Source organism: Paucibacter sp. Y2R2-4 (genome assembly GCF_025717535.1).
Lineage (GTDB): Bacteria > Pseudomonadota > Gammaproteobacteria > Burkholderiales > Burkholderiaceae_C > Paucibacter_A.
In genome coordinates this window covers 388,166-442,818 of record NZ_JAJIRO010000003.1, presented here as the reverse complement: position 1 = coordinate 442,818, position 54,653 = coordinate 388,166, and the positions used below count along the sequence as shown (strand labels likewise).

Here is a 54,653-nt window from a genome sequence, read left to right as displayed (position 1 = left end):
AGATAGACGCCCTTGAAGCGATTGGCCTGCCACTTCTTGCCCAAGAGAGCGCCGGTGCCTACCGCACTGTGCCGGCGCAAAACCCTGCGCGCCAGCGACTTCATCGCGCTGACCTGCGCCGCATCGCCGGTGAAGCCCAACATCAGCATGACCTTGGCGCCGGGCGCGCAACCGCGCAGGGCCAGATAACGCTCCAGCCAGGCGATGGCGCTGGCGTGGCCGGCCAGAGCCAGAGTGGTCAGCGTCTCGGTCGCATTGGCCAGGCGCATCATCGACAGGCCCAGCTTGGCCTGGGCCAGCTCACGCACCGCCGCCTCGCCAGCCGCCCAATCGGGCAGGAAGAAGGCCAAAAAGTCCTCACGCTCGGGCAGGCGGCTGATGCGCACCGAGGCCTCGGTCAGCACGCCAATACGCCCTTCCGAGCCCAGCACTTGCTCGCGCAGATCGGGGCCGGCGGCCGAGGCCGGAAAGGTCGGCAGCTCCAGCGTGCCCTGCGGGGTTTCCAAGCGCCCGCCGGCGAACATCGCCTCGATGCGGCCATAGCGGGCCGACTGCTGGCCGGAGGAGCGCGTCACCACCCAGCCGCCCAGGCTGGCGTATTCAAAGCTCTGCGGATAGTGGCCCAGCATCCAGCCGCGCGCGCGCAGCTGTGCCTCCAGATCAGGGCCCAAGACGCCGGCCTCGAAGCGCGCCAATTGCGACAAGGGGTCCAAGCTGAGCAGGCTGCGCATGCGGCCCAGCATCAGGGTCAGCACCGGGCGGGCATCTCCCGTGGGCGGGGTCAGATGGCCGACCACGCTGGTGGCGCCGCCGCAGGGGATCACCACTGCGCCGACCTGGGCCGCCCAGTCCAGCCATGCTCGCACCTGGGCCGAGCTTTCGGGCCAGACCACGCCGTCGCTGACCGGGCCGACCCGGCCAAAACGCAGACGCAACCAGTCGCCCAGGCTCTGGCCGAAACTGGCGCGCAAACGGGCCTCGGCGCTGGTGTCCAGGCCGGCATGGGTCGGCAGGCGGGACGGCGGAATCTGCGCCAAGGCTGCCGCCAGAGCCGCGTCTTGCGGCGCCTCGGCCACCCCAACCTGGGCGTGCAAGAAGTCCAAGGCCCCCTCGTTCAAGGCGCTGGCCACCCCTTCCTCACCCCAACCATTCCAACGACGCATCACGAATCCCCGGCTCAATAAAAAAGGCAAGGCCCGAGCTTATGCAGCTCGGGCCTTGCCGACTAGGGATTTTGTGACGCGGGCTTGTGCTTACGCGCCAGGCTGGGGTTTCTCTTTAGGCCTTGCGGCGGCGAGCAGCGGCGCCCAGGAAGCCCAGACCCAGAGCCATCAAGGCATAGGTTTGTGGCTCAGGCACGGCGCCCACATTGGTCAGCGAGAAGGCCAGGTTGTCGGCGTAGCCGTCGTTGTCATTGGAGTTCAGGCGCTCCATGGTCAGATCGAACTTGATCTGAGCGGTGCCGACCGGCACAAAGCCCTTCAACTGACGGAACAGCAAACCGGTCTGGTTGCCACGGTCAGCGGGTGTGACGGGGCCCAGGGTGATGTTGCTGATGTCAGCGTTGGCTGCGTCAATGAAGGTCACCAGCAGCTGAGCGTTGTCGCCCTGGCTGGTCCAGCCGCCCAGATAGCCGTTCAGGTCGAAGCTGACCTTGCCGCTGGCGATGCTGGCGCTCAGATCGCTGACGTCCACGGTCTGGAAGCCGGCCGAGAAAGCCGAGCTTTCGCCGGCAAACATCTTGGCGCCGCGGTTGGTGGGGCCGGGCTGGGTGGGCAGCACCCAGTTGCTGCCGTAGTCGACGGACTGGAACAAGTCGGTGCCAGCATAGGCGGTCCAACCGGTCACGCCGGCTTCGGCGTCGCCGTTGATGATCAGATTGCTGCCAAAGCTGGTGGCGTGAGCGGCCAGGCTGGCGGCCAAGAGGGTCAGGGCGGCAGCGCCGCGGATCAGGGTCTTGGAAGTCATGTTGAAAAGTCTCCGTGAATCAAACAAGGTAAACAGTGGGGTAAAAAACTGCAGTCGGAACTCAGACCGGCAGGCGGTACTGGTTCAGCTGAGCCGGGCCTTCCATGGCCGGGTCGGTGATCGAAGGCTCGCCGGTTTCCAGGTGGCCGGCAAAGCGGCGGCTGTAGTCGGCTTGACCGACCACGCGCACGCTGAAGTCGTACCAGTAAGCGCTGTCCTTCAGCGGCAGGCGCACGGTGACGCTGGCGCGAGCCGGCAGCTTGACGGTTTGTGGCTCCACCGCGTAGTACTTATTGGCCACCAGCGTCATGCTGCAGGCGAAGCTGCCGCTGTTGCTCAGCTCGATGATGAGCTCGCCGTTGACGGCGTCCGGCGTCACACGCACTTCGGGGTTAGGCTGGGCGGCCGCGGCGACGCGGCGTGCATTGCCGGTGAAGTGGCGGTGGTAGCCGTTCGGGCCCAAGACCCACAGATCGTAGGCGCCGGTGGCGCTAGGCTGCCAGGTGCCAAGCAATTGCTTGCCGGCTTCCACCGTGTAGCGGCGCGGCAGCGCAGCCAGGTTCAGGCGGTCATAGACATGGAAGACCGCGGCCGAAGCTTCGGTCACGCCGGTGTGGGCGAATTGCAGCTCGATGCGGCTGGAGCCAACGCGGCCGGGGTTCACCTTGACGGCTGCGGTGGTGTGCAGCTCATAGGCCAGGGCGCGCGCCGGGCGCGGGCCGCTCAGTTGCACCGGGGCTTGCAGGCCGCTGGGCGTGGGCGGTGTGGTGGTGCCAGGCAAAGCACGGGCGCGATTCGCCAGTTCCAGCGTCTTGGGCAGCTTGTCAAAGAAGGCTGCATCGTTGGGGTCGCGGAAGTTGAAGGCCGAGGTCATGTCACCGGCGACGGCACGGCGCCAGGCGCTGATGTTCGGCTCCATCACGCCAAAGCGCTTCTCGATGAACTGGATCACCGAGGTGTGGTCGGCCACTTCGGAGTTGACCCAGCCGCCCTTGCTCCAGGGCGAGATCACATACATGGGCACGCGCGGGCCAAAGCCATAGGGCTTGTGCTGGTGGGTGGCCGGTGTGCCGTTGAGGATGTGGTGGTACTCACCGGCGGTGTCGGCGGTGGAAGCACCGGCCAACTCGGCCTTGGCCGGGTCGGCGTCCCAAGCCACATAGCTGGGCGCGGCCGGGGGTGGCATGTGGTCGAAGAAACCGTCGTTCTCGTCGAAGTTGATGAAGAGAACCGTCTTGCTCCAGACCTCGGGGTTGGAGGTCAATGCGTCCAGCACCTTGGCGGTGTAGTCCGCGCCTTGGGCCGGGCTGGAAGGCCCAGGGTGCTCGGAGCCTTCGGCGGTGGCGACGATCCAGCTGACTTGCGGCAGCTTGTCGGCCAGCACGTCTTCGCGCAACTTGTCCAGATCGCGGGTGTTGATGCCGCGCTCGGCCAATTCGGCCGAGTAGCCGGGGCGCTTGTAGAAGGCGTCGCGGAAGGGGCGGAAGCCAAACAACGCGTTGTCGGTGAAGTTGTCGTTCAGGTTTTGGTAGACCTGCCAGGTGATGCCGGCGGCTTGCAGGCGCTCGGGGTAGGTGGTCCAGGTGTAGTCGTCCAGCGGGTTCGGGTTGAACCATTCGTGGCTGTTGTCGGTCGAAGGGCCGTTGCCCAAACGCTGGCCGTCATTGGTGCCGGTCCAGACGAACAGGCGGTTGGTGTTGGTGCCGGTCTGGGTGGCGCAGTGGTAGTGGTCACAGATCGTGAAGGCATTGGCCATCGCGAACTGGAAAGGCAGATCACTTTCCTTGAAGTGCCCCAAGGAATGATTGTTCTTGGCCTTGGGCCAAGCGTTCATGCGGCCTTGGTCCCAGGCGGCTTGCGCATCGGCCCAGGAATGCGGCGTGCCCGAGACGCGCATGAAAGCAAAGTTCTGCTCGGTGTTCAGGTGGAAAGGCGCAATCGCGACTGGACCCGTGGCCGGACGGCCGGGCACGGCGGTGACCGCATTGGGCTGCACCCAGACGGTACGGCCAGTGATGCCGGTCTTGTCGGCCACGGGGATCGGGAAGGGGTCGGCGAATCCGCGCACGCCGTTGAGCGTGCCGAAGTAATGGTCGAAGGAGCGGTTTTCCTGGGTCAGCACGACGATGTGCTCGACGTCCTGGATGGTGCCGGTGCGGTTATTGGCCTGGATGGCCAGGGCGCGTTGAATGGCGGGCGGGAAGCTGGCCAGGGCGGCCGAGGCGCCAGCAGCCGAGGCCACAGTGCGCAGGAAACCGCGACGATCTTGTTGAGTCATGGTGCGTGCTTTCGAAAAATTGGGGGGAGCTGGACTCAGGCCGCGCTTTTGCGGCGAGCCACGCGGGCAACAACCATCAGGCCGGCCAGCAGCAAGGCATAGCTCTGCGGCTCGGGCACGGCTTGGGTGAAGCTGAAGTCGTCCATCACGAACTCGCCGTGGTTCTGGCTCTTGATGCGCACGGCATCGATCAGGCCGGCATAGCCGCTGGCCAGGAAGGTCGGCGTGGCCGACGGGTCCAGCGTGGCGCTGGTGGCCACCACTTGGCCATTCAGCAAGAGCTCAAAGCTCAGCAGGGCGCCGCCCAGGCCGGCGAAGTAAGCGCCGTCGAAACGCGCCGTTTGGCCGGCAGCGCCGAAGCGGATCAAGCTGGCGGCGTCGCTGCCCAAGAACTCATTGGTGATGCGGCCATCGCCGGACTTGGCGGTGTACGGTGCAGCCGGGGTCGAGAAGGCAATCCAACCGGCCGTGGACCAGTCCAGGCCGCCGTAGTTGGCGGTGACGACGCCGTCAGGCAGGTCGTCGAAATTCAGAACCGTCGCCATGGCGCTGGGCAATGTGGCCAACATGGCGGCGCCGATGGCGACCTTGCCCAAAGAAAACACAAATTTCCTCATCAGAATCCTCCTGTTTGTGGATTCCATTCAATCTATTGAGGAAATAGGTCGTGGATGTGACGGTCCTAGGACCGAACGGACTATTTCAGCGCTTCGGCATCACTTCAAACTGGGGAGACGACTCAGAACACTCCCTTCAAAGCCCCTGGCCACCGCGTTTCGGCGCTTGCGCTCGAAGCTGTGCGCTCAACGCACGATCAATGCACCTTCGGCGCAACATCAACGCAAGTTCAGCGCTCAGTCTTGCGGCTGATTTCGCTACTGGCGGGCTCGGCCACCACACGCGCATAGCGCTGAAAACTCCAGTAAGCCCAGGCCCAGTCCATCAGCACCACCAGCCGGTTGCGAAAACCGATCAGGAAGTAGACGTGGACAAAGAGCCAGAACAACCAGGCCAGATAGCCCGAGAACTGCAGGCGCCCCACATCGGCCACCGCCGCCTTGCGCCCGATGGTGGCCAGATTGCCGTAGTCGCGGTAGCGGAACTTGGGCGCGGCAGGCAAGACCTGACCCCGCGAAACTTGACCCCGGGAAGCTGAGCCGCTCGCCTCGGCGCGCACCTGGGCTCGCACCTGAGCTCGCACCACGGCCAAGATCTGCGCCGCCGCAAACGCGCCCATCTGCTTGGCCCCCGGGCTCACGCCCGGCACCGGTCGCGTTGAACCGTCCGGCTCATGGCTGAGCGCGGCGGCCAGGTCCCCAATGACAAACAACTCCGGGTGCTCCGGAATGTTCAAGCGCGCATCCACCTGCACGCGGCCGGCCCGGTCCAAGGGCACCGCCAACATGCGGCCCAGCGGCGAGGCGGCGACCCCGGCGGCCCAGACCCGGGTGCGCGCCTCGATGCGTTGGCGCCCGCTTGCGCTTTCGACCTCGACGCCTTCTTCATCAATCTCCACCACCCGGCAGCCACAACGCACTTCCACGCCCAGGTGCTGCAATTGCTGAGCGGCGCGTGCCGACAACTCAGGCTTGAAGGCGGCCAAGACCCGCTCGCCCCCTTCCAGCAAAATCACCCGGGCCTTGGCCGGGTCGATGCGGCGGAACTCATTGCGCAAGGTGTGGCGCGCGATCTCGGCCAAGGTGCCGGCCATCTCCACCCCGGTAGGCCCGGCGCCGATGACGACAAAGTTCAGCCAAGCTTGGCGCTCACTCTCTTCAGCCAGCGCTTCGGCGCGCTCAAAGGCGGTCAAGACCTTGGCGCGCAGCTTGAAGGCATCCGCCATGGTTTTCAGCCCCGGCGCATGTTCAGCCCAGTCATCACGGCCGAAATAGCTGTGGGTGGCGCCGCTGGCCACGATCAAGAAGTCATAGCCGAGACGCTGGCCGTCCGACAAATCGACGCAGCGCGCTTGCTTGTCGATGCCGCTCACTTCAGCCATCAGCACCGTGGCATTGGCTTGGCGCCGCAACATATGGCGGATGGGCGCGGCGATCGATGGCGCCGAAAGCCCAGCCGTAGCCACCTGGTAGAGCAGGGGCTGGAACAGGTGGTGGTTGCTGCGGTCGATGACGGTGAGATCGATAGGGGCGCCGGCCAAGGCTCGGGCGGCGGCCAAGCCACCAAAACCACAACCGATGATGAGGACGCGGGGGCGGGGGCTTGAAGAACTACGGGGCGGGTTCATGCGCCTATTCTGGCCCGCGCCTACCGGCTTTCAGCCGCTGGCGGGGCCGGTACTCATAGGCATTTGGAATGGCTGCTGCGATTCAAGGCATAGCCTTCTTGCGAGGCTTACAAGACTTCAAAGGCCCAGCAATTTCTCGAAAAACAAGCTGAAAGGCTCGGCGCGCCGGCCCGAGAACGGGCCACAACGGCCATAGCCACTGCGCTCCAGCAGGCGCTGCGCGCCGCGCTGTGAGGCCGCGACTTGCACTCGCAGCAAGGGTTGGCGCTGCCGCAAGGCCTCGCGCTCCAGCTCAGCCAGCAGCGCGGCACCCAGGCCCTGGCCTCGCTGGCTGGGCGTAACCACCCAGCTGCTCAGCTCGGCGCTCTCATCAAAGAGCTGCAAACCAGCCAGCCCCAGGGCACGCTGACGTGCATCACGCACCACGGCCAGGCGCAAATTGGGCCGATCCAGTGCATCAACATGCCGCTGCGCCAGCGGGTGGGCGCTGGGGTAATGCCGCGCTTCAGCGTCATTCAGAGCGGCGAGCAAGGCGGCCAAATCGCTGCGGCTGCTCGGGCCCAAGGCTTCAATGCGGGCTTGCGAATGGACTGCAGCAGCGCTGTCGCTGGCCCTTGCTACCCAGATCTGGCCCGGGCAGCGCTGGTTCACATGCAAGGCTTGAGGGGAACCCGTGTAGGCGGTACGCATGGGCAATGCTCCCAGTCCAAGGGGTAGATGAGGGCGGGCTTGAGCCGCAGCGGGGATAGCGAAAATGGCCAAGGTCGTTCTCTTCATAGGCACTTGGGGATGAGCAAGACACGCAAATGGCGTGCCATGTCGGCCACCCACGCCTGAGGGACCTGCACAATGGCGACCATGCGCCGCGCCGATCGTTTGTTTCAACTCGTCCACTTGATCCGGGGACGCCGCCTGTCCACCGCCGATTTCCTGGCCCAGCGCCTGGAGGTGTCGCCGCGCACCGTCTACCGCGATGTGGCGGCCTTGCAAGGGCAAGGCGTGCCCATCGAGGGCGAGGCCGGCGTGGGCTACCGCATGCGCGCCGGCTTCGACCTGCCGCCGCTGATGTTCACCAAGGACGAAGCCCAGGCGCTGGTGGCCGCGGTGCGCCTGGCCCAGGGTCAGCTGGACAGCGGCTTGGCGCGCCAGGCCGAGAACGCGATGCTGAAGATCCTGGGCGTGCTGCCCAGCGCCGAGCGGGCCGCCGCCGAAAGCCTGGCCCTGTTCGCCCCGCTGACCGGTCTGAGCCCCGAGATGCGCGAGCGCCTGGCCCTGCTGCGCGAGGCCACCGAAAGGCGACAGGTTTTGCAGCTGGACTATCTGGACTTGAGCGAGGCCCGCAGCCAGCGCCGGGTGCGACCGTTGGCCTGCTTGTTCTGGGGCCAGGTCTGGACACTGGCGGTTTGGTGCGAGCTGCGGCAGGACTTCCGCAGCTTCCGCGTTGACCGCATCCAGGATTTGCAGGTGCTGGACGAGCGCTTCCGCGATGAGCCGGGCAAGACCCTGGCGGACATGAACCGCGCCGCCGCCGCGCAAACCGCCGAATGGGAAGCCTCGGCGCCTTGAACTGCGCGGGCCTTGGCTGGGCTTGATCTGGCGCAAGGCTGGGTGTAGCGCAGGGATCAGAATCAGGCGCAGAGCCAGACTCGGCTCCCCATGAAAGGCTTGCCATGAAGATCAATGTTGGGACCACCGATCGTGTCTTGCGCATCAGCGCCGGTTTGGCGCTGATCGTGCTGGCCGCCACCGGCACCGTGGGTGCCTGGGGCTATATCGGCATCGTGCCTTTGCTGACCGGCATCTTCCGCTTCTGCCCGGCCTACCCACTGCTGGGCATGAACACCTGCGCGATGAAAGACCGTTAAGCGCTAAGCTTTTGTCGGCTCTGCTACGGTCAGGGATTGCCGATCCTTGCACACCCCGGCGCACATCCCGGACTCACTCATGAATCGACACCTTCTGGCCCTGCTCTGCTTGAGCGCCTTTGCCAGCACCCCGCGCGCGGCTGAAACCGCGCATTTGCCGACGGTGGCTGCCGTCGATCTGCAGCGCTATGCGGGCGCTTGGTATGAGATCGCGCTGCTGCCAAATCGTTTTCAAAAGCAATGCGTGGCAGACACGCAGGCGCGCTACCGGCTCGATGGCAATCGCGTGGAGGTGATCAACCGCTGCCGCATCGCCAATGGCGAGGTGGATCGCACGGCGGGCCATGCCAAGACGGTGGACGGCAGCGGCAATGCCAAGCTGCGCGTGACCTTCTTCTGGCCGTTTTATGGCGACTACTGGGTGCTGGACCTGGACAGCGACTACCGCCATGTCTTGATTGGCGAGCCCAGCCGCAAATACGCCTGGGTCTTGTCGCGCACGCCGCAGATGGACGAGGCGCAACTGCAAAAACTCTTGGACCGAGCTGCGGAGCTGGGCTTCAACAAGCAGGCCTTTCAGCGCACCCCGCAGACCCAGCCGCTGGACTGAGGGGGGGGACTCGACCCTTCAGGCGCGCAAAGCCTTGGGCAGCAGGCGTGCCAGCAAAGGCAAAAGGCGCAGGCGACCGGCAGGCGCCTCAATCCAGCGATAAAAAGGCACGGCGGCCATATTGCTCAAGGCCCAAGCGGACAGCAGCGCCAGCAAGGCTTGCCATCCGAACTCGGGATCGCGGTGCTCGAACAAGGCATTGACCAGCAGGCAAATGGGGAAGTGCACCAGGAAGAGCGCGAAAGAATGCGTGCCCAGATGCGCAATCAAGGGTGCAATATAGGGCGCACGCGGGCAATCGGCCAGCAAGCAACGGCCGATTTGATGGCGCTGCTGCAAAGCGGCCAGCACCAGCGCGGTGAGCAGCGCCAGCAGCAGCCGCTCACGGAAGTCCATCATCAAAGCCAGCACCACAGCGGCCGACAACAAGGCCAGGCCCAGGCGCCGATAGCGGATCAGGCCCAGCCAATGCACCATGGCACCCAGGCCATAAGCGCCAAAGAAGTACAAAGCCCAGCTGTCCAGCGCGGCGATGCGATTGAAGAGCCACAGCGAGGCCACCGTCAGCAGCATCACCAAGCCAGGGCCAATCACCCGGCGCCAGGCGCGCGGCAAAGCCAGCTGGCGCGCCACCCACAGCAGGGCCATCAACAGCGCGAAGAGTTGCAGGTCGATGGCCACATACCAAGCACCCACCGTCAGCGAGTCATAACCCAAGACGCCATGCAATAGCGTGGCATGGGCCAAAAGCTGCGGCAGGCTCAGCGAGGCCGGCACCAGTTCAGGCAACCAATGCGCCACCAGGGCCGAGACCAAGAGCGTGATGGCCACCGCCGCCATGAATGGCAGAACCAGACGTTGGTAGCGACGCCAGAGCAACTCCGGCAAGCGTCCGTCGAGCAGTTGGCCCTGGGCAGACAAGGCCCGCGCACTCAGAAAGCCACCCACCACCAGAAAGACCTGCACCGCCATGCGGCCGTAGTGATAGAGCCAATCCATCAGCTGCGGCAAGACCGCATGCACACTCTCCGAGATAGGCCCGTAAGCCGAAAGATGGTGCAAGACGATCAGTTGCGCCGCCAAGGCCTTCATGGCATCGACATGCAGCAAGCGTTGGATCTTGGGGCGCGGGGTCTTGGCTTGATCGGCGGAACTCATCGGGCAGGCCCCTGCAGCCTGGCTCTGCGGGGGACGACTTTCTTCTATTGCTGGGAAAGAGCGGATTGATGGACCGCAGCAAGCACGCGAGGTGACGCGCCTTCTACAAGCCCAAAAAACTAGACAGCCGCACAACAAAGCTTGCTGTGCGGCTGTTCGAGAAAACCAGCAATTATAGAGTTCGGTGAGTTTTCACCTAGAGGGCGCCCCCTAGATCGGGGGCAGTCGGCTCAAGCCCAGTTCAGAGCTTGAGGCCGGCCAGCTCCGCGCTCTTGCGTGGGTTGATCAAATTGACCCGACCCGGCTTGCCGTCGGCGCCGTTCATGCGCTCGGCGCCTTGCAAGATCAAGGCCTTGACTTCGGTGGGCTTGAGCTCCGGCTTCAAGGCGATCAGCTTGGCGGCCAGATTGGCCACTTGCGGGCTGGCCATGCTGGTGCCGCTGAGCTTCATGCGCACACCGCCGGGGATGGGGGCATCCACCTCAAAGCCATTGGCATGCACCACCACGGTCTTGCCAAAGGTCGAGAAGCTGGTCTCGCTGCCCGAGCGATCCACCGCGCCGGCGGTGATCAAGTTGGGCAAGGACAGGCCGGCGGGGATGTACTCCTCGAAGTCGGCGCTGTTGTCTTCATTGCCGGACCCGGCCACGAACAAGATCTCGGGCGCCCCGGCAATGGCCGCGTTCAGGGCATCGCGTTCGATCTTGAACAGGCGAAGCGCCTCGGCCTTGCGCTGCTCGGGCGTGCCGCCGAGGTTGTGATACGCCATCATCATCTCGTAAGCGCTGGGGCCATAGCGCCAGCTCATATTGACCACGCGCACCCCGGCACTCTTGAAGCCCTGTACCAACGTGCCGTAATTGGCCGCCGTGAGGCGCGAGCGCGCTTCCGACGGTTTAGACGGCTCGGTCTTGTGGCTCCACAGCATGGTGGCGGCATAGACCTGGGCGAAGGGGTTGCCCTCCACCGCGATGCCGGCCACATGGGTGCCGTGCACATACAGGCCAGCCAGGGCCATGTCTTCGCCAAAGCCCTTGGCCTGCTCGGCCTTCAGGCCGCCCAGGGTGGCGCGGAACTGGCGCGAGTCGGGCGTATCGAGCGCGGCGCGTTGGTCCATGGCGCCCTTGATCATGCTGCGCAGCTGCGGCCAGCGCGGCTCGGCCTCACCCAGCGGGCGCAAGAGGTCTTTGGAGGCCTGGCCTTCATCGGTGAAGGCCAGGCCCTTGGCGGCGCCGGTCTTGAACAAGGTCAGATCCACGCCCGAATCCCACACGCCGATCAGCACCGGCTTGGCCTTGGCGTCGGCCGGAATGCTGAAGGTGCGCGGCGTCCAAATGTCGGCCTTGGCCACAGTTTTGCTGTTGGCGTCCAGCACCTGCTGCAGGCCGGCCACGATGGCGGCCTTGTTGGGGCCTAACAGTTCCATCTGCATGCGGGTGCTGACGATGGCTTGCGCCAGCTGCGCGGGCACCACCATCTGGCCGTTTTGCGCCATCACATCGAGCTGGGCCTTGAAGCTGCCAATCATCAGCTCGGGGTTGAAGGTCTCGACCCCGCCGCGATTGGCCTTGAGGGTGTCTTGCACCTCGGCCCAGTTCATCGCCCCATAACGTCGCGCCACCTCGGCGCTGAGCCAGGCGGCGTCGCGCTTCTCTAACTGTTGCTGCGCCAGCAAATCGGTCAGCACGCCGCTGGTCTGCTTGCCGGCGGGCTTTTCTTGCAGGGCGCGGGCCTTGGCGGTCCAGCCGGGCACGGCAGCCCAGTCACCACGCAGCTGCGCCAGGCTGGCCAGAGCGCCATAGGCTTCACGCAAGGTGGCAGCGTCCTTGATGTCATAGGCGGCCAAGTCGGCCTGAATATCAGCTTCCAGCTGCGCGCCCAGGGGCTTCAGCGAGGCCAGTGGCGCGCTCAGATAAGCGCTGGGCAGTTGGGCCAGGGTGTACGTGCGGCGCGGCAGTTGATCGGCACTGGTGATGACCTTGCGCTCGGCTGGCGCCGCAGCCGTGCTTGTTGGCGAGGCTGCGGTTTGCGCCAAGGCAGGCACAGCCGACAAGCTCGCGGCGCACAGCAAGGCGGCTGAGGCCACTGCGGTCAGAGGGCTGAAGAAGTGAGTCGATGACGTGCTGTTCAAGTTGCGGCTCCACTGGGTTTGAAAGGAATGGTCGGCAGAATAGCCAGCCCCCTCCCCGCGCGGCAGCCTCAGGCGCCGAGCTGCAGATTCCTTGTCATCAACAGCAGGTTTGAGCGGATCAGGCGATCAGCCAATCAAGCCGAAGCCGCCAGCGCCTCGCGCACAAAGCGCACCAAGGCCCGCGCGGTCTCCGAGCCCACCGGCATGGGCAGGGTCAGCGCTTGAATCCACTCGCCCTCATTCACCGCCATGCGCCAACCGGGCAGCAAATCAACCAGACCGGACTGCGGGCCAACACAAAAGTCTGGGCACAGCACCACGCCCTCGCCATGCCGCGCCATCGCCAGCAAGGTGTCCAAATCATTGCCCCAGGCGCTGGCGCGCAAATGCAGTTCATGCCTATCGTCAGCCTCGGCCGCGTCATCTCGCACCCAGACACTGTGGCCGCCTTCTTCATGGGTGCCGATCAAAAGACAAGGCTGCTGCGCCAAGTCTTGGAGGCCGGCCAGCGGCGCCCGCCCAGCCGCGCCATACGCACGCACCGCATAGCGCATGACCGGCTGCGCCACCCAATCCTCAGGCGGCTGGGCGGTGGCGCGAAAGGCCAGGTCCACGCCTTCGCGCAGCAGATCCACCCGCCGATAGGTCATCAACAACTCATAGCGCAGCGCCGGGTGCAGGCTTTGAAAGCGCGCCAACAAAGGCGCCAGCACATGGTTGCCGAACACCGGCGCGGTGCTGATGCGCAGAGTGCCGCTGAGCTGGTCGCGCTCACTGCGCAAGGCCAGGCGGGCGCCCTCGGCGGCCTCCAGAACGGCGCGGGCCTTGGCCTGCAGGCGCCGGCCGGCTTCGGTCAAGCTCAGGCTGCGGGTGCTGCGGGCAAACAAGGCCAGGCCTACCGCCGTCTCAATGGCTGCCACCTTGCGGCTGACCGCCGCCCGGGTCAGGCCCAGCTCGCGGGCGGCACGCGCAAAGCTGCCGGCCTGCGCAATGCGGGCGAAGAGTTCCAGCGCATTGGCGTCCAAGGCCTGGTCGGCTGCGGTTCGGCGGCTGCGTGGGATGGTGGGGGGCGGCTTGATTGTCAACCGATTGATATCAATGTGTGGCGTTGCCGCAGTCTATTCGCTCCTTCATTGCCAATCTAGACTGAGCGCCATTGAACAGCCCCCAGAAGACTCCGAAGAGGAACCCGCCATGTCTCGAACATCAACAACACCCGACAGCCCGAGCAGTGGCCACAGCAGCGCCATCCAGCTGCGCTGCGCCGATGGCCGGCTGCTGCAGGCGCGTTGGCAAAACCCTCAAGGTCCAGTGCGGGCGGTGGCGGTGATCAGCCCGGCCATGGCCGTGGCCAGCCCTTTTTACAAAGGCTTTGCCGAGTGGCTGGCCGGGCGCGGCTATGCGGTGCTCAGCTATGACTACCGCGGCATCGGCCCCAATCTGCGGGGCCATGTGCGGCAAGAATCCGCTGGGCTGCGCGACTGGGCGCGCCTGGACATGGCCGCCGCCCTGCGCGCTGGCCACAAGCGGCGGCTGGCCGCGCAAGAAGCCAAAGAAGCGCAAGGCCAGAAGCTCGGCCTGCTGATGATTGGCCATTCTTTTGGCGGCCAGGCGATTGGTCTGGCCGAGGGCTTTGAGCAGGCCGATGCCTTGCTGGGCGTGGCCGCGCAAGCCGCCGACTGGCGCTTCTGGGCCGGGCTGCAACGCATCAAGGCGGCGCTGTTCTTCCATGCGCTGCTGCCGGCTTTTGGCCATGCCTTGGGCCATGCGCCCGGCTGGCTGCTGGGCCCGCGCGCCCAGGGCCTGCCCAAAGCGGCCGCGCTGGACTGGGCCCGCTGGGGCCGCCGCAAAGGCTATTTGTTCACCGACCCGCAGCTGCAAGCCGAGCTGGGCTACGACCGTTTCACCGGCCCGGTGCATTTGTGGAATGTGACGGACGACACCTTGTTCGGCCCCGGCCCGGCCGTCGATCACCTAGGCTTGCAATTCAGCGCCGCCCAGGTTCAGCGCCTGACGCTGGACCCGCAGCAACTCGGCCTGCGCGCCATTGGCCATTTCGGCATGTTCCGCCGCGACCTGGGCGAGCGCATCTGGCCGCTGCTGCTGGGGCCGGTGGAGCAGGCCACGCCGGTCTTGCGGCAAAGCCTGGCGGTCGGCTGAGCCCCGCAAAGCTCAGTCAAGCCGCCTGCGCTTGCTTGGCGGCCGCCAAGGCCAAGGGCAAGTAACCGGCGAGCGACTTGCTTTGAATGTCGTCCAAGCTGCGCAGCTTGAGATGGCGGCGCCCTTTGCCCTCGCCTTCCAAGTGGCCCCAAGGGTCTTGGATCAAGGCGCCCTGGCCGAACTCCACCGAGACATGGGCCTTGTAGGCGAACACGCCACAGAACTGCAGCCCCGAGCTGAACAAGATGCCGCCGTACTTCAGTTCCTCGCTCAGGGGCTGGCACTGCGTCTTCAGCAGCGCTCGCACGGCTTCGACGATCTGAAAGTTCAGCTCGCTCATCAAGCGAATGTCTTCCAGCCAGGTTTGAACGGATTTCGCGGCCACGCATATCCCCAGAAGTCAGTGGAAGTGCAATGCTAGGCCAAACTTCGGCGGCACTGCTGCCACCGTCCTGTCAGCAAGCCGCGCTAGCCGGCGGGCCGGTCTGGCAAAGCTTCATGCAGTTTTCGTAAATCTAGGCTATGGTGACTTGGCCCCGCTGACAGGAGACCGAAGCGTGAGACCCAGCCCAGCCGACGACTCCAGCGAAAGCCGCTCCGCCCCCCGGCGGGCTTGTTTGCAGCGGCTGCAAGCCGTTCGCCAGCACACCACCGCCCTGGCCGCAGCGCTTTCAGCCGAGGACCAGGCGCTGCAGTCCATGCCCGATGCCAGCCCCTGCAAATGGCACCAAGCCCATACCAGCTGGTTTTTCGAAACCTTGATCTTGCAAGCTTGGTCGCCCGGCTATCAGGTCTTTGACCCGGTCTTTGCGCAACTGTTCAACTCCTATTACGAATCGCTGGGCGCACGTCATCCGCGCCCGCAGCGCGGCCTGCTGAGTCGGCCCTCGCTGGCCGAAGTGCAGGCCTACCGGGCCCACATCGACCAGGCGCTGCACGACTTCATCTTGCAAGCAGAAGAAGACATCTGGCGCCAAGCGCACGCGCTGCTGGAGTTGGGGATTCAGCATGAGCAGCAGCACCAGGAGTTGATCCTGACTGACATCCTGCACGCCTTCAGCCTCAACCCCCTGGCGCCGGCCTACCAAAGCAAGGCCTCGGCGGCTCGTCCCGAACAAGCCCTGATCTGGCTGCGGCACCCCGGCGGCCTGGGCCAAATCGGCGCCCCGCCTGAAGACTTCTCTTTCGACAACGAAGGTCCTCGCCACACACTGCAGCTGCATAGTTTTGAGATCGCCAATCGCTTGGTGAGCTGCGGCGAGTACGCCGATTTCATCCGTGACGGCGGCTATGCCAAGCCCAGACTTTGGCTGTCCGACGGCTGGGCGCTGCTGCAAAGCCAAGGCTGGCGCCACCCCCTGTATTGGCGCCCCTGCGAAGCCAAGCATGCCGGTGCGGACGAATGGCAGGTGTTTGGTCTGGGCGGCCTGCAGCCGCTGGACCGCCATGCGCCCGTCATGCATCTGAGTTTTTATGAAGCCACCGCCTATGCCGAATGGGCCGGCGCCCGCTTGCCGACTGAGGCCGAATGGGAGGGGGCAGCTGCTGAGTTCGGCAGGCAGTTGCTGGAGCTGCAAGACCAGGCCTGGCAGTGGACCTACTCGGCTTATCACCCCTACCCCGGCTACCGACCCTGGCCCGGCGCCGTGGGCGAGTACAACGGTAAATTCATGGTCGGCCAGATGGTGCTGCGCGGCGGCAGCTTGGCCACACCGCCAGGCCATGCCCGGCTGAGCTACCGCAATTTTTTCCCGCCGCAGGCGCGCTGGCAGTTCAGCGGCCTGCGCCTGGCCCGCGACATCGACACCGGAGCTCGGCCATGAGTGCAGCCCCAAGCCTGAAGCTGATTGAACGCCAGGGCTTTGCGGAGGACCTGCATCAGGCCCTTGGCCACAAGCCTCGCAGCATTTCGCCCAAGTATTTCTATGACGAAGCGGGCTCAGCCCTGTTTGAACACATCTGCCAGTTGCGCGAGTACTACCCGACGCGCACCGAGATGGCGCTGCTGCGTCAGCATGCGACCGACATCGCCGATCTGATGGGCCCGGGCGCGCAACTGTTGGAGTACGGCGCGGGTGCGCTGAACAAGGTGCGCTGCTTGCTCAAGCAGATGCGGCAGCCGCACAGCTTTGTGCCCATCGACATCTCCGGCCCCCACCTCTTGCAGGCCTGTAGCAAGCTGCAGGCCGAGTTCCCCACTTTGGCCATTGAAGCGCAGGTGGGCGATTTCACCGGCGAGCTGCGGCTGCCCGCAGCGCCAACGCCGGGCAGGGGTCGCCGGTTCGGCTTCTTCCCCGGCTCCAGCATCGGCAATTTCAGCCCCGAACAGGCCTTGGATTTCTTGCGTTTGAGCGCCTCACAACTGCGCGGCGGCGGCCTGTTAATTGGTGTTGATTTGATCAAGGACCCGGCCCTGCTGCATGCGGCATACAACGACAGCGAAGGCGTGACCGCGCGCTTCAATCTGAACATCCTGGAGCGCGCGCGGCGCGAACTCGGCGCCCGATTCCCCGCAGACGGCTTCAGCCACAGTGCGTTTTACAACGCTCCCTTGCAGCGTATCGAGATGCACTTATTGAGCTTGCGCAAACAGGTCGTCGAACTGCAAGGCGTGGAATACACGTTTGAGGCCGGTGAAACGCTGCACACCGAAAACTCCTACAAGTACAGCGTAGCCAGCTTTCAAGCATTGGCCGGCCAAGCCGGCTACCGGCCTGGGCCGGTCTGGACCGATGAACAACACTGGTTCAGCCTGCATTGGTTGCACTCACCCATCGACTGAGGCCAGCGGCGCGATCCAGGCTCAAGAACGCTGATAGACCTCTGAATCCAGCCGCTCCATATAGCTCTGCGGCTTCGCCACCGGCGCAAAACCAAACTGCGCATACAGCAGCGGTGCAGTGCTGGTAACCAATACAAAGCGGCGCAGGTCTTGCAGCTCGGGGTGCGCCATCACGGCCTCCATCAAGCGCTTGCTATAGCCCCGGCCTTGATGCTCGGGCAAGACGAAAACATCGCAGAGATAGGCGAAGGTGGCGCCATCCGTGATGACGCGAGCAAAGCCGACCTGGGCTCCGCTCAGGTAAGCGCCAAAACACAGGGAACCCTGCACGGCCCGCTGCACCGTGGCCAAGGGGATGCCCAAGGCCCAGGTCGATTGCTCGCTCAAGAAACGATGGATCAGGGGCAGGTTCAGCCGAGTGGGATCGGTGCTGATGTCTAGAACGGCACTCATGGGCAAAAGGCTTGGGTATTGAGGACGGGGGCCATGCTACTTGAGCCCTTCAGCCACCAAACGTCGCGCCGGCTCGCCATTCGTCGCAAAGCGCTGCGCGCCGCAAGTACTGCCCGCGAAGATTCGCAGCACACATCAAGCAGCTGCCGCCCTTCATCAAGCACCGATCTCAACTCAAGAAGTCTCAAGCCAAACACCATGTTCACATCGATCTCTCCCGCCGCCCTCGCCTGGGGCCTGCTCTTCATCGCCGGCCTTTTGGAAGTCGTTTGGGCCAGCGCCATGAAGGCCTCGGAAGGCTTCACCAAGCTGCCCTACACCGCCCTCACCTTCACCGCCGCCTGGGGCAGCTTCTGGCTGCTGGGCCTGGCCTTGAAGACCTTGCCGGTTGGCACTGCCTATGCGGTGTGGACCGGCGTCGGCGCCGTGGGCGTGGCCACTCTGGGCCTGCTCTTCTTCAACGAACCCGCCAGCCTGGCCCGGATCGGCTGCATCGCGTTGATCGTGATCGGCATCTTGGGTTTGAAGGCCCTGAGCGCCTGAGCTCGGCATGCCTTGGCTTTGATCTTCCAACCGCTCGAACACCTCTTTTTGAAAGGACTTTCCATGTCGACGACCGCTCCCATCGCCACCCTGCGCCGCCTCTGTCTGGCAGCGGCCCTGGCCCTAGCTCTGCCCAGCCACGCGCAAAGCATCCGCGTCTTGCCCAGCGCCGAAGTGTTGGCGGGCACCCCGCTGCGCATCAGCGTCGAGCAACTCAAGCCCGGCAGCGAGTTGCGCCTGCGCGCCAGCCGCAGCTTGGCCACCTTCATGGGGCCCATGGCTTTCGAGTCCGAAGCGCGCTTCAAGGCGGATGCGAACGGCCGCATCGACCTGACGACGCAGGCACCAATCGCGGGTAGCTACCAGGGGGTTGACGGGCGCGGCCTGTTCTGGGCGATGCAGCCGGTGCCGACAAGCCCTGTGCCGTCAGGCGCCAAGCCTGCGGCTATCGACAGCGAACGCGTGCAACTGCAAGCCTTTGCCTTGGATGCCGGCGGCAAAGAAAGCTTGGTGAGCGAGCAAACTGTGACACTGCGCCGCGTCGCCAAAGATGTGCAAACCCGCACGGTCGAAACCTTCCCCGGCGCGCAGTTCTCCTCTCAAACGGGCGGCGCCAAGCGTGCAGCACTGATCCTCCTCGGCGGTTCCGAAGGCGGCAGCTATATGGCCAAGACCATGGCGCCGGAGTTGGCCTCGCAAGGCTATGCCGTACTGGGCCTGCCCTACTACTCACCCGCCGGCTGGAGCGCCCAAGGTCCCACGCCCGCCGAGTTGCCGGCACTGCCTGCGTCCTTCAAGAACATCGAGCTGGAGTTGCTGGAAAAAGCACGCGACTGGTTGGCCCAGCAAGCCGAGGTGGACGCTCAACGCATCGGCGTCTACGGCATCTCCAAGGGCGCTGAGTTTGCCTTGAACGCGGCCGCTCGCATGCCCTGGATCAAGGCCGTGGTCGCGGTGGTTCCCACCGATGTGGTCTGGGAAGGCTGGGGGCCCGATGTCAAAGGCTTGGACAGCGCCTCCTCCTTCAGCTGGAAGGGTCAGGCCTTGCCATGGGTGCCCTACAAAGGCTTTGCAGAAGAGTTCGCCAATGCTGCGTCCGGTCAGCCCATCATCATCCGTCGCCCGCAAGACGCAGGCCGCGCAGCCCACCCCGAGCGCGTCCCCGCAGCGCGCATTCCGATCGAGAACTACGCAGGCCCGGTGATGCTGGTCGGCGGCAGCGACGACCAGGTCTGGGACTCCGGCGGCATGGCCCGCAATATCGAAGCCAGCCGCGCCAAACTCGGCTTGCCCACCCTCAGCCTGGTCTATGAAGGTGCCGGCCACGCCATCAGCGGCAACGGCTATGCCCCCACCACCCAAAGCAATCGCGGCCCGATGAAGATGGGCGGCACGCCAGCAGCCGACGCCCAGGCGCAGGGTGACGCCTACCCCAAGCTGCTGGAATTTTTGCGCAAGAACCTGCGTTGAGCCCTCAGGGCAAGACCGGCAGCGCCTTCAAGTACGCGTGCAGCTTGGCCGCAATAGCTTCACGCTCCGCATGAGGCAAAGCTTCGGGCAGCGGCGGCATGCTGGTGCCGGGCTTGAAGGCTTGCGGCGTCAGCAGCCAAACGTGCCAGCTGCGATCGTCCAGCAGCTTGGCACGAACAGCCAGATTCAGCGGCATCTTGTCGCCGCCAAAGCCGTTGATCTGGTGACAACTCAAACAGTACTTCTGCGCCAGCTGCGCATGCTCGCCCCAGCGCTGAGCCGCGCCCTCGCCAAGGCTGGCCGGCAATAGGGCCGCCGAGTCGGCCTGACGAAGGGTGATCTGGGTGATTTGGTACGGCCAGTACGAGGCGCCCTCGGCCAGCAACTCGGGTGCACCGATGTTGTCCCATACCAGGTAGTAAGGGCCGAGCGGCACGTTCTTTTCGTTCTGGCCCTTGTTGTCCACCGTGAAGGACTGCGAAGCATCAGCCAAGGCGAACACCAGCGAAGCCTTGTAGCGGGCAAAGCGCTCGACGGGAATGCGCGAGACATAACCGTCAAGCGCCCTGAACTCCAACTCCTGTTGCGAGCGCTTACGCCAGTCAGGGCCGAGCAACAAGCCCAGCACTTGATCCGCTGAATAGCCACGGTAAAGGCGCCGCACCGGTGGCTCGCCCTTGAAGCTAAGGTGGGGCTCGATCACCGTGAACTCTTGCGGTTTGACAGGCATTCGTGCCTGCAAGTCAGCCGGCGTTGGAAGCAGCTCGGCTTGCGCAGGCATGCCCAAACTCAAGAGCACACCCACAGCGATCAATGCACAGAGCTGGCGCCCAAATTTGAAACTGGGTCTGGTCATGCGGGGCTCCCTCTTTGCTTACCGGGCAAAGCGACTTGATTGCAACACAAAGCAAGCCCCGACTTTCGTCGCCCCCGCTTATTTCGCGGCGGGCCGCTCGATATTGAGCGCCACCGCCTCGGTGAACACCGCGCGCACTTCATCACCGACCTTCAGCTTGCTGATGTCCAGATCAACCGGCACGGCCAAGTTGAAGCTTCGGGTCGCGCCGCGCAAACGCACGGTGCCAGTCTTGGGATCCAGAGCGCGAATCTCGCCCAAGACTTCCACCGTGCGCGCCGAGGCCACGCCGGGCAGTGCCCCGGCTGGGGCGCCAGCCAAGCTGGACGATTCCACGCGCTCGCGAATGCCGGACTTGCTGACACGCTCCAACTGTGCAGCCACGGCCACGGCATAACGCAGCACCAGCTCGTCTCCCACGCGAACCTGCTCAAAGTTCTTCACATCGGCAGGCACATGCACCGTTTGCAGCCCGCCCTTGGGGCCGCGCAAAGTCGTCGTGCGATTTGCATAGTCCACCTCGACCACCTTGGCACGGACCACCGCCTCGCCGGCCTTCAGCCGCGCGTCTTTTGCGCTGGCAGACAGCGTCGCCACTTCGCTAGCCACCGACTGCGCCTTCGCTGGCAAAGCCAATAAAGCGGCCACCGCACAAGCCAGCGCGGTAGAGGAAAGAGAAACAGCAAGACGGATCATCGCAAGGGCTCCAAAGTGAGTCGAGAACAGAGCAAACGCTGCGCGAAGGCGCAGGGTTTCAACTCATTCTAGGCAGCGGGATGCGGCCCAAGCCATCCTTGGGCCGCATCCCCCCTAGCTTTGAGGTCAGACGGCGTCCTCGGCCTATTTGGCGGCCGCCGGCTTGAGGGTCAAGGTGCTACGGGTGTGGGCCTGCACATCCTCGGCCGCCAAGTATTGCTGACGGTACTGGCCGGCCGCATGCATCAGCGCCTGATCGGCGTAATGCGGGTCGCCGTAAACACCACTCTGCCCGACCGGATTGATGCCCAGGCCTTTGGCGGGCGCGGCCAGGTCGATGATGCGGCGGGTCGAGGGCCCGTAGACCACCGCCCAGGGCGCTGGGCCTATGCGTGCAGCCATATTGTTAGGCGTCTCATGGCTTCCGGGCGCCGCGAAGGGGCCGACATTGAAGATCTTGTCCAGCGGCTTTTGCAGACCCAGCGGGTGGCCGTGAGTGACGGTGTGGGCGAAACCCCAGCGCCATTGCTTGCTGTCGCTGCCCAGCGCTGTGCGCAAGTGGGCGAGCGTCAGGCCCCAGGCCTCAGCCACCAGCTGCGCCTGCGTTTCCACCTCGGGGGTGCCGCGCTTGTCCCACCAGGGCGAGCTCGGGTCGGCCATCAGGCGCGGCAGCGCGTGGTCGAGGGCACGGGTCAGGCGCAGATTGTTGAAGGTCTTCTCGCCCACTTCGTCTTGCAGGGCCAGACGGGTCAGTTCAAACAAGAACTGCTGGAACAAGACCGGCGCGCGGGCCTCGCTGCTGTAGGCACCACTCCAGGCGGCCAGCTCAGCGATCAGGGTGCGATCTTCCTCGCTCTTGGCCGCGGCCTGCAGCAGCGGCAGCAAAGGCTTGAGCACCCGGGCGCTGTAGCCGTTTTGCACATCGAGCTGCAGCGCACGGGTGTTGGCCGGCGCCCATTTGATGGATGGGTCGCGTAGCAACGAGTCGAGCCGCTCGGCCCGGTCCCAAAGGTTGTAGTAACCCGGCACCGGCTCCGCTGCGGCCGGCTGATGGTTGGCCGACAAGATATAGCCACGTGCGGGGTTTTCTTCCTGCGGGTTCTTCTCAAAAGGCAGCCAGCCGAGTTTTTCGGCCTCGCCGCTGGCGCCGTCCAGAATCAGGTTGGGGTTCACTCCCTTCGGGCGAATCGGCAATTTAGCTGCGGCCCACCAACCAATATCGCCGGCCGCATTGGCCCAGACCACATTCAGGCCCGGAGCGTGGATCTGGCTCACCGCCTTGCGCGCGGACGACAGCGTATCGGCCCGGTTGAGCGCGTAAAAAGCCTCCAGCACCGGGTTCTCGGTTTCCAAGAAACCCCACCAAAGGGCTATTGGCGTCTCGCCCACCGCGCCGGCTAAGGCGTCGTTGATGATGGGGCCATGGGGCGAGCGGCGCAGCTTCAGCGACAACTGCGCGGCACCCTTGACCTCGATCGTCTCCTCGCGGCTTTGCAGCGCCACCCATTCGCCACCGCTGGCGGTCTTGCGCCAGACTTCGTTCGGATTGGCCGGGTTCAGCTTCTCCGCCACCAGATCGACGTCGTCGTTCTGGAACATGGTCAAGCTCCAGGCGAATTGCTGGTTATGGCCGAGCAGCGCCAGCGGATTGAGGGCCTGGTGATGGCCATAGAGCTCAAAGCCCGGCGCTTTCAGATGCGCCTCATACCAAACGGCGGGCGTGGCGAATTGAATGTGCGGATCGCCGGCCAACAGCGGCTTGCCGCTGGCGGTGCGCGCGCCCGAGACGGCCCAGGCATTGCTGCCTTCGAAGAGTGGCTGGCCCGCCAGCTCCAGCGCGCTGTGGCTCAGCTGGGCCAGGCGGCCCAGGTCTTGCCAATCACCGGGGCGCAGGTTTTGGCGCAGCACGCCATCGGGCCGCCAGGCTTCATCAAAGATCTTCAGATAGGTGGGGCCGAGTTGGTCGCGAATCTGCGTCAACGCCGGCTCGGTGCGAAAACCGGCTGCAAAGCTATAAGCCAGGTAACCGCCAATGCTGACGGTGTCAGCTGGCGTGAAGGGCCGCTTGGGGATGCCCAGAATCTCAAACTCCAGTGGCGCCGGGCGCGTGGCCTGGTATTGGTTGACGCCATCCAGATAAGCCAGCAGGGCCTGCTTGGCGGGGGTGTCTGCAGCGGCGAACTCGCGGGCCACATAGGCATCGGCATGGGCGCGAATGCCCAGGGTGCGGAACAGCCGGTCGGTCTCCACCAGCTTTGGGCCCAAGATTGCCGCCAGCTCGCCGCGCGACAAGCGCCGCAGCATCTCCATCTGGAACAAGCGGTCTTGCGCATGCACATAACCCAGCGCGCGATAGAGGTCGGCCTCGTTCTGCGCCTCGATATGCGGCACGCCCCATTCGTCATAACGCACCGACACGGCGGCTTGCAGGCCTTGCAGCGGCAAGTCCCCCGAACGCAGCGGGCGCAAGGAGCGCAAATGCCAAGTCACCGCTGCCGCCAGCACGCCGGCGCTCACCAACAAGACCACGCCGCTTCGCAGCGCCCACTTCTTCACTTTCGATGGCTTGCTCATCTTGCAGATGTCTCCGACAAAGCGCCCCAGTTGCGACGGGCCAGCAGCAGCAAGACCGCGCCCGCCGCCATGGGCACCGCATAGATCAAACCTTGAGCCAGGCCGTGCAAGGCCGGCGTCGCCCAAGCGCCCAAAACGTCCAAATACTTGCGCAAGTACAGCGCCAACAACAAGGGCGCCAACCACAGGCAAGCGCGGCGCAGCGCAGCCCCTGCTTGCGCGCCCAAGACCTCACGGCCAGCCAGCATGAAGAGCGCCGCCACCACAAAGACCAGGGTGAAGAAGGTGTTGAAGATAGCCTCAGCCGAGCCAGTTTCGGCGCGCCAGGTCCAAAAGGGCAGCCAGGCCAAACAGAGAATCCCCAGGCCCAAGGCGCTGCGGCTGGCGCGGCCAGCGGCATGCGCATCGCCAATTTGTTCGGCTTCGCTGGCGGGCTTTTTCATCCAGGGCAACAAAGCCAGGCCGACCAAGCCGAACACCGCATCCACCGCCAGCGTGACCGGATAACCCCAGGCTTCGATGGCCAGGCCCTGCCAGGTGGCGGTGTAGGCAATCGCCACATTCATCAAGGCCATATAAGCAGTGAACTGGGTGGCGGCCACGCGGGGGTTGGTCACATCCATGAATAGGGCCGAGCGCACGCCGTACATCAAGCCCATGAAGATATTGAAGCTGATGGTGGCCAGCCAGAGCGCCGTCACCAGGGCCTGCGGCACCGCCGGCCCACCGCTGCCGGGCTGGCGCGGCATCACGTAGCCAGCTTTTAGAAGCTCCACCATCAGATAGAGCACCGGCACAATCATCAAAGCGATAAAGATCGTCAAGACGCGGCGGCGCCCAAAGTGGTCCGACAAGATGCCACCGATCACCATGGCCACCGCGCTGGAGACCGTGGAGGCCAGTTGCAGCCAGGCCACCTGATCGTCGTTCAGGCCCAGTTCCACCGAGAGATTGGATTGCAAGGCCAGACTCAAAGACATGGCCCCCGCGGGCAGCAAGGCAAAGAAGACGCCGACAAAAGCGCCACGCGTGCCCAGGAAAGAACGAAAGGCGGCCACGGCGAAGTCACGCATTTCGGCCCCGGCTTGACGCAAGCCCGAACCGGCTTTTTGGACCGTCTCGGCGCTGGCTTGAACCAAGGCCTCCTTCATCGGCAACACCACCAGACCGGTGACCGCCAAGATGCACAAAGCCACAAAGATGAAGCTGGACTGGAAGCCCAGATAAGGGATCAAGAACAAAACCCCGCTGCCGCCCACCGCCTGGCCGATGGCCGCGCCAGCAAACATCAAACCATTGGCGAGGCCCCGCTCGTTCTCATGCAAGACATTGCAAGCCAGGGAGTCAATCGCCACGTCTTGAATCGCCGCAAAGCTGTTGTGCACCAAGAGAATGGCGGTGAACAAAGCCAGTTGCTCGGGCAGTTTGAGGAAGATCAGCACCGCCAAGGTGGCGGCCATCATCAGCTGGGTGCCAATGATCCAGGCACGCCGATGGCCAAAGCGCTGCGAGCGGAACACGTCCACCAGCGGACCAAACGCCCATTTGAAAGCCCAGGGCAGATAAAAGGCCGCCACGAAGGCGCCAATCTCGGCCGGCCCCACGCCCATGCGGCGCAGTTGGGTGGCCACCGCAATAGCGGCAAAACCGAGCGGTATGCCCTCGGTCATGTACAAAAAGAAAAAGGCCGACAAGCGGCCATTCTTTGTGCCCAACAAATTAGGAAGTTTCATCGCGTGCCTGGTGCGTAGCTGCTGCACCATCCATGTTCTCAGTTGACGGAATTATCGGGGGCGAGGCCTGGGCCAGGGTTAGGCGGTTTACCCGGCCCGGACGGCAGGCCCGCATTGCCGGCAAGGCGGTGGCAAACTGCGCGGGGCGGCGCTCCAGCCCCCTCCCCTTTCGACCTCAATCCTAGAAACACACACCATGGGAAAGACCCGACTCGAAGCCTTCAGCGACGGCGTGCTGGCCATCATCATCACCATCATGGTGCTGGAGTTGAAGGTGCCGCATGACGCCTCTCCCAGCGCGCTGATGGCTCTGCTGCCGGTGTTCCTCAGCTATGTGTTGAGCTTTTTGTATGTGGGCATTTATTGGAACAATCACCACCACATGCTGCACACCTGCAAGCAGGTGACCAGCCGCATCTTGTGGGCGAATCTGAACCTGCTTTTTTGGTTATCGCTCTTGCCCTTTGCCACCGGTTGGATGGGCGAGAACCACTTTGCTGCCACGCCCTCGGCGCTCTATGGCGTGGTGCTGCTGATCTCCGCCCTCTCCTACTGGCTGCTGCAACAGGCCATCATTGCCTCGCAAGGCGCTGACTCTCTGCTCAAGCGCGCCGTTGGCAGCGATTGGAAGGGCAAGGCCTCGCCAGCCCTTTACTTCGCAGCCATTTTGCTCACCTTCTTGGACCCGCGCCTCTCGCTGGCGATCTACTTTGGCGTGGCTTTGCTGTGGATCTTGCCGGACCAGCGCATTGAACGTTTTTTCCTCGCCGAGCCTTGAGTTGGGGGCTAGAGCGGTGTGGACCGCCCAATTTCATTGAAACTAGAACCCAAGTCCAAGGACTTGAAACGTTAGGCCACTTGCGCCGATAACTGTATAAATATACAGTTATCCTGCCCGCAACACTTCAAGCCAAACAGGACTCGCTCCTGGCTTCATCATCATGCTCGACCACATGACCTTCCGCGTGACGGACATCGCCCGCGCCAAAGCCTTCTACAGCGCGGCCCTTGCGCCGCTGGGCTACAGCCTCGCCTTTGATGGCCACTATGGTTCCAATATCGTCGGATTTGCTTTCCCTGACGCTGCAGAGCCCGACGGCAAGAAAGCCGATGTCTGGTTCATCGATGGCCCCTCGCCCTACGGCGGTCCCCCTGCCACCACCGGCTGCCATCTGGCCTGGCGCGCTCAAAGCCGCGCCCAGGTCGACGCCTTCTACCAAGCCGCCCTGGCCGCCGGCGGACGCGACAACGGCGCTCCGGGTCTGCGCCCCGACTACCACCCCAACTACTACGGCGCCTTCGTCATCGACCCCGAGGGCAATAATATCGAGGCGGTGTGCCATTTGGCGGAGTGAGCGAGGAAATGCAGGCCGCCACAGGCCTGCGTCGGTGTGCCGAGTACCGCAAGACCAGGTCTAGTGGACAGTCCTCGGCGCTCCGCTTGATAGAAGGCTTGGGTCTGCACTGCCCTTGCATTCCTTCTGCACCCAAGCCGTCGCCAAGCGAAGCGCTTCATGGGGCCCGGCTCGAACCGACGGCACAAGCGCGCCCTTGACCAGCGTCCCGTCAGCAGTCAGCAGCCTCGTCGTTGCCACGGCCAGCAGACCGCCGCTCTTCAGCGGAAACACCTGATTGCCCGTCGTGAGGCCTGCGGTGGGTTCGCCAAAGAGCCGCGCATTGGGATGCGCCAGAAATGAGGCGGCGACAAACTCTCCCGAACTGGCGGTGCGTCCACTGACAAGCACTGCAATGGCTTTGGCGTCTTGCTTCTCGGCCTTGATGCCAGGATCGGGCCACGCCGACGAAATGGGCTGCCGCTCCCCATTGCCATACACAAAATAGCCCAGCGGTGTCGACGGAAGGACAGCGTTCAGGCCCCAAAGCATGGGCCACATATTGCCGCCCCCGTTGTTAGACAGATCGACGACAAGGCCGCAAGAGAATTCTTTGCGGGCGAATTTGAGTGCCTGATCGAGCCGCTCTGCCGCCTGCACAGAAACCAACGGGTTCATCGACAAAAAGCCATGAACCTGCACGACAGGGACAGGAGCTGGGCTCGAGGCCATGTGAAACAGCGCAGAGGGCGCTCCTGGCTCTTGCGGCCCCGCCTGAAACGCCTTCGCCTGATCCGGCGGCATGTAGAAAGAGTGTCCGTCCTGGACTTCGTAGACAAGTCCCCTCAAGGCCTGGTCAAGGCCTTTGCGACGGCCAGACTCTTTGACAAGGCTGAGCGCTCGATCGATCGCCGCTGGCCAATCGACCGAGGCCGAAGCGAGTGCATGCACTCGCAAAATCTCTGCTGCCTCAAGAACGGCCTCTTCGGGTCCTTCGACCTTGGGGTCTTCAGAAAAAACAAAGTAACCAATGGGCAGCATCACCATCAGCAGGAGCAACAATCCTTTCAAGCGATTGGCTTTTCCGTGCATGGCTCTAACCCCAGAACAAAGGCCCGGTGCCCCTACAGCCGCTTCTGAAGATGGTGCGATGAATGCCCCTTGGGCAGATCCTCGATGGTGGAGAGCAGCACGTAGCCGTGTTTCTCGTAAAAGGGTTTGGCTTGCCAGCTGGTGGTCATGACCAGGGCGAGGCCCATGCCGAGCGATTTGGCCTTGGCTTCCGCGGCCTTGAGCAATTCGGAGCCCAGTCCGGTGCCGCGGCATTCGGGCGACAGCCACAGCAGCTCGATGTGCAGGGCGTTCCAGAAGCAGATGGCGCGGATGCCTCCGACGAGCGCATCGGCGTCATTGCGTGCGAGAACGAAGAAGCGGACCTCGGCGCTCTCGGGTTCAAGATCGGGCACCACTTCATGATTGAAGCGAACGATGCCTTCACTGAGAAGCGCTCGCTCCTCCTCGGTCGCCGACAGGGTGGTCTCAATCTTCAAACGATGTCTCCGGTGACGCCCGCCGGCTCAGTCGAGATGTGACTTTGCATCGAGCGGGAATGGCTGGCCTCGCGCACTTCTGCGCAATGTTGCGCGCAAGCTTCGAGCTTGTACCAGAGCTTGGCGGTGTGGCCGCCATCGATGAGGAGCGAAAGGACGCGTGCAGAGCTACGGCGAAGCGTCCGTCGCAGTAATGGTTTACTGCCGCGCAGCCGGCCTCAAGTTGGAGAGCGTCTCCACACGCTTGAGCAACTCGCGGTCGTTCCAGGGCTTTTTGAAGATGCCGTAGAGGCCTTGCACCTGATGCACGCGCGCTTGCATTTCGTCATGGCCGGTGATGGCGATGATGGGCAAGTCTTCGGTAGCCATGCTGCCTTGCACATCGGCAATCAGCTCGAAGCCGTCTTTATTGGGCATTTCCAGGTCGGTCACCATGACGGAGAAATGCTGTTCGGCCAAACGATCCAGCGCTTCCAGCCCGTCCTTGGCCAGGGTGACGCGGTAGCCGGCACCTTCAAACAACTTGCCCAGCTTGGCGCGGGCCACGGCGGAGTCGTCCACCAGCAGCACGGCAGGAGCAGGCTTTGCAGGTTCGGCTTGGGTGGCAGCGGGAACAGCGGGAGCCGATTCATTGGCGAATGGCGCTGGCGCCTGAGCTGGAGCCACCGGCACGGCTGGAAGGTCCTGAGCTTTTGGAAGTGCTGGGCGGCTGGGCACAGGAGGTGCAGCGCCTACATCGCGATCATCACCACGGCGGGTGCTGATGATGAACACCACAATGGCCAGCGGCACCGCAATCAACAGCGGCAGCAAGTAGGGGCCTAACAAATCCGGCAGGTCGAAAAACATGATGGGTGATCTCCAGCCCTGGCGGACAAGGACGGCCGACAAGGGTTCGGTCAATCTAACACCGCAAACCCCGAGCCAAAGCGCAAAAAAACCGGCGCTAGGCCGGCTTCTCCAGGTGAGGGGCCGACGCAGCGGCCCCTTCAGTCCGTCGAGGGTTCAGCGCTCGCTGCTGCCCACAAACTTGTAGGCCAGCGCACCGATGATGGCGCCGACGATGGGCGCAACCCAGAACAGCCACAACTGCTCAACAGCCCAACCACCCACATACAAGGCCACGGCCGTGCTGCGGGCCGGGTTGACCGAGGTGTTGGTGACGGGGATGCTGATCAGGTGAATCAGCGTCAGGCACAGGCCGATGGCGATGGGCGCAAAGCCGGCCGGCGCGCGCTTGTCGGTCGAGCCCAGAATGACGATCAGGAAGAAGGCGGTGAGCACCACTTCAATGATCAGCGCGGACTGCATGGAGAACTTGCCCGGCGAATGCTCGCCAAAGCCGTTGGAAGCGAAGCCGCCGGCCAGATCAAAACCGGCCTTGCCGCTGGCAATCAGGTAGAGCACGCCACCGGCAGCCAGACCACCCAGCACTTGAGCCACGATATAGGGCAGCAGCTTGGACGCCGGGAAACGACCGCCGACGAACAGACCCACCGACACGGCCGGGTTGAAATGCCCGCCCGAGATATGACCCACGGCATAAGCCATGGTCAGCACGGTCAAGCCGAAGGCCAGCGACACGCCGGTGAAACCAATGCCCAACTCAGGGAAGGCAGCCGCCAACACGGCACTGCCACAGCCGCCCAGGACCAACCAAAACGTGCCCAGAAACTCGGCGCCAAATGCTTTCATTATTTTTCCTCTCTAGATGTGTCAAACCGTCCGGCCGTCCTCTAACGGCGCGACGGCACGCCATGATGCCCGAGAAATATGTCACAGAAAGCGGGGACTGACCCCTAGAAAGGTAGCGCCAGATGAGCCGCCGAGGCGCAGCTTTCAACACTCGCGGCAGCACAGCACAGACAAAGCCTGCAAACGGAGACACTGCGGCGGCGCTGATAACAAGGGACACGATTCCTGGCGCTCAGGTCCTCACCCGCCCGCCGCCTTATCCACAGGGAGAACCCAACATGGACGCAACCGACAAGACTCCGACATGCGCACTGCCCGCCACCGGCCAGACCCGATCGACCACACTGCGAACCCATGCCCTGGGCCTCAGCCTGCTCGGCAGCCTGATGCTCAGCGCCTGTGGCGGCGGCGGCTTGCAAGATCAAATCAACGACTTCGTTGACAGCGCCGGCTGCGCCATCAGCAATTGCAAGCAGTCGGACACGCTGCGCATTGAAGACATTCGCCCCGAATACAAAGTCACCCAAGAGGGGAGCCAGGTGCGCATCGAATCGCGGCTGGGTTTTGGGGACAACCCCTTCTCGGTGGTCTACCGCAGCGGCAGTGACCGCCTCTCCGCCGGCATCGGCGCACTGCGCGTCGACATGACGGACGACACCGGCAAGGGCATCACCTATGTAGGCAAACTGGCTGATGCCACCGAGCAGCCCAGCGTGTTCGTCAATTTTCATCGTGGCGGCGAGGTCTATACCAGCAGCATCACGATGCAAAAGCCTTTCAGCGTGGTCTCGCCCAGCGGCGTGCCTGTGATCGCTCGGTCCACCGGCGCCTTCAAGGTGCAAATGAGCCAGCCCGCGAGCAGCGGCATGGGGGTCTTGGTATCGGCGCTTTGCAAACGAGCGGACGGCACCAGCTTCGACAGCAATGACCTGTTTCTGGGCAACACCATCGATGGCAACAGCTACCGCATCAGCACCCTGGACCTGGATCTGGCGCTGAACAACGCCAGCAAGAATTACAACCCGAACAGCCCCAACAGCTCGCTGGTGCAAAGCTGCGATCTGACCTTCAACTGGACGCACCGCATCACCGGCACCACCGCCTCGGGCATGAATCGCTCGGGCTGGATCCAGTCTTTGCGCAGCGCCACACACAAAGCCAGTTACGACGCGCGGCTCTGAGTTCTACGCAGCACTGAGCTCTGGCTCTGCGAGCAAGCCCTGCGCCACCCAGGTCTGCAGGGCCTGCACCAGTTGGCCGGCTGCGGCCTCTGCGCCAAAGGTCTGGGCCGCCAGCTCACCCAAGTCTGCAAAACTGCTGTTTGCATGCGTGGCCACCAGCAGTTCGGCCTCCCAAGCCTCCAGCGAGCGCCAGCGGGTTTCATCGCCCTCGCGCCAGACCAACAAGGCGTGTTTCAGGGCTTGCGGCTCGGGGGCTTCGCCCTGGCCCTCGATCTCACTGCGACTCAAAGCCAAGTAAGTGGGTTCAACCGTCCAGTCCAGGCTCAATACTTGTGCGGTGGGCTGCAGCCGCAGTTGCAAAGCGGCCCAGGCTTGCGGCGCGAGCGCGGCCAACTGAGACCGGGTCATCGGCGCCGCGTCGGGCCCGTCAAAGGCCGCACGCAAAGCCCAGTCCATGCGCGCCAAGTCCACCAAGGCCGGATGCGGCAAGCGCTCAGCAAAAGGCCCGCTCATGTAAGCCGCCAATTGATCGCCAAACCAGCGGATAGACGGCTGGTTTGAAGGATGTGCGGCCAGATAGGCGCTTCCCAGCGCATCGAAGGCCTCAGCGCCCATGGCCAGATGCAGCACGGCGTAGTTGTCACGCAAAGCAGAAAGCAGCCTCGCGCCATAAGCTTCTTGATAGACGGATGGCGCGCCGCCCGCCAGCAGGCGCTCTCGACGCGCAGACGGCTGGCCCAGGATCAAAGCTTGCAAGTCTTGTTGCTGCTGGCGCAGCAGATCCAGGCCCGGCATGGCGCTCATGGCTGCAGGGCCAGGGGCTGACCCGGCCTTTGTGAGGGAAGCAGAGGGCGTAGGGGTCGAGAGGCGCGTGCCAGGTTTGGGGTCTTGCCGCAAACCGTCTGGGTCAGCCGCCGGGCTTGATCCAGCTCTTGTAGCAAATCAAGCAAAGGCGGGATCTTGTCATCTCGCTCGATCATGGTCGGCCGCGCGCCGATGCGCATCAAGGTGTAGCAATAGAGCTGCCAGACCGCATCGCTGACCGGGTGATCATGCGTGTCGACCAGGCAGTCCCCCCGATCCTCATGGCCGGCCAGATGGATTTGCACAATCTGTTCTGGCGGCAAGCGGTCGATGTAGTCGCGCGCGTCGAAGCCGTGGTTGCGACTGGAAACGTAGACGTTGTTGACATCCAGCAGCAGGTAACAACCGCTGCGGCGCAGCAGTTCGACCACGAACTCGGCTTCGCTCATTTCATCAGCAGCAAAGCGAACATAGCTGGACACGTTCTCCAAAACCAGCGGCCGCTGTAAGAGCGTTTGCACCTGATCGATGCGCGGCAGCAGATGCTGCAAGGCCGCCGCGGTATAGGGCATGGGCAAGAGATCGTGCAGATTGCGGTGATCCACCCCGGTCCAACACAAATGGTCGGAGACCCAGGCCGGCTCCACCCGGTCGGCCAAATCCTTCAGCTCGTGCAGATAGGCAAGGTTCAAAGAATCGGTGCTGCCGATCGACATCGAAACCCCATGCATGACCATGGGGTAATCGCGGCGAATGCGCAGCAGATGCTGCAAGGGCTTGCCGCCGGCCACCAGATAGTTTTCAGAGATCACCTCCAGCCAATCCGGACGCAATGCGGCCGGCAAAGGCGCGAGAGGATCGGCAATATCCGCATAGTGCTCGGTTCTGAGTCCGAGTCCAAAGCCTTGCAAAGAACGGGTGGGCACGGGAGTCTCCCTAGTCTGCTTTGAATACAAGGGGCTCGGAGGGTCGGCAAGTCTGAACCTTGCCAACCCTCCCGGGCCGCTGAGCTTTTTTTACTTCTCCACCTTGCCGCCGGCCTTGGTGCACTCGGCGGCCGTCTTGGCACTGACCCAGCCCTGGCCCTTGCAGCTGTTGTGGCCCTTGCACTCGCTCTTGGCGGTCTTGCACTCCGACGTGCCTTTGCAGCTGTTGGTGCCGCTGCACTTGACCATGCCGTCTTGCGCATGGGCCACGGTGGCGATGCCGGTGGTGGCGAACAGGGCGGCGGCTGCGGCGGCGATGCTCAGGCCGGTCTTGAAAGTTGCTTGCATGGAATGCTCCTGAAAAGGTGATGAATCGTTTGAGTTCACAGCCACGGTGTGACTGCTGCAGATCCGGCCATCTGATCGATGAACCGATAGACCCATGGACCTGCTCACTTCAGTCGCCGCCAGCACGCGCAAACTTACAAGGCCATGCAAAAAATTTTCAAGCAAGCGGCGCGCTACAGTCGCACGGCCCTCGCCGCCACTTCGGTTCCATCCGTCTTACGCTCCTAGCCACCGCCTGCGCATGTCCGACTCCTCTTCTTCCCTCAGCCGCAACCCTTGGGCCTGGGTGCCCTCGCTCTACTTTGCGCAAGGCCTGCCCTATGTGGTGGTGATGACGCTGTCGGTCATCATGTACAAGAACCTGGGGCTGTCGAATACCGATATCGCGCTCTACACCAGCTGGCTCTATCTGCCCTGGGTGATCAAGCCGCTGTGGTCGCCACTGGTCGAGCTGTTCCACACCAAGCGCGCTTGGATTTGGGCCCTGCAGTTCTTGATCGGCGCGGCCCTGGCCCTGGTGGCGCTGACCATTCCCGGCCCCAAGGCTTTTCAGATGACGCTGGCGGTGTTTTGGCTGATGGCTTTTGCCTCGGCCTCGCATGACATCGCGGCCGATGGCTTCTATTTGCTGGCCTTACCGCAGCGCAGCCAGGCGGCTTTTGTCGGCGTGCGCTCCACCTTTTATCGTTTGGCCAATATTGGCGGCCAAGGCGGCCTGGTCTATCTGGCCGGTGAACTGCAAGAACGCAGCGGCAGCGTGCAAACCGCTTGGTCCTTGGTCTTCGGGCTGATGGCCGCCGCCTTTGTCTTGCTGGGCTGCTTCCATTTGGCCCTGCTGCCACGCCCGACAGCCGATACCCCCGGCGCGGGCCGACGTGCGGCGGGCGGGCTGATGACTGAGTTCTTGCGCGTCTTCGCCGAGTTCTTCCGCAAGCCGGGCATCAGCATCAGCATCGGCTTCTTGCTGCTCTACCGTTTTCCAGAAGCGCAGTTGCTGAAACTGGCCACGCCCTTTTTGCTCGACAGCGCCGAACAAGGCGGCCTGGCCCTGAGCACCAAACAGGTGGGCATTGCTTATGGCACGGTGGGCCTGATCGCGCTGACGCTGGGCGGACTCTTGGGCGGCTGGATCATCTCGCGCGTCGGCCTCAAACGGGCGCTCTGGCCTTTGGTCTTGGCCATGCATGTGCCGAACGTCATCTTCTTGCTGCTGGCCCTGACCATGCCGGGCCATCTGGCCTTGATCAGTGCCGGCCTGGCGGTCGAGCAGTTCGGCTACGGCCTGGGCTTCACCGCCTATTTGATGTACATGATTTTGGTGGCCGATGGCCCGCACAAGACGGCGCACTACGCCATCTGCACCGGCTTCATGGCCCTGGGCATGATGGTGCCGGGTATGTGGAGCGGCTGGCTGCAGCAGCAACTGGGCTACACCCTGTTCTTCGCTTGGGTGCTCGTGGCCACGCTGCCTTCGCTGGCGATGACGGCCTTGATTCGCGTGCCGGCCGAGTTCGGCAAGAAGGAAGATCCGGCATGAGCTCGGCGCGGCGGCGTTTCTTGATCGGCAGCAGCGGCAGCCTCTTGGGGCTGGCCGCGTGCAGCAACGCCACCCAAACACTCAAGCCCAGGAGCGGCGAGCCGGGTGATTTGCTGCGACTCAAACCCGCACCTGAGTTGGCTGACTCGGCCCCACCGGCCCCCCGCGAATTCCGCGCCGCCTGGGTGGCCACCGTCGCCAATATCGACTGGCCCAGCCGCAAAGGCCTGAGCAGCGCCGCGCAGCAAGCCGAAGCCCTCGCTCTGCTGGACCAAGCGGCCGCCCTCAAGCTCAATGCCATCGTCCTGCAGGTGCGCACCAGCGCCGATGCGCTCTACACCTCGACGCTGGAGCCCTGGAGCGAATACCTGAGCGGCAAGCAGGGCCAGGCGCCGGAGCCTTTTTACGACCCGCTGAGCTTCTGGGTGGAAGAGGCGCATCGCCGTGGGCTGGAGCTGCATGCCTGGTTCAACCCCTTCCGGGCACGGCAAAGCCATGCCGCCTCGAACACCGACGCCCGCCATCTCAGCCGCAGCCAGCCGCAATGGGTGAAGCGTTACGGGGACCAGCTCTGGATCGACCCTGGCGAGCCGGCCGCAGCCGATCACACGCTGGCCGTCATTCAAGATGTACTGCAGCGCTATGACATCGATGCGGTGCACATCGACGACTACTTCTACCCCTACCCGGTGCAAGACCCGCAGAGCAAGCAGGAGCTCGACTTCCCCGATGAGCCTGCGTGGCAACGTTATGTGCAAGCCGGCGGCCTGCTCAAGCGCCACGATTGGCGGCGCCAGAACGTCGATCAATTGGTGCAGCGCATGTCTCAATTGATCCGCGCCACCAAGCCGAGCGTGCGCTTTGGCATCAGCCCTTTCGGCCTGGGCAAGCCGAGCTTGCGCCCGCCCGGCATTGCCGGCTTCAGCCAGTACGACAAGCTGTATGCCGACGTAGAGCGTTGGCTGGCCGAAGGCTGGTTGGACTATCTGGCGCCTCAGCTGTACTGGCCAATTGCGCAAAAAGCCCAAGCCTTTGAAGTGCTGCGTGACTATTGGCAGGCCCAGAACCCGCTGCAACGCCACATCTGGCCGGGCCTGTTCACCAGCAAGATCACCGACAAGCCGGACAGCTGGCCCAGTGAAGAAATCCTGAACCAGATTGCGCTGAGCCGCGAGCTGCGCCCACGCAAGCCCAGCATCGGTCATCTGCACTTCAGCATGGTGGCCTTGAAGCAGAACCGGCGCGGCATCAGCGAGGCCTTGCAGGCCGGGCCTTATGCGACGCCGGCCTTGGTGCCCGCGACGCCCTGGCTGGGTACCGGCGCTGCGCAAGCCTCAGAGGTGCTCCCCTTGGTGCAGCTGAGCCGCACCGCCTATGTCGAAAGTTATGCCTTGCAGCTTGGCAAGCCTTCTGAAGGCAAAGTCGGACTGCAACGCTATGCCGTCTGGCTGCGCTATGCCGGCTCCGGCTGGGTGTTCAGCAGCGGCAGCGAGCTCTTGATCGCTGCGCCTGAGCTGGAAGTCATGGTCGTTTCGGCACTGGACGCACTCGGCCGCGAAGGGCCGCGCGCCGCCTACACGCTGGCCTGAAGGCCATTCCTGCTCAAGACTCGGGTGCAAACCCTTAAGGTCTTTCCGCAGTTCGTCGCTGATTCCAGCTTCTCATCGCACAAAAACCGACGTTGGTCTTCTGAGGCTTGGTTCGAGCGACGGCGACTCCTATTCTGAACCCAGATCAGCACTGTTTCACGCCAAACAAAGGGAGCGGAAGCGGTTGCATCTTGGCCCGATGAACACTAGGAGTAACTCATGAACCGCACGTCTTTTTCCAAGCTCGCTATTGCCGCCCTTTTGCCCATGACTTTGAGCATGGGCGCCGCCCACGCCGAGTCACCCGTGACCATGAATCGCGTGGAAGTTGCGGGGCAATCCAACCCGGACATCGCCAAGCTGAATGTCGCCAGCGCCTGCCCCGGCATTGAGAGGGCCATGAAGGCAGCGCTCACCCCAGTCTGGAGTCGACAGGGTGAAACCGGTCTGGTCAATGTTCAGTTCCGTCTGCAAGGCGATCTTGTGAATTCCATCGCAACCCGGGGTGGCCCGGAAAGTTACCGTCAGCCCATCCTCAAAGCCATGCGCCATTTGAGCTGCTCGGACGGTAGCGGCGTTAACCAGCTCTACGCCTTTGAAGTTCAGTTCAAAGAGCCCAGCGATACAAGCGGCGCGCAAACCGTCGCCCTGCTGAGCCGCTGAGCACTCAGGCCGGCTGCGTCAAGCCAGCCACTGCAGCCAGCGTCCATGTGGGTGTGACCAGGCCAGGGCACGCTGCTGCAGCGCGCCCGACTCGGCCCACTGCAGGGTCCACAATGTCGAGGCCGTCGCACCTTCGGCGAGGTCGGGCAATTCAAGCCCGGCCGGTCGCAGCTGCGGAGCCTCAGCGCTGAGCCAAACCAGATCGCCTTGCTGCATCAAAGCGGCAAGGCGTTGGCGCATCTGAGCCAGTGCTGAAGGGTCCAGGTAATGCAAGACCCAGCTGTTGAACACAATGGGCTGCAGGCCGCTCGGCAGCTCATGCAGCCAGTCCTCCAAAGCGTCGAGGCAATCGTCCGCTTGCAGCACCCGGCGCGGCCGTTGCTGCGCCAAGGCCAGCGCTTGCTGCAAGCGCGCCGCGCGCTCTCGGTCATGCGGCCATAGACAAGCGGCCAACCAGCGCCGCGCATGCGCATCCTGAACATCAATGGCGGCGGGGTCCGCGCCAATGCGCTCGACCAAACGCCAGTCGCCCACTGACAGCGGTGGCGCCGAGCCCAGCCATTGGCATTCAATCAAGGGGCGCTGCGCTGCGGCGAGCGCGCCCGCTTCAAAGCAGCCCTTGGCCCTCAGGTAGCGGTAGCGATAGTCATCCACGCCCAAGTTCAATCCGGCACTGCTGCCAAAGTCAAACAAGGCCAACTCCGGCTTGCCGGTGCTCGCGGCGATGTGTTGCAGCGCCGGCCACAGCACCGCGCAGCGCCCGATCTCATTGGTTTGCGTGCTGCGCGTGCGCAAATGCGCCACCAAGCTCACGCGCTCGCGGCGGGCGAAGTCCAAGAGCACAGCGGGCAGTTCGGCATCCGGCATGCGCTGGCCGCCCACGCTGGGGTAGTAAGAAGCCAAAGGATGCGCGACCCCGGCCAAGACGCGCTCATGCAGCGCTGCCAACAAGAGATTGGGGTGGGCCTGCGTCTTGGGCGCTTCGGCCAACAGCGCCAGCATCTCCGGTGAGTCGGCCACGGCCAAGCACAGCGCCACATAGAGGGGATCCTGCGTGCACTCGACGGCTGCAAAGTGCCGGAAGCGAGCCGCCAAATCGGCAAGCGCGGCAGCGGTCGGAATCACCGGCTCAGGCCGCCGCTGCCTTCAAGGCTGCCTCGATATCTCCGCGCAGCTTCTGCGGTTCATCATTGGGCGCATAACGCTTGATCACCTGGCCATCGCGTCCGACCAGAAACTTGGTGAAGTTCCATTTGATGCCCTGGGTGCCCAAGATGCCGGGCGCTTCGCCCTTCAGCCATTGCCACAAGGGATGCGCCTCGGCGCCATTGACCTGCACCTTGGCCATCATCGGGAAGCTGACGCCGTAGTTCAGCTCACAAAAAGAGGAGATCTCTTCGTTGCTGCCCGGATCTTGTCCGCCGAACTCATTGCTGGGAAAGCCCACCACCACCAAGCCCTGCTCGGCATAGTCTTTCCACAGCTGCTCCAGGCCCTTGAACTGCGGGGTGAAGCCGCAGGCGCTGGCGGTATTGACGATCAGCAAGACCTTGCCTCGCTGGCTGGCCAGGTCGGCCGGCTGGCCCTGGATGGACACCGCTTGAAAGTCATACACGCTCTTCGCCATATCGGATGCTCCTGGTGATCGTTTGAAATCAGCTTTCGATAGTAGCGGCGCTAGCGTTTTTGTGCCGCTCCAGGGTTGCCAGCAGCGCTGCAGCCAAGATGCAGGCCCCGCCCACGCCGGTTTTCAGATCCAAATGCCCGCCGCCCAGCCAGATCGCGGAGATGGCCGCCACCGGCACCTCGGTCAACATGACGATGGCCGTCACATTGGCCGGCAAACGGCCGGCGCCATATTGCAGGGACAAATTCGACAAGAAGAACAGCACCGCCATGCCGACCAGGGGCAGCAACCAGATCGGTCCGGGCAGGCTGGGCCAGCTCACCAAGCCAGCACCTGCCATCAAGCTGGCCGACAGCCCGGCCACCAACACGCCGCCGCTGAACATGGCCAGGGCTCGCGCATGCGCGCCGCGATGGGCCTCGCGGCGCAACATCACATTGTTCAAGGCAAAGGTAAAACCGCCCAAAAGGCCCAAGCCGTCAGCCAGGCTGGACGGCCAAGGCAGGCCACCGCCCTCGGGCGCCAACACAAAAGCCGCGCCGCCCAAGGCCAGGGCCATGCGCAAGCCGGCCAAGGCGGTCAGCCGCTCGCCCAGGATCAGGCGCGCCAACAGCACCGCCCACAAAGGCATCAGATAGAACAGCAAGACCACGCGCACCACATCACCGAGGGCCACGCCCCAGTTGAAAGCAGTATTGGTGACGCCGGCCGCCAGCATGATCATCCACAGCGTTGGCGTGCTCAGAAACTCACGCCAAGCGCGCCATTGACTCAGGCTGATCACCAGCAAGGACAGGATGTAGAGCGTGACCGTGGTCCACAAAGGGTGCAGACCCGCCTCTGAAAACTGCCGAAACGGCCACCAAGACAGCCCCCAAACCAGGGCGTTGAACATCAGAGCAAGAACAGGCATGGGGAGGTGGACTGGAGAGGAACAGGCGGCTGGGTCGCCTTGGGTTGGTCGCTAGCAACACCTGACCCCAAAAAGACGCTGACAAAGAGTGCTGGGCCGGCCAACAATGCCCAGGGTTTATAGCATGGTGAAAACTGCCGAGTCGGGCATTGGCGTCGCACTTTTGAGATAGGCTTGCGCGGCGCGTCAAATGCAGTTCCTCAGCGCGCTTTCGCATGGCTTCCGCAACGCTTGTCGCTTTTTGCAAAAAAGGGAGAGTCTCTCTTGGATCATCTGGCCTGCTTCACCCCGGGGGACCTGGCGTCCGCGTCGGCACCTGACCTGAGCAACTTCCGCTGGCGTCTGCTGGCGCAAGGGGATTCCTGGTTTTCAACGGCAGCCGCGAAACTGAATGCGCATGCCAATCTGCTGCAAGAAATGGTTTTCAAGCAGCCCGTTTGCGCCATCAATTGCGCCGGCTCGGGCGAAGCGCTCAGCCATATGGTGGATTTGGAGTCGGCCCCCGACTTCGTGCGCCTGCTCAGCAGCGACGATGCGCCGACCTGGGACGGCGTGCTGCTGTCGGTCGGCGGCAATGACCTGATCGCGGCCGCGCAAACCCCGGCACACACCGCCGACGGCCAAGACGTGCCTTTGCACCTGCGCTTGCTGCGCCGCCAAACCGAGTGGGGCCCACCGTCTGCCGGCGTGGCCCGCTATTTTTCCGAGCCCGGCTGGGCCACTTACAGCGACTATCTGCGCACCAATGTTCGGCACCTGCTGACGCTGCGCGACCAGGGGCCTTCGGCCGGCAAGCCGGTCTTCATGCATTGCTACGCCGTGCCGATGCCGCGGCCCGCCGGTGCCGAGGATGCCGGTTTGGGTGCTTCCGGCCCCTGGCTCTACCCGGCGCTGAAGGCTTGTGCCCTGCCCGCGGCCGATTGGGCGGCCGTCAGCCGACTGATGGTCTTCCACCTGGCCTTGCTGCTCAAGAGCATGGCAGCCGACAAAGAGCAGTTCCCCGGCCTGCATGTCTTCGACTCCACGGCCGTGCCCTTGGCTCCGGCCACCCCAGGCTCCAGCGGCAGCAGCGGCGACTGGCACAACGAGATCCACCTGAACCACAGCGGCTGCTTCAAGATCGCACGCGCTTGGTCAGAGAACATCGAAGACGTGCTGAACGGCGTCAAACATGTGGAACCGAGCAACGGCCGTCGCAAAGGCTGAACCCGGCCAACATGGGCATTAAAAAAACGGCGGGAGGCTTGGCTGGCCTCCCGCCGTTTTCTATTGAAGGAATTGATTTCGCTTCAGAGGCTCGTTTCAGTGGCACTCGTCGCAGCGTGCCAGTGCTTCCAGCCGCGCCACCTCAGCACCATGGTGCTTCAAATTGCTTTGGTGCCAGCGGTAGACCCTGTACATGGTCAGCGCCACGATCATGCCGAAGATGCCGATGGCGGTGAAGGTGGACAGGCCCAGCTTGGCCATGCCGGTGTAGAGCGCGCCCAGGCCCAAGATGCAGGCCTGCTCATTGAAGTTCTGCACCGCGATCGAGCGCCCGGCACCCATCAGGTTATGGCCGCGATGCTGCAGCAAGGCATTCATCGGCACCACCAAGAAGCCACCAATCAGGCCCAACACCACCAAGAAGGGCACGGCCAACCAAACATTGGTGACCAAATTCAGGCCCGTCACCAAGATGCCGATGCCAATGCCCAGAGGAATGACCTTGGTGGCTGCGTCCAGACGCATGACCGATGCGGCGATCACCGCGCCAGCGACGGTGCCAATCGCCACCACGCCGGCCAGATTTGAGGCCTGTGTGGTCGTGTAACCCAGCGCCACGGCCGCCCAGGGGAAGACGATGATGCGCATATTGCCGGACACACCCCAGAACAAGGTGGTGGTGGCCAAGGAGATTTGGCCCAGCTTGTCTTTCCACAGCCGTGAATTGCAGTCGGCAAAATCGCGCACCAGTCCGACCAAGCCATGACCCAGCGGCTGCAGCGGCGCTTCGGTGCGCGGGATGTAAAGATTGAAAACCGCCGCAATGATGTACAGGAAAACGATGCTGGCGATGGCCGCCTCGGGCGGGGTGTCGATACCGGTGTCAATAAAGGGCAGTTCCAGACCCAGCAGTGCTGGCGCCAGATGCGGCCCCACCAACTGGCCGCCGAGCAAGATGCCCAAGACGACGGAGGCAATCGTCAAACCTTCCATCCAACCATTGGCCTTGACCAATTGCGAGGGCGGCAAGAGCTCGGTCAAGATGCCGTACTTGGCCGGCGAATAGGCCGCGGCGCCCAAGCCAACGATGGCATAAGACAAGAGCGGATGGGTGCCGAACAGCATCATCAAGCAACCGGCAATCTTGATCAGGTTCGAATAGAACATGACCTTGCCCTTGGGCACAGCGTCGGCAAAAGCGCCGACAAAGGGCGCCAACACCACGTAAAACAACGCAAACATCGGCCCCAAGGCGGGAATCTGCCAGGCCGGCGAGCCGGTGCTCTTGAGCAGTTCGATCGCTCCGACCAGCAAAGCCTGATCAGCCAGCGAGCTGAAGAACTGCGCTGACATGATGGTGGAAAAGCCTTTTTTCATGAACCCAATCGATACTGCGAGAGATTCGCGCCGGCACCCATGCGGGGGCTGCTGGAGACCGGGCTCACAACAAGCGCTGCGCCGGGTTTATAGCATGCAGGGCTTGCGCGGGCCTGGCCGAAGTCATGCCAGTGTCCCGAGGCAGTGCCACAATTCGCCCCATGCCACGTCCTATTGAAGCCCTGATCCACGTCCCTAATCTGGCCCATAACCTGGCCCGCGCGCGCGCTTGCGCCCCGGACGCGCAGGTCTGGGCCGTCGTCAAGGCCAATGCCTATGGCCATGGGATTGAGAATGTTTACGAAGGCCTGCGCGCGGCCGATGGCTTTGCGCTGCTGGACCTGGATGAAGCGCAACGCATCCGTGCGCTCGGTTGGCGCGGCCCTATTCTGCTGCTGGAAGGCTGCTTCGAAACCCGCGACCTGGAGCTGTGCTCGCGGCTGAAGCTCTGGCATGCCGTGCATTGCGAGCAGCAGATCGACTGGTTGGCCATGCACAAGACGCACGAGCCACACCGCGTCTTCCTCAAGTTGAACAGCGGCATGAACCGGCTCGGCTTTGCGCCGCAAGCCTTCCGCGCCGCCTGGACCCGGCTGAACGCCCTGCCCCAGGTCGACGAAATCTCGCTGATGACGCATTTCTCGGACGCCGATGCCTTGCGCTTCGGCAAAGACGGCATCCAGCACCAACTCGACATCTTCAAGCAGGTCTGCGCCGACCTGCCGGGCGAACGCACCGTCTCCAACAGCGCCGCCACCCTGCGCCACACCGCGCGCGTGGCCAGCGACTGGGTGCGTGCCGGCATCATGACTTACGGCGGCGTACCCGACTACCCGGAACATGGCCCCGAGCATTGGGACCTGCGACCCGGCATGACGCTGCGCTCCAAGATCATTGGCGTGCAGCATCTGCAGCCTGGCGACACCGTGGGCTACGGCAGCAGTTTCACCGCCAGCCAGGCCATGCGAATCGGCATCGTCGCCTGCGGTTATGCCGACGGCTACCCACGCCATGTGCCCAGTGGCTCACCGATCTTGGTCGACGGCCAGCGCACCACCACCGTCGGACGGGTGTCCATGGATATGTTGGCCGTCGATTTGACCGCCCTGCCCGCCAGCGCCAGCTTTGACAGCGAAGTCACGCTCTGGGGCCGCGGCCCCAAGGCTCAGGTTTTGCCCATCGACGAAGTGGCCAAGGCCGCCGGCACCATCGGCTATGAGCTGATGTGCGCGCTGGCCAAGCGGGTGCCGGTGACCATCGAGCCCATGGTCTGAGCGGTGAACCTGCACTGGGCCCCGGCCGACTGGGAGTTGGACTTCAGCTTCATCCGCGCCAGCGGCCCGGGCGGCCAAAACGTCAACAAGGTCTCCAGCGCGGTGCATCTGCGCTTTGACATCCGCCGCTCGACACTGCCGCCGGTCATCAAAGAGCGCCTGCTCGCTCTGTCCGATCAACGCCTCACCCTAGACGGCGTGATCGTCATCAAGGCGCAAGAGTCACGCAGCCAAGAGCAAAACCGCGCCGACGCGGTCGCGCGCCTGGTCGACTTGGTGCAAAGCGTGGCCCACACGCCCAAGGCTCGCCGGGCGACCAAGCCAAGCTGGGGCTCCCAGCAGCGCCGCCTCGAAGGCAAGAGCCTGCGCAGCGGCATCAAGGCCGGGCGCGCCAAGACGGTGTTCTGATCAAACTCAGTGCCGCATGGCAATCGCCACCCGGTTGAGCGCATTCATCGTGGCCACGGCCAGAGTCAGATCGGAGATGGCCTGTGCATCAAAGTGCGCCTGCATGGATTCGAAGTCCGCATCGCTGGCCTGCGCGGTGGCGATATCGGTCAAAGATTCGGCCCAGCGCAGCGCTGCCCTTTCAGCCGCGCTGAACCGTGCACTGGCCTTCCAACCCGCCAGTGCATCCAGGCGTTCCTGGCTTTCACCCCGCGCTCGCAAGGCTTTGCTGTGCATTTCAAGGCAAAAGGCGCAGCCATTGATTTGCGAAACCCGCAGGTACAGCAACTCGATCAGACTCAGCCCGACGGCGCTCTGAGCCAGCGCCTTTTTGGCCTCGCGCAGGCCTTGCAGGGCCGCGCTCGAAAGCTCGGCATATGGCAGGCGCAAGCGGGTTTGCACATTTGCACTCATGGCCGTGGCTCCTGCCTTGCGGCCGAAGACCATGCGGCCAACAGGCGCTGACTGAGGCGCTGCACGCTGGGGGCGGTGGCCAGCACGATCACACAAGCGGCCGGCCAAGCCAGCACAAAAGCATGCACCCAACGGGCCAGGAACTGCTCGCCAAAGCCCAGATTCACCCAAGTGACCCAGCCGGTCATCAGCAAAGACATTTCCAAAGACATCAGCAAGGCGAAAACCAAGCGAGAGCGGGTGGCGGCAGACATCGAATACTCCTGAATCTCAAACAGGGCTCTAGGCTAATCAATGTCTGAAATAGAAACTACACTCAAAATCCAAATCTTAAATTTCAAATTTAACTCACATGCTGGACGATCTGGCCCTGTTCGTGGCGATTGTTGAGGCCGGCAGCTTGCGCGCCGCGGCCCTCGGCGCCGGTCTGCCTGCGGCCAAAGTGACGCGCCGCCTGCAGGCGCTCGAGGCCTCGCTGGGTTGCCGGCTGCTGCACCGCAGCGCCCGCCGCCTGCTACCCACGCCCGAGGGACTGCAGTACTACGAACAATGCCGACCTCTGCTGCAGGCCTTGCAGCAAACCACCCAATCGCTGGACGCCAATCTGAATCAGCTGCGCGGCACGGTCCGGGTCTTGGCACCCATCAATCTGGCCAATGGACCGCTGCGGGAGATGTGGAGCCAGTTTCTGCTGCGCCACCCCGAGATCCACCTTGAATTGCAACTGAGCAATCTGACCGAAGACCTGCTCGGCAACGCCGCCGATCTGGCGATTCGGGCCGGCACACTGAATGACTCGTCCTTCGGCCAGCGGCGGCTGGGGGCGGTACAAAACGTCTTGGTCGCCGCACCCAACTACTTGGCACAAAAGCCGGCACTCAAAAGCCCGGATGACTTCGGCCAGCACGCCTTCATCATCAACGAACCCGTGACCCAGTGGCGCCTCACCCATCGCAGCAGCGGCGCGGAGGTGAAGTTCGTGCCGCCAGGGCACTTTCGCGTCAACGAGACCCAGTTGGCCGTCCACATGGCTTGCAGCGGCATTGGCCTGATCTACTGCCCGCTGACCCAGGTGGCGGCCGAGTTGCAGGCCGGGCGCCTGGTCGAGGCCTTGCCGGAATGGGCAGGTGAGCTGCGCGTCATCAGCGCTGTCTGGCCGCACAGCCGCAGCATGCCCGCGCGGGTGCGAGCCTTGCTGGACCATTTGATTGCCTGCACTGCGGCTCACCCACTCTTGAATGCTCAGGACTGAGCCTCTCGCCACCCGAGCCAAAGCACTCGGGAATACCCTTGATTTTGCCGACCATACGGCGCCCGCTGCAGTTCATCGCATCATGCTGGTTGCGTGCGCCGGTGCTGGGCAGACTTGCTCGCAAGACAGATCCATTTCCCCTGTCGGCAAGGAGCCTCTCATGTCACTCAGCAACGAATTCGAACGCCTGTCCGACTTGCACCAGCGCGGTCATCTCACCGACGAGGAATTCAGCCGCGCCAAGGCACGTTTGCTCGGGCAAGCCGAGGCTGAAGCTCAGCGCGCAAAGGCCAGCAAGAGTGGCAGCACGGCGCAACAGCCCGCCCAGGCTGGCCTGGGTGGTGCCATCAATGGCTTGCAACGCAGCCGCGAAGACCGCTGGCTGGGCGGTGTCTGCGGCGGCCTGAGCCAGATCAGCGGCTTGGCCTCCTGGATCTGGCGCCTGATTTTTGTGCTGATGTTGCCCTGCCATGCGATCAGCCTGGTGGTCTATCTCTTGCTCTGGGCCTTGGTGCCCGAGCGGCCGGCTCCGTTGCCGGCGCTGGAGTGGAACGGCAGCAGCCACACCGAGCGTTAAGCGTGACCACCTCACGGGTTTGACACAAGGTTTCCGGGGTTAGCATGCTCAGTGGGAGCATGCGCTCCTTAGCCCCGGCAACCTTGACCGAATCCGCTGCATGAAATCATGGCTCAGCGCCTTTCGTAAACAGTCGCTCTCACGCCAGTTGCTCACCCAGTTGAGCGCTCTGGTTGTTTTGATGCTTTTGTCATTGGCCGGGATTGCCTACGTCTTGATTGCGCGGCTGGCCGACCAAACAGTGCCGCCCATCATGCAGCGCAGCGTGGCTTTGCAGGCGGCTGAACAAGGGCGCAGCTTTTTGCAGGCCCAAGACAGCGTCAAGCGACTGTCCCAAGAATGGCTGCATCGCATCGAATTGCCGAGCGATGCCGAGGTCGAACGGCGTTTCAAAGACTTGTTTGAACGCCAGGCCGATGGCCTGTGGCGCGTCAAGCCCGAACACATCGACACGCGACGCGCCCCCACCTTCTACCTCCAACATGGCGCGACCGGCCCCGACGCTTCCGTGCGCCGGCGCGCCGTGGTGAGTTACCAATTGCTGGCTGAACAAGGCCCGGCCCTGGTGCCGCCCTATTTCTCGGCCTACACGGATTTTGTCGAGAAAGGGCTGATGGTTTTCTCACCCGGCATTGACTGGGGCAAGGGGGCGACCCCGGCGACGGACAACTTCAACTACCCAACGATGACCGGCTCAGATCCGGCAGCCAATCCGTCGCGTCAGGTGTTTTGGACGCCGGTCTACTTCGACGACGAAGCCAAGGCCTGGATGGTGTCGGTGATCCAACCCTTGGACTGGCGGGGCCGCTGGATGGGCACCCTGGGGCACGACATCACCATCGACGGCTTGCTCAAGCAAATCGCCGAAACCCAAGTGCCCTTGGACGGCGTTTCCATGATCGTCAGCCGCGACGGCCATTTGATCGCGCACCCCGAATTGCGCGAACGCATTGCCGCGGCTCAGGGCCAGTTGTCCCTGAAAGAGCTGAAGGACCCGCTGCTGAATTCCGTGTATGCGCTGATCAGCCAGGCCGACTCAGGCACCTACAGCGCGCGCACGCCAGACGGCCGATATCGCCTGGTCTGGGCCCCCATAGCCGGCCCGGATTGGTGGTCGGTGCAGGTATTGCCGCAATCGGCGGTCGACGCCTTGCTTGAGCAGTTGGTCGGCATCATGTTGGCGCTGGGCGGCGGCACGCTGTTCTTGACCTTGTGGCTCTTGCGCGGCGTAATCCGCCGGCGCCTGCAGCAGCCCTTGAATGCCGTCACGGTTTCGACCGAGGCCTTGGCCGCGCGGGTGCTGCGCGGTGAGGAGCCCGAAGCGCTGCCGCCGCAATCCTCGCGCGACCTGCACCGCTTGAATCAAGCGTTTGACACCATGGCGGCTGAATTGGCTGCACACCGTCGCCAAGAACAGGCGGCGCTGCTGGCCTTGGAGGGAGAGGTGTCCGAGCGCCGGCAAGCCGAAGAAGAGGTCCGGCTGCTCAACCTCTCACTCGAGGCCCGCGTTCGCGAACGCAGCTTGGCCCTGCAACAAGCCCAAGAAGAATTGGTGCAGCGCGAAACGCTGGCGGGTCTGGGCTCGCTGGTGGCGGGTGTGTCGCATGAGTTGAACACGCCGATTGGCAACGCCTTGATGGCCGTGGACACGGCGACCGGCGCCGTGAGCCAAGCCCGTGTGATGTTGGAATGCGCGACGGTTCGCCGCAGCGACCTGTCTTCAGCCTTGGATCTGGCCCAGAAGTCGCTGGATTTGGCGCTGGGCAATGTGCGACGCAGCGCGGTCTTGGTGCAGGACTTCAAACAGGTGGCGATGGACCGATCCAGCCTGCAACGCCGATCTTTTGGACTCAAACAGGTCACCGAAGAAGTGGTGCACCTGCTGCACTTTGCCCTGAAGGCCGAGCAACATGAGGTGCTGATCGACCTGCCGGAAGACCTCAGCCTGGACAGCTACCCCGGCCCCTTCGGTCAGATTTTGACCAATCTGGTTCAGAACGCCGCGATTCACGGCTTTGAAGGTCGGCAGGCGGGCCGCATCGAAATTCGTTTGCAAGAGGCCACGACCGAGCAGGTGGTGATCACCATCAGCGACAACGGCCAAGGCATCCCTCCTGAACATCTGGATCAGGTATTCAAACCCTTCTTCACCACCCGCTTTGGCAAAGGCGGTAGCGGCCTGGGCTTGCATCTGGTCTACAACATGGTGCGCAATGTGCTGGGCGGCGAAATTGACTTGCGCAGCACACTGGGTGAGGGCACCACTTTCACGCTGACCCTGCCCCGCACAGCGCCCAAGGACGCCAGCGCTTGATGGAATCAGTTGGGCCGCGTCGCCCAATAAATGCTGCCCAAGCACAAGCCCATACCGGCCACTGACAACACGCTGGGCACCCAGCCCTCCAAGGTGGCCGAGATCACCAAGGCAATGACCGGAATCACCACCCCGGTCAGCGCCGCGCGGGCCGGGCCCTGCAACTGCGCCAGTTTGAAATACAGCACAAAGGCCGTCACGGAGCCAAAGACCGCCAGATACAGCAAGCTCAAGACATAGGGCGCGTGCCAGTCGAAGTGCAGTCCCTGGCCGCTGATCAGCGACATCAAAAGCAAAAAGGCCGAGCCATAACCCATGCTCCAGGCCAGGATGGGCACCAAAGCCAGGCCGCGCCGGGTCAGCGTCAAGGTCAGCACATTGCCCACGCAGGCCGCCAAGACCGCCAGCAAGCCCAGGCCCAAGCCGAGTGCCGCGGTAGGCCGCGCGCCGGTCTCAGCGATCTCGGGCCAGAAGATCATCACCACGCCCAGCACCCCGCCACTGGCGGCCAGCAGAAAACGTCGCGTCACCGTTTGGCCAAAAAACACCCGGCCGCTCAGCGCATTGCCAAACACCATCAAGCAGAACAAGACCGCCACCAAGCCGGTGGGGATGTGGCGCTCGGCCTCGTAGACCGAGTAGTAGTTGCCGCTGTACTGCACGATGCCGGTGGCCAGCATCAAAAGATGCGCCGAGATTGGCATCTTCATCGACTCACGCCGCCACCGCGCCAAGCCCAGCAGCAGCACGGCCGCAATGGCAAAGCGCCAAGCCACCGAGTTGAGCACCGGCACGCCGCTGTCGAGTTGATACAGGATCACATGCCAGGTGCTGGCCCAAATCAGGATGGGGCCCCAGAATAACCAGCGGGTAGAAATGGTGGGCATAAAAAAGCGAAAACGCCTGACTCAGGCGTTTGTCAAAAGAAGGAGATGGACGGAGCGAGGACGGGCCGCAATCAGCCTAACAGGCTCAGGCCATAGGCCCAAAAGACATAGGCCGCAGCCGCCAAGAGTGCGGTGAAGGTCATGGCCATGCCGGCGATGCGAAAGTTGTAGTTCTCGCGCGTCTGGCTGACACCGTAAGCATGCGAGCAACGCCCCAGCAACAAGAGCGCGCACAAAGCCAGCATCGCCCAAGCCGGCGCGCCCAGGTTCTCAGCAAAGAACAAGAGCAAGAGCGTGATGGGCACATATTCGGCAAAGTTCGAGTGCACCCGCACCGCACGCAGCATCTCGCTATTGCCCGCATCGCCCAGGCCGATCTTCAACCGATGCCGCAGGCGCAAGGTACGCACGCCCAAGGCGAAAAACAGCAGAGCCAAAAGGGCTGCAAAAAACGGAACGATGGGCATCAGGAACGGTCCTTGAACGGGTCAACGCAAGGCGAGTCAAACGCTGCGTTTGAAGGTCGCCAACAAAGCGCCGGCCGCGACAAAGAGAGCGCCAAAGGTGCGATTCATCATCTTGATGTGATGGCTGGAGCGCAGCGCCGACAGCACCCGCGCGGCCAGCACGGTGTAGCCCGCCATCACCACCAGATCGGTAAAGCCCAACGTGGCGGCGATCACCAAATACTGCTGGGTCAGATCAGCCTTGAGGTTCAGGAACTGCGGCACCACGGCCAAGAGGAAGACCGTGCCCTTGGGGTTGACGGCATTGATCATCCAGCCGCGCAAAACCAGTTGGCGGCGCGTCACCACCCGCGGCTCGTCATCCGCGGCCACCATCGGCGTGGCCGGGGCCCGCCACTGCTGAACGCCCAAATAAACGAGATAGGCCACGCCCAGCCATTTGACGATGGCAAAACCCAGGCTAGAGGTGGCGATCAAGGCGCCCAAGCCGGCACCCACCAAGACGATCTGGGTCAAGATGCCCAGGATCAGGCCAAAAGTCGTGAAGTAGCCGAGGCGGAAACCATGGTTCAGGCCGGAGCTCATGGCCGCAATCGCGCCCGCGCCAGGCGAGAGGCTGATGGCCCAGGAAGCGGCGAAAAAGGCCAGCCAGGTTGAGAATTCCATTGCGACGACTCCTTGTTTCTCAGGCCCCGTCCAAAGCGGCCAAAGCTCGCCCTGATTCTCGCTGCTATCGGCCAAGGCTGCAGAGGCAAGGGCTTGAGCGGCTTTACAGTGGGCCCTGACCCTGACGATCCCGTCGCTTTGCTCTATCGCTGCCGCATGAATTCAAGCCCCAAAGCCCCTCAGTCCCGCGCCCCCCGCTTGCGCCGCGAACGGCAATGGACTCAGCAATTGCGTCAAGAGCTGCGCGAGCAACACGCACTTCGGGCCCATGTATTCGTCATCGCCAGCCTCAGCCTCGCCGGGCTCTTGCTCTTCGGCGCCCTGCTGCGCTGGGCAGGTATCGAGTCGCTGGCCTGGCGCTATGCCGCCGCCTTGCCGCTCAGCTATCTGCTGTATTTGGGCCTGCTGCGGCTCTGGGCCGACTTTCTGCTTGGCAAACGAAAGTGGGACGGCGATGGTCTGGACCTGGTCCCCGACATCAACAGCTTCAATACCGGCGGCATCAATACCAGTGGTGCTCACACGGGCGGCGGCTTCAGCAGCGGCAGCGGAGGTGACTTTGGCGGCGCCGGCGCCAGCGGCGATTTCAGCGAGGTCGCCGCCGACTTGGGCAAAGAAACACTGAGCCTGAGCGGCAAGGCCTTGGGTGCGGTGGGCGACGCCGACGAGGGCGCCGTGGTGGCGGTGCCGCTGATCGCCGTGCTCGCCATCATTGGGCTTTTGGCTGCACTGCTGGGCACCGTGGTCTTCATGCTCTTTGGCGTGGAAGTCTTGATGGCGGTCGCCGTCGAGGTGGCGCTGGCTTCCACGGCAGGTGGTTTGGCCTATCGAGCCGAGCGAGCCGGTTGGCTGGGCCGCGTGCTGAGCCACACCTGGCGCGGCGCCCTGATCACGGTGCTGCTGGGCGTGGCGCTGGGCTTGGCCATCGACCACTGGCTGCCGGCCGCCGACTCCTTGCCTCAGGCCCTGCACCTGCTGATGGGCAAAGCCTAAGACAATCGCCCCATGGCCAAAGAAAAATCGATCTACACCTGCTCCGACTGCGGCGGCATCAGCCCCAAATGGCTGGGCAAATGCCCCAGCTGCGGCGCCTGGAACACCTTGGTGGAAGGCATGGCCGAAGCGCCCGGCGCCGGCGGCAAGAACAACCGCTACCAAGCCCTGGCCAAGAGCCAGCCAGTCGCCACGCTGAGCGAGATTGAGGCCACCGACTTTGAGCGCACCCCCACTGGCCAAGAAGAGCTGGACCGGGTGCTGGGCGGCGGCATCGTCGCCGGCGGCGTGGTGCTGATCGGAGGCGACCCCGGCATCGGCAAGTCCACCCTGCTGCTGCAGGCGATTGAAGACCTCTCACACAAACTGCCAGTGCTGTATGTGACTGGCGAAGAATCGGGCGCGCAAATCGCCATGCGCTCGCGCCGCCTCGGCCTAGCCGGCAACAAGGTGCGGGTGCTGGCCGAGATCAGCCTGGAAAAAATCCTCGCCACGCTGGAGGCCGAGAAGCCGGCCTTTTGCGTCATCGACTCGATCCAGACGCTCTACTCCGAACACCTGAACTCGGCCCCCGGCTCCGTCGCCCAGGTGCGCGAATGCGCGGCTCAGCTGACCCGCACCGCCAAGGCCAGCGGCTGCGCCATCGTGCTGGTCGGCCATGTGACCAAGGAGGGCGCGATTGCCGGCCCGCGCGTGCTGGAGCACATCGTCGACACGGTGCTGTACTTCGAGGGCGACACGCACAGCAGCTTCCGCCTAGTGCGAGCCATCAAAAACCGCTTTGGTGCAGTGAATGAAATCGGCGTTTTCGCCATGACCGAAAAAGGTCTCAAAGGCGTGGCCAACCCCAGCGCCATCTTTTTGAGCACCCATGGCGAGCCGGTGCCGGGCAGCTGCGTGCTGGTGACCTTGGAAGGCACGAGGCCCATGCTGGTGGAACTACAGGCTTTGGTGGACAGCGGTGGGCCGAGCCCGCGCCGGCTCTCGGTAGGTTTGGACCGGGACCGTCTGGCCATGTTGCTGGCGGTGCTGCATCGCCACGCGGGCGTGGCCACCATGGACCAGGATGTTTTCATCAACGCCGTTGGCGGGGTGCGCATCAGCGAGCCAGCGGCCGACTTGGCGGTGCTGCTGGCGATTCAAGGCTCGCTGCGCGGGCGGGCTTTGCCCAAAGGCTTCATCGCCTTTGGCGAGATCGGCCTGGCCGGCGAGATTCGGCCGGCGCCGCGCGGGCAGGAGCGGCTGAAGGAAGCGGCGAAGCTGGGTTTTTCCGTCGCCATCGTGCCCAAGGCCAATGCGCCCAAGAAGCCGATTGAGGGCTTGACCGTGCATGCGGTCGAGCGGATTGAGGAAGCCATGGAAATGGCGCGAGGACTTTGATGAGCAGCCACAACACCGCCACACACCCCGGCCTCGCGCCCTTGTTCGAGACCCCGTATTACGCGGTGATCTTCACCAGCCAGCGCAACTCGGTGGCGCTGGGCTATGCCGAAACCGCCGATCGCATGGTGGCCCTGGCCGCCCAGCAGCCAGGTTACCTCGGCGTAGAAAGCACGCGCGGCGCCGAGGGTCTGGGCATCACCGTCTCTTACTGGCGCAGCCTGCAAGACATCGCCGCCTGGCGCCGCGAAGGGCAACACCAGACGGCTCGCGACCAGGGCCGCGCCGATTGGTATTTGCATTACGCGCTGCGCATCGCCAAGGTGGAGCGCAACTACGGCTGGGACCATCTGGACGGCAGCGCCGACCCGATGCTGAACCCTGCCGCGCAGGCCAGTTAGCATTCGCCCCCATGAATACTTGGATTGGTAGTGCGTTGGCCCTAGCCGCGCTGATTTCGGGCGGCCTGCTGTATGGCTGGAAGGGCGTGATCCTGGCGCTGACGGTGGTGGTCTTTTGGCTGCTGCTGCAGTTCGCCAAGCTGATGCGCATCATGCGCATCGCTTCGGAAGCACCGGTCGGGCATATCGAAAGCGCGGTCATGCTCAATGCCAAGCTGCAAGCGGGCATGAAGCTGATCGAGCTGCTGCCGATGACGCGCAGCCTCGGCCGCAAGCTCAGCGATGCGCCAGAAACCTATGGCTGGATCGACCCCGGCGGCATTCAGGTCGAAGTGGTGATGGCCGGCGGCAAGGTGCAGAGCTGGAGCATGGTGCGCCCCGAGTCTTTCAGCAACGCCGACACCGAGATTGACACCCAGGCGGCGACGCGACCCGCAACGGCTGTGGAGCTCTGAGAAAGCCCGGCCCCGCAGGGCCTGGCCGCTAGAATTGGCACCCATTCAATGCTGGCCGCGGCCAAGAGCGCTCAGCAAGCTTTTATTTGGGCAAGGAGAGCCTTATGTCTTTGGACGACCGCGACGGCAAGATTTGGATGGACGGCGAACTGGTGGAATGGCGCGACGCCAAGATCCATGTGCTGAGCCACACCCTGCATTACGGCTGCGGTGCCTTCGAAGGCGTGCGCGCCTACAAGACCGACAAAGGCCCGGCCATCTTCCGCCTGAAAGAGCACACCGAGCGTTTGCTCAACAGCGCCAAGATCCTGCGCATGAAGATCCCCTTCACGCATGAGCAGATCGCCGAGGCGCAAAAAGAAGTGGTGCGCGCCAACCAGCTGGAAAGCTGCTACCTGCGCCCGCTGACCTGGATCGGCTCCGAAAAGCTGGGCGTCAGCCCCAAGGGCAACAAGATCCACCTGATGGTGGCGGCCTGGGCCTGGGGGGCTTACCTCGGCGAAGAGGGCATGAAGCGCGGCATCCGCGTCAAGACCAGCAGCTACACCCGCCACCACGTCAACATCACGATGACGCAGGCCAAGACGGTGAGCAACTACACCAACTCCATCCTGGCGAACATGGAAGCCACGGACGACGGCTACGACGAAGCCATGCTGCTGGATGCCTCGGGCTTTGTCTCCGAAGGCGCGGGCGAGAACCTCTTCGTCATCAAGAACGGCGTGGTCTACACCCCCGATCTGTCGGCCGGTGCCTTGAACGGCATCACCCGCAACACCATCTTCCACATCTGCGAAGACCTAGGGCTCAAGCTGGTGGAAAAACGCATCACCCGCGATGAGGTCTATATCTGC

General features: G+C 63.6%; 56 protein-coding genes (2 of these 56 running past the window's edge). 25 read left to right on the top strand and 31 right to left on the bottom strand.

Going from position 1 to position 54,653, the window contains the following annotated elements:
• From LNV06_RS13295 to LNV06_RS13270, 6 genes are all read right to left on the bottom strand, one after another.
• On the bottom strand, positions 1-1,163 hold the 5' portion of the coding sequence (locus LNV06_RS13295; protein ID WP_263538773.1) for an FAD-binding oxidoreductase. The gene continues 463 nt to the left of window position 1, outside the view; the window shows 1,163 of its 1,626 coding nt (coding positions 1-1,163); it begins with the start codon at positions 1,161-1,163; the stop codon falls past the left edge of the window.
• A 115-nt stretch (positions 1,164-1,278) separates the two neighbouring features.
• Positions 1,279-1,968 carry a PEP-CTERM sorting domain-containing protein gene (locus LNV06_RS13290; protein WP_263538772.1) on the bottom strand — a complete coding sequence of 230 codons (690 nt, stop codon included), beginning with the start codon at positions 1,966-1,968 and terminating at the stop codon, positions 1,279-1,281.
• Positions 1,969-2,029: 61 nt separating this feature from the next.
• Complete coding sequence (locus tag LNV06_RS13285; RefSeq protein ID WP_263538771.1) at positions 2,030-4,246, bottom strand: phosphocholine-specific phospholipase C; 2,217 nt, start codon at positions 4,244-4,246, stop codon at positions 2,030-2,032.
• 35 nt (positions 4,247-4,281) lie between these two features.
• The gene (locus LNV06_RS13280) at positions 4,282-4,863 is read right to left on the bottom strand and encodes a PEP-CTERM sorting domain-containing protein (protein WP_263538770.1); all 582 of its coding nucleotides are present in this window, start codon (positions 4,861-4,863) and stop codon (positions 4,282-4,284) included.
• Between the two features lie 230 nt (positions 4,864-5,093).
• A complete protein-coding gene (locus LNV06_RS13275; RefSeq protein ID WP_263538769.1) occupies positions 5,094-6,491 on the bottom strand; it encodes an NAD(P)/FAD-dependent oxidoreductase in 1,398 nt (465 codons plus the stop codon).
• A gap of 117 nt (positions 6,492-6,608) precedes the next feature.
• The gene (locus LNV06_RS13270) at positions 6,609-7,181 is read right to left on the bottom strand and encodes a GNAT family N-acetyltransferase (RefSeq protein ID WP_263538768.1); all 573 of its coding nucleotides are present in this window, start codon (positions 7,179-7,181) and stop codon (positions 6,609-6,611) included.
• A gap of 168 nt (positions 7,182-7,349) precedes the next feature.
• Between LNV06_RS13270 and LNV06_RS13265 the strand changes: the two genes are divergently transcribed.
• The 3 genes from LNV06_RS13265 (at position 7,350) to LNV06_RS13255 (ending at position 8,966) form a co-directional block, all read left to right on the top strand.
• Positions 7,350-8,057 (top strand): helix-turn-helix transcriptional regulator, encoded by a 708-nt coding sequence (locus LNV06_RS13265; RefSeq protein ID WP_263539135.1) that lies wholly within the window; start codon positions 7,350-7,352, stop codon positions 8,055-8,057.
• A gap of 104 nt (positions 8,058-8,161) precedes the next feature.
• Entirely contained in the window at positions 8,162-8,356 is a 195-nt protein-coding gene (locus LNV06_RS13260) for a YgaP family membrane protein (protein ID WP_263538767.1), read from the top strand.
• 79 nt (positions 8,357-8,435) lie between these two features.
• A complete protein-coding gene (locus LNV06_RS13255) occupies positions 8,436-8,966 on the top strand; it encodes a lipocalin family protein (protein ID WP_263538766.1) in 531 nt (176 codons plus the stop codon).
• A gap of 18 nt (positions 8,967-8,984) precedes the next feature.
• Here LNV06_RS13255 and LNV06_RS13250 read toward each other — a convergent pair whose 3' ends face one another.
• The 3 genes from LNV06_RS13250 to LNV06_RS13240 form a co-directional block, all read right to left on the bottom strand.
• Positions 8,985-10,124, bottom strand: coding sequence for an acyltransferase family protein (locus tag LNV06_RS13250; RefSeq protein WP_263538765.1), 1,140 nt, complete (start codon positions 10,122-10,124; stop codon positions 8,985-8,987).
• Between the two features lie 241 nt (positions 10,125-10,365).
• The gene (locus LNV06_RS13245; RefSeq protein WP_263538764.1) at positions 10,366-12,255 is read right to left on the bottom strand and encodes a S8 family serine peptidase; all 1,890 of its coding nucleotides are present in this window, start codon (positions 12,253-12,255) and stop codon (positions 10,366-10,368) included.
• 134 nt (positions 12,256-12,389) lie between these two features.
• Positions 12,390-13,340, bottom strand: coding sequence for a LysR family transcriptional regulator (locus LNV06_RS13240; RefSeq protein WP_263538763.1), 951 nt, complete (start codon positions 13,338-13,340; stop codon positions 12,390-12,392).
• Positions 13,341-13,449: 109 nt separating this feature from the next.
• Between LNV06_RS13240 and LNV06_RS13235 the strand changes: the two genes are divergently transcribed.
• On the top strand, positions 13,450-14,415 hold the full coding sequence (locus LNV06_RS13235) for an alpha/beta hydrolase family protein (protein WP_263538762.1): 966 nt from the start codon (positions 13,450-13,452) through the stop codon (positions 14,413-14,415).
• 16 nt (positions 14,416-14,431) lie between these two features.
• Here LNV06_RS13235 and LNV06_RS13230 read toward each other — a convergent pair whose 3' ends face one another.
• On the bottom strand, positions 14,432-14,800 hold the full coding sequence (locus LNV06_RS13230; RefSeq protein WP_263538761.1) for a DUF1801 domain-containing protein: 369 nt from the start codon (positions 14,798-14,800) through the stop codon (positions 14,432-14,434).
• A gap of 232 nt (positions 14,801-15,032) precedes the next feature.
• On the opposite strand from LNV06_RS13230, the gene egtB reads away from it, so the two are divergent.
• On the top strand, positions 15,033-16,238 hold the full coding sequence (egtB, locus tag LNV06_RS13225) for an ergothioneine biosynthesis protein EgtB (protein WP_263539134.1): 1,206 nt from the start codon (positions 15,033-15,035) through the stop codon (positions 16,236-16,238).
• The gene (gene egtD / locus LNV06_RS13220; RefSeq protein ID WP_263538760.1) at positions 16,235-17,197 is read left to right on the top strand and encodes an L-histidine N(alpha)-methyltransferase; all 963 of its coding nucleotides are present in this window, start codon (positions 16,235-16,237) and stop codon (positions 17,195-17,197) included. The genes egtB and egtD overlap by 4 nt, the downstream gene beginning before the upstream one ends.
• Before the next feature lie 21 nt (positions 17,198-17,218).
• Here egtD and LNV06_RS13215 read toward each other — a convergent pair whose 3' ends face one another.
• Positions 17,219-17,650 carry a GNAT family N-acetyltransferase gene (locus LNV06_RS13215; RefSeq protein WP_263538759.1) on the bottom strand — a complete coding sequence of 144 codons (432 nt, stop codon included), beginning with the start codon at positions 17,648-17,650 and terminating at the stop codon, positions 17,219-17,221.
• 198 nt (positions 17,651-17,848) lie between these two features.
• Between LNV06_RS13215 and LNV06_RS13210 the strand changes: the two genes are divergently transcribed.
• Together LNV06_RS13210 and LNV06_RS13205 are read left to right on the top strand one after the other, a co-directional pair.
• Positions 17,849-18,193, top strand: coding sequence for a DMT family transporter (locus LNV06_RS13210; RefSeq protein WP_263538758.1), 345 nt, complete (start codon positions 17,849-17,851; stop codon positions 18,191-18,193).
• 63 nt (positions 18,194-18,256) lie between these two features.
• Positions 18,257-19,663: an acyl-CoA thioesterase/bile acid-CoA:amino acid N-acyltransferase family protein gene (locus tag LNV06_RS13205; RefSeq protein ID WP_263538757.1), complete on the top strand. Its 1,407-nt coding sequence runs from the start codon at positions 18,257-18,259 to the stop codon at positions 19,661-19,663.
• A gap of 4 nt (positions 19,664-19,667) precedes the next feature.
• On the opposite strand, the gene LNV06_RS13200 is transcribed toward LNV06_RS13205, so the two are convergent.
• The 4 genes from LNV06_RS13200 to LNV06_RS13185 form a co-directional block, all read right to left on the bottom strand.
• Positions 19,668-20,519, bottom strand: coding sequence for a cytochrome c family protein (locus LNV06_RS13200; protein ID WP_263538756.1), 852 nt, complete (start codon positions 20,517-20,519; stop codon positions 19,668-19,670).
• Positions 20,520-20,597: 78 nt separating this feature from the next.
• Positions 20,598-21,215 carry a hypothetical protein gene (locus tag LNV06_RS13195; protein WP_263538755.1) on the bottom strand — a complete coding sequence of 206 codons (618 nt, stop codon included), beginning with the start codon at positions 21,213-21,215 and terminating at the stop codon, positions 20,598-20,600.
• Positions 21,216-21,359: 144 nt separating this feature from the next.
• Positions 21,360-23,789, bottom strand: a complete 2,430-nt coding sequence (locus LNV06_RS13190; RefSeq protein WP_263538754.1) for a penicillin acylase family protein — start codon at positions 23,787-23,789, stop codon at positions 21,360-21,362.
• Positions 23,786-25,522: an MFS transporter gene (locus LNV06_RS13185; RefSeq protein WP_263538753.1), complete on the bottom strand. Its 1,737-nt coding sequence runs from the start codon at positions 25,520-25,522 to the stop codon at positions 23,786-23,788. The genes LNV06_RS13190 and LNV06_RS13185 overlap by 4 nt, the downstream gene beginning before the upstream one ends.
• 196 nt (positions 25,523-25,718) lie before the next feature.
• On the opposite strand from LNV06_RS13185, the gene LNV06_RS13180 reads away from it, so the two are divergent.
• On the top strand, positions 25,719-26,300 hold the full coding sequence (locus LNV06_RS13180) for a TMEM175 family protein (RefSeq protein ID WP_263538752.1): 582 nt from the start codon (positions 25,719-25,721) through the stop codon (positions 26,298-26,300).
• 163 nt (positions 26,301-26,463) lie between these two features.
• Complete coding sequence (locus LNV06_RS13175; protein WP_263538751.1) at positions 26,464-26,877, top strand: VOC family protein; 414 nt, start codon at positions 26,464-26,466, stop codon at positions 26,875-26,877.
• Between the two features lie 60 nt (positions 26,878-26,937).
• On the opposite strand, the gene LNV06_RS13170 is transcribed toward LNV06_RS13175, so the two are convergent.
• From LNV06_RS13170 to aqpZ, 4 genes are all read right to left on the bottom strand, one after another.
• Positions 26,938-27,948, bottom strand: a complete 1,011-nt coding sequence (locus tag LNV06_RS13170) for a S41 family peptidase (protein ID WP_263538750.1) — start codon at positions 27,946-27,948, stop codon at positions 26,938-26,940.
• A 32-nt stretch (positions 27,949-27,980) separates the two neighbouring features.
• Entirely contained in the window at positions 27,981-28,406 is a 426-nt protein-coding gene (locus LNV06_RS13165) for a GNAT family N-acetyltransferase (protein ID WP_263538749.1), read from the bottom strand.
• Between the two features lie 198 nt (positions 28,407-28,604).
• On the bottom strand, positions 28,605-29,255 hold the full coding sequence (locus LNV06_RS13160; RefSeq protein WP_263538748.1) for a response regulator: 651 nt from the start codon (positions 29,253-29,255) through the stop codon (positions 28,605-28,607).
• A gap of 156 nt (positions 29,256-29,411) precedes the next feature.
• Entirely contained in the window at positions 29,412-30,101 is a 690-nt protein-coding gene (aqpZ, locus tag LNV06_RS13155; protein ID WP_263538747.1) for an aquaporin Z, read from the bottom strand.
• Positions 30,102-30,379: 278 nt separating this feature from the next.
• On the opposite strand from aqpZ, the gene LNV06_RS13150 reads away from it, so the two are divergent.
• Positions 30,380-31,282 (top strand): hypothetical protein, encoded by a 903-nt coding sequence (locus tag LNV06_RS13150; RefSeq protein ID WP_263538746.1) that lies wholly within the window; start codon positions 30,380-30,382, stop codon positions 31,280-31,282.
• Positions 31,283-31,285: 3 nt separating this feature from the next.
• Here LNV06_RS13150 and LNV06_RS13145 read toward each other — a convergent pair whose 3' ends face one another.
• The 3 genes from LNV06_RS13145 to bufA2 all read right to left on the bottom strand — a co-directional run bounded on the left by LNV06_RS13145 (position 31,286) and on the right by bufA2 (position 33,360).
• Positions 31,286-32,086, bottom strand: coding sequence for an HvfC/BufC N-terminal domain-containing protein (locus tag LNV06_RS13145; protein ID WP_263538745.1), 801 nt, complete (start codon positions 32,084-32,086; stop codon positions 31,286-31,288).
• A complete protein-coding gene (gene bufB / locus LNV06_RS13140; protein WP_263538744.1) occupies positions 32,083-33,012 on the bottom strand; it encodes an MNIO family bufferin maturase in 930 nt (309 codons plus the stop codon). The genes LNV06_RS13145 and bufB overlap by 4 nt, the downstream gene beginning before the upstream one ends.
• A gap of 90 nt (positions 33,013-33,102) precedes the next feature.
• Positions 33,103-33,360: a BufA2 family periplasmic bufferin-type metallophore gene (gene bufA2 / locus LNV06_RS13135; RefSeq protein WP_263538743.1), complete on the bottom strand. Its 258-nt coding sequence runs from the start codon at positions 33,358-33,360 to the stop codon at positions 33,103-33,105.
• A 241-nt stretch (positions 33,361-33,601) separates the two neighbouring features.
• On the opposite strand from bufA2, the gene LNV06_RS13130 reads away from it, so the two are divergent.
• The 3 genes from LNV06_RS13130 (at position 33,602) to LNV06_RS13120 (ending at position 37,149) form a co-directional block, all read left to right on the top strand.
• Positions 33,602-34,897: an MFS transporter gene (locus tag LNV06_RS13130; protein WP_263538742.1), complete on the top strand. Its 1,296-nt coding sequence runs from the start codon at positions 33,602-33,604 to the stop codon at positions 34,895-34,897.
• The gene (locus tag LNV06_RS13125; RefSeq protein ID WP_263538741.1) at positions 34,894-36,486 is read left to right on the top strand and encodes a glycoside hydrolase family 10-like protein; all 1,593 of its coding nucleotides are present in this window, start codon (positions 34,894-34,896) and stop codon (positions 36,484-36,486) included. Before LNV06_RS13130 ends, LNV06_RS13125 begins: the two co-directional genes overlap by 4 nt.
• Before the next feature lie 219 nt (positions 36,487-36,705).
• The gene (locus tag LNV06_RS13120) at positions 36,706-37,149 is read left to right on the top strand and encodes a hypothetical protein (protein WP_263538740.1); all 444 of its coding nucleotides are present in this window, start codon (positions 36,706-36,708) and stop codon (positions 37,147-37,149) included.
• An 18-nt stretch (positions 37,150-37,167) separates the two neighbouring features.
• Here the strand turns inward: LNV06_RS13120 and LNV06_RS13115 are convergent, their stop codons facing one another.
• From LNV06_RS13115 to LNV06_RS13105, 3 genes are read right to left on the bottom strand one after another with little or no spacing between them, the layout of a single operon-like run.
• Positions 37,168-38,274 (bottom strand): DUF2332 domain-containing protein, encoded by a 1,107-nt coding sequence (locus tag LNV06_RS13115; protein ID WP_263538739.1) that lies wholly within the window; start codon positions 38,272-38,274, stop codon positions 37,168-37,170.
• A gap of 4 nt (positions 38,275-38,278) precedes the next feature.
• Positions 38,279-38,776 carry a glutathione peroxidase gene (locus LNV06_RS13110; RefSeq protein ID WP_263538738.1) on the bottom strand — a complete coding sequence of 166 codons (498 nt, stop codon included), beginning with the start codon at positions 38,774-38,776 and terminating at the stop codon, positions 38,279-38,281.
• Between the two features lie 28 nt (positions 38,777-38,804).
• Complete coding sequence (locus LNV06_RS13105) at positions 38,805-39,689, bottom strand: DMT family transporter (protein ID WP_263538737.1); 885 nt, start codon at positions 39,687-39,689, stop codon at positions 38,805-38,807.
• A gap of 264 nt (positions 39,690-39,953) precedes the next feature.
• Between LNV06_RS13105 and LNV06_RS13100 the strand changes: the two genes are divergently transcribed.
• A complete protein-coding gene (locus tag LNV06_RS13100) occupies positions 39,954-40,895 on the top strand; it encodes a hypothetical protein (protein WP_263538736.1) in 942 nt (313 codons plus the stop codon).
• A 96-nt stretch (positions 40,896-40,991) separates the two neighbouring features.
• Here LNV06_RS13100 and lplT read toward each other — a convergent pair whose 3' ends face one another.
• Complete coding sequence (gene lplT, locus LNV06_RS13095; RefSeq protein WP_263538735.1) at positions 40,992-42,272, bottom strand: lysophospholipid transporter LplT; 1,281 nt, start codon at positions 42,270-42,272, stop codon at positions 40,992-40,994.
• A 161-nt stretch (positions 42,273-42,433) separates the two neighbouring features.
• Between lplT and alr the strand changes: the two genes are divergently transcribed.
• Together alr and arfB are read left to right on the top strand one after the other, a co-directional pair.
• Complete coding sequence (gene alr / locus LNV06_RS13090; protein ID WP_263538734.1) at positions 42,434-43,546, top strand: alanine racemase; 1,113 nt, start codon at positions 42,434-42,436, stop codon at positions 43,544-43,546.
• 3 nt (positions 43,547-43,549) lie between these two features.
• The gene (gene arfB / locus LNV06_RS13085; protein WP_263538733.1) at positions 43,550-43,954 is read left to right on the top strand and encodes an alternative ribosome rescue aminoacyl-tRNA hydrolase ArfB; all 405 of its coding nucleotides are present in this window, start codon (positions 43,550-43,552) and stop codon (positions 43,952-43,954) included.
• A gap of 6 nt (positions 43,955-43,960) precedes the next feature.
• Here the strand turns inward: arfB and LNV06_RS13080 are convergent, their stop codons facing one another.
• Positions 43,961-44,407: a carboxymuconolactone decarboxylase family protein gene (locus LNV06_RS13080; protein WP_263538732.1), complete on the bottom strand. Its 447-nt coding sequence runs from the start codon at positions 44,405-44,407 to the stop codon at positions 43,961-43,963.
• On the bottom strand, positions 44,404-44,661 hold the full coding sequence (locus tag LNV06_RS13075) for a DUF2798 domain-containing protein (protein WP_263538731.1): 258 nt from the start codon (positions 44,659-44,661) through the stop codon (positions 44,404-44,406). The genes LNV06_RS13080 and LNV06_RS13075 overlap by 4 nt, the downstream gene beginning before the upstream one ends.
• A gap of 98 nt (positions 44,662-44,759) precedes the next feature.
• Between LNV06_RS13075 and LNV06_RS13070 the strand changes: the two genes are divergently transcribed.
• From LNV06_RS13070 to LNV06_RS13060, 3 genes are all read left to right on the top strand, one after another.
• The gene (locus LNV06_RS13070) at positions 44,760-45,659 is read left to right on the top strand and encodes a LysR family transcriptional regulator (protein WP_263538730.1); all 900 of its coding nucleotides are present in this window, start codon (positions 44,760-44,762) and stop codon (positions 45,657-45,659) included.
• Positions 45,660-45,819: 160 nt separating this feature from the next.
• Positions 45,820-46,236: a PspC domain-containing protein gene (locus LNV06_RS13065; RefSeq protein ID WP_263538729.1), complete on the top strand. Its 417-nt coding sequence runs from the start codon at positions 45,820-45,822 to the stop codon at positions 46,234-46,236.
• A gap of 100 nt (positions 46,237-46,336) precedes the next feature.
• Positions 46,337-48,550 carry an ATP-binding protein gene (locus tag LNV06_RS13060; protein WP_263538728.1) on the top strand — a complete coding sequence of 738 codons (2,214 nt, stop codon included), beginning with the start codon at positions 46,337-46,339 and terminating at the stop codon, positions 48,548-48,550.
• Positions 48,551-48,555: 5 nt separating this feature from the next.
• Here LNV06_RS13060 and LNV06_RS13055 read toward each other — a convergent pair whose 3' ends face one another.
• The 3 genes from LNV06_RS13055 to LNV06_RS13045 all read right to left on the bottom strand — a co-directional run bounded on the left by LNV06_RS13055 (position 48,556) and on the right by LNV06_RS13045 (position 50,570).
• The gene (locus LNV06_RS13055) at positions 48,556-49,437 is read right to left on the bottom strand and encodes a DMT family transporter (protein ID WP_263538727.1); all 882 of its coding nucleotides are present in this window, start codon (positions 49,435-49,437) and stop codon (positions 48,556-48,558) included.
• Positions 49,438-49,508: 71 nt separating this feature from the next.
• A complete protein-coding gene (locus tag LNV06_RS13050; protein WP_263538726.1) occupies positions 49,509-49,904 on the bottom strand; it encodes an MAPEG family protein in 396 nt (131 codons plus the stop codon).
• A gap of 36 nt (positions 49,905-49,940) precedes the next feature.
• The gene (locus LNV06_RS13045; RefSeq protein WP_263538725.1) at positions 49,941-50,570 is read right to left on the bottom strand and encodes a LysE family transporter; all 630 of its coding nucleotides are present in this window, start codon (positions 50,568-50,570) and stop codon (positions 49,941-49,943) included.
• A gap of 156 nt (positions 50,571-50,726) precedes the next feature.
• Between LNV06_RS13045 and LNV06_RS13040 the strand changes: the two genes are divergently transcribed.
• From LNV06_RS13040 to LNV06_RS13020, 5 genes are all read left to right on the top strand, one after another.
• A complete protein-coding gene (locus LNV06_RS13040) occupies positions 50,727-51,563 on the top strand; it encodes a hypothetical protein (RefSeq protein WP_263538724.1) in 837 nt (278 codons plus the stop codon).
• Positions 51,564-51,575: 12 nt separating this feature from the next.
• Complete coding sequence (radA, locus tag LNV06_RS13035; protein WP_263538723.1) at positions 51,576-52,943, top strand: DNA repair protein RadA; 1,368 nt, start codon at positions 51,576-51,578, stop codon at positions 52,941-52,943.
• A complete protein-coding gene (locus LNV06_RS13030) occupies positions 52,943-53,344 on the top strand; it encodes an antibiotic biosynthesis monooxygenase family protein (RefSeq protein WP_263538722.1) in 402 nt (133 codons plus the stop codon). The genes radA and LNV06_RS13030 overlap by 1 nt, the downstream gene beginning before the upstream one ends.
• Before the next feature lie 11 nt (positions 53,345-53,355).
• On the top strand, positions 53,356-53,799 hold the full coding sequence (locus tag LNV06_RS13025) for a hypothetical protein (RefSeq protein WP_263538721.1): 444 nt from the start codon (positions 53,356-53,358) through the stop codon (positions 53,797-53,799).
• 104 nt (positions 53,800-53,903) lie between these two features.
• Positions 53,904-54,653, top strand: partial view of a branched-chain amino acid transaminase gene (locus LNV06_RS13020; protein ID WP_263538720.1) — the 5' portion only. It continues 174 nt past the right edge of the window; the window shows 750 of its 924 coding nt (coding positions 1-750); the start codon lies at positions 53,904-53,906; its stop codon lies off the right edge, out of view.

What these genes read in the sequence shown, in the direction of transcription:
- LNV06_RS13290 (WP_263538772.1), bottom strand. Translation starts at nt 1,968, where the DNA reads ATGACTTCCAAGACCCTGATCCGCGGCGCTGCCGCCCTGACCCTCTTG.
- LNV06_RS13285 (WP_263538771.1), bottom strand. Translation starts at nt 4,246, where the DNA reads ATGACTCAACAAGATCGTCGCGGTTTCCTGCGCACTGTGGCCTCGGCT.
- LNV06_RS13280 (WP_263538770.1), bottom strand. Translation starts at nt 4,863, where the DNA reads ATGAGGAAATTTGTGTTTTCTTTGGGCAAGGTCGCCATCGGCGCCGCC.
- LNV06_RS13275 (WP_263538769.1), bottom strand. Translation starts at nt 6,491, where the DNA reads ATGAACCCGCCCCGTAGTTCTTCAAGCCCCCGCCCCCGCGTCCTCATC.
- LNV06_RS13270 (WP_263538768.1), bottom strand. Translation starts at nt 7,181, where the DNA reads ATGCGTACCGCCTACACGGGTTCCCCTCAAGCCTTGCATGTGAACCAG.
- LNV06_RS13265 (WP_263539135.1), top strand. Translation starts at nt 7,350, where the DNA reads ATGCGCCGCGCCGATCGTTTGTTTCAACTCGTCCACTTGATCCGGGGA.
- LNV06_RS13260 (WP_263538767.1), top strand. Translation starts at nt 8,162, where the DNA reads ATGAAGATCAATGTTGGGACCACCGATCGTGTCTTGCGCATCAGCGCC.
- LNV06_RS13255 (WP_263538766.1), top strand. Translation starts at nt 8,436, where the DNA reads ATGAATCGACACCTTCTGGCCCTGCTCTGCTTGAGCGCCTTTGCCAGC.
- LNV06_RS13250 (WP_263538765.1), bottom strand. Translation starts at nt 10,124, where the DNA reads ATGAGTTCCGCCGATCAAGCCAAGACCCCGCGCCCCAAGATCCAACGC.
- LNV06_RS13235 (WP_263538762.1), top strand. Translation starts at nt 13,450, where the DNA reads ATGTCTCGAACATCAACAACACCCGACAGCCCGAGCAGTGGCCACAGC.
- egtD (WP_263538760.1), top strand. Translation starts at nt 16,235, where the DNA reads ATGAGTGCAGCCCCAAGCCTGAAGCTGATTGAACGCCAGGGCTTTGCG.
- LNV06_RS13215 (WP_263538759.1), bottom strand. Translation starts at nt 17,650, where the DNA reads ATGAGTGCCGTTCTAGACATCAGCACCGATCCCACTCGGCTGAACCTG.
- LNV06_RS13210 (WP_263538758.1), top strand. Translation starts at nt 17,849, where the DNA reads ATGTTCACATCGATCTCTCCCGCCGCCCTCGCCTGGGGCCTGCTCTTC.
- LNV06_RS13205 (WP_263538757.1), top strand. Translation starts at nt 18,257, where the DNA reads ATGTCGACGACCGCTCCCATCGCCACCCTGCGCCGCCTCTGTCTGGCA.
- LNV06_RS13200 (WP_263538756.1), bottom strand. Translation starts at nt 20,519, where the DNA reads ATGACCAGACCCAGTTTCAAATTTGGGCGCCAGCTCTGTGCATTGATC.
- LNV06_RS13195 (WP_263538755.1), bottom strand. Translation starts at nt 21,215, where the DNA reads ATGATCCGTCTTGCTGTTTCTCTTTCCTCTACCGCGCTGGCTTGTGCG.
- LNV06_RS13190 (WP_263538754.1), bottom strand. Translation starts at nt 23,789, where the DNA reads ATGAGCAAGCCATCGAAAGTGAAGAAGTGGGCGCTGCGAAGCGGCGTG.
- LNV06_RS13185 (WP_263538753.1), bottom strand. Translation starts at nt 25,522, where the DNA reads ATGAAACTTCCTAATTTGTTGGGCACAAAGAATGGCCGCTTGTCGGCC.
- LNV06_RS13180 (WP_263538752.1), top strand. Translation starts at nt 25,719, where the DNA reads ATGGGAAAGACCCGACTCGAAGCCTTCAGCGACGGCGTGCTGGCCATC.
- LNV06_RS13175 (WP_263538751.1), top strand. Translation starts at nt 26,464, where the DNA reads ATGCTCGACCACATGACCTTCCGCGTGACGGACATCGCCCGCGCCAAA.
- LNV06_RS13170 (WP_263538750.1), bottom strand. Translation starts at nt 27,948, where the DNA reads ATGCACGGAAAAGCCAATCGCTTGAAAGGATTGTTGCTCCTGCTGATG.
- LNV06_RS13160 (WP_263538748.1), bottom strand. Translation starts at nt 29,255, where the DNA reads ATGTTTTTCGACCTGCCGGATTTGTTAGGCCCCTACTTGCTGCCGCTG.
- aqpZ (WP_263538747.1), bottom strand. Translation starts at nt 30,101, where the DNA reads ATGAAAGCATTTGGCGCCGAGTTTCTGGGCACGTTTTGGTTGGTCCTG.
- LNV06_RS13150 (WP_263538746.1), top strand. Translation starts at nt 30,380, where the DNA reads ATGGACGCAACCGACAAGACTCCGACATGCGCACTGCCCGCCACCGGC.
- LNV06_RS13145 (WP_263538745.1), bottom strand. Translation starts at nt 32,086, where the DNA reads ATGAGCGCCATGCCGGGCCTGGATCTGCTGCGCCAGCAGCAACAAGAC.
- bufA2 (WP_263538743.1), bottom strand. Translation starts at nt 33,360, where the DNA reads ATGCAAGCAACTTTCAAGACCGGCCTGAGCATCGCCGCCGCAGCCGCC.
- LNV06_RS13130 (WP_263538742.1), top strand. Translation starts at nt 33,602, where the DNA reads ATGTCCGACTCCTCTTCTTCCCTCAGCCGCAACCCTTGGGCCTGGGTG.
- LNV06_RS13125 (WP_263538741.1), top strand. Translation starts at nt 34,894, where the DNA reads ATGAGCTCGGCGCGGCGGCGTTTCTTGATCGGCAGCAGCGGCAGCCTC.
- LNV06_RS13120 (WP_263538740.1), top strand. Translation starts at nt 36,706, where the DNA reads ATGAACCGCACGTCTTTTTCCAAGCTCGCTATTGCCGCCCTTTTGCCC.
- LNV06_RS13110 (WP_263538738.1), bottom strand. Translation starts at nt 38,776, where the DNA reads ATGGCGAAGAGCGTGTATGACTTTCAAGCGGTGTCCATCCAGGGCCAG.
- LNV06_RS13105 (WP_263538737.1), bottom strand. Translation starts at nt 39,689, where the DNA reads ATGCCTGTTCTTGCTCTGATGTTCAACGCCCTGGTTTGGGGGCTGTCT.
- lplT (WP_263538735.1), bottom strand. Translation starts at nt 42,272, where the DNA reads ATGAAAAAAGGCTTTTCCACCATCATGTCAGCGCAGTTCTTCAGCTCG.
- alr (WP_263538734.1), top strand. Translation starts at nt 42,434, where the DNA reads ATGCCACGTCCTATTGAAGCCCTGATCCACGTCCCTAATCTGGCCCAT.
- LNV06_RS13080 (WP_263538732.1), bottom strand. Translation starts at nt 44,407, where the DNA reads ATGAGTGCAAATGTGCAAACCCGCTTGCGCCTGCCATATGCCGAGCTT.
- LNV06_RS13075 (WP_263538731.1), bottom strand. Translation starts at nt 44,661, where the DNA reads ATGTCTGCCGCCACCCGCTCTCGCTTGGTTTTCGCCTTGCTGATGTCT.
- LNV06_RS13070 (WP_263538730.1), top strand. Translation starts at nt 44,760, where the DNA reads ATGCTGGACGATCTGGCCCTGTTCGTGGCGATTGTTGAGGCCGGCAGC.
- LNV06_RS13065 (WP_263538729.1), top strand. Translation starts at nt 45,820, where the DNA reads ATGTCACTCAGCAACGAATTCGAACGCCTGTCCGACTTGCACCAGCGC.
- LNV06_RS13060 (WP_263538728.1), top strand. Translation starts at nt 46,337, where the DNA reads ATGAAATCATGGCTCAGCGCCTTTCGTAAACAGTCGCTCTCACGCCAG.
- LNV06_RS13055 (WP_263538727.1), bottom strand. Translation starts at nt 49,437, where the DNA reads ATGCCCACCATTTCTACCCGCTGGTTATTCTGGGGCCCCATCCTGATT.
- LNV06_RS13050 (WP_263538726.1), bottom strand. Translation starts at nt 49,904, where the DNA reads ATGCCCATCGTTCCGTTTTTTGCAGCCCTTTTGGCTCTGCTGTTTTTC.
- LNV06_RS13045 (WP_263538725.1), bottom strand. Translation starts at nt 50,570, where the DNA reads ATGGAATTCTCAACCTGGCTGGCCTTTTTCGCCGCTTCCTGGGCCATC.
- LNV06_RS13040 (WP_263538724.1), top strand. Translation starts at nt 50,727, where the DNA reads ATGAATTCAAGCCCCAAAGCCCCTCAGTCCCGCGCCCCCCGCTTGCGC.
- radA (WP_263538723.1), top strand. Translation starts at nt 51,576, where the DNA reads ATGGCCAAAGAAAAATCGATCTACACCTGCTCCGACTGCGGCGGCATC.
- LNV06_RS13030 (WP_263538722.1), top strand. Translation starts at nt 52,943, where the DNA reads ATGAGCAGCCACAACACCGCCACACACCCCGGCCTCGCGCCCTTGTTC.
- LNV06_RS13025 (WP_263538721.1), top strand. Translation starts at nt 53,356, where the DNA reads ATGAATACTTGGATTGGTAGTGCGTTGGCCCTAGCCGCGCTGATTTCG.